Origin of the sequence: Ruminococcus sp. Marseille-P328, assembly GCF_964249465.1 — a bacterium.
Lineage (GTDB): Bacteria > Bacillota > Clostridia > Lachnospirales > Lachnospiraceae > Blautia_A > Blautia_A faecis.
This window is the reverse complement of sequence record NZ_CAXUBQ010000003.1, coordinates 1-57671: the sequence shown is the minus strand read 5'-3', so window position 1 is coordinate 57671 and position 57671 is coordinate 1. Positions and strand designations below refer to the sequence as shown.

44 protein-coding genes and 2 tRNA genes (1 of these 46 running past the window's edge) are annotated in these 57671 nt (G+C 43.4%); 42 read left to right on the top strand and 4 right to left on the bottom strand.

Annotated features, from left to right (window positions below; translation table 11 throughout):
• Positions 1-172: the 3' end of an ATP-binding protein gene (locus ACESTK_RS03190; RefSeq protein ID WP_373118646.1), read on the top strand. The gene continues 872 nt to the left of window position 1, outside the view; the window shows 172 of its 1044 coding nt (coding positions 873-1044); its start codon lies beyond the left edge, outside the window; it ends in the stop codon at positions 170-172.
• A gap of 82 nt (positions 173-254) precedes the next feature.
• Positions 255-3128, top strand: a complete 2874-nt coding sequence (locus ACESTK_RS03185) for a glycoside hydrolase family 3 C-terminal domain-containing protein (RefSeq protein ID WP_373118644.1) — start codon at positions 255-257, stop codon at positions 3126-3128.
• 70 nt (positions 3129-3198) lie between these two features.
• Here ACESTK_RS03185 and ACESTK_RS03180 read toward each other — a convergent pair whose 3' ends face one another.
• Positions 3199-4224: a LacI family DNA-binding transcriptional regulator gene (locus ACESTK_RS03180; RefSeq protein ID WP_195699783.1), complete on the bottom strand. Its 1026-nt coding sequence runs from the start codon at positions 4222-4224 to the stop codon at positions 3199-3201.
• A gap of 252 nt (positions 4225-4476) precedes the next feature.
• On the opposite strand from ACESTK_RS03180, the gene ACESTK_RS03175 reads away from it, so the two are divergent.
• From ACESTK_RS03175 to ACESTK_RS03140, 8 genes are all read left to right on the top strand, one after another.
• Complete coding sequence (locus tag ACESTK_RS03175; RefSeq protein WP_187565186.1) at positions 4477-5415, top strand: sugar ABC transporter permease; 939 nt, start codon at positions 4477-4479, stop codon at positions 5413-5415.
• A 12-nt stretch (positions 5416-5427) separates the two neighbouring features.
• On the top strand, positions 5428-6321 hold the full coding sequence (locus ACESTK_RS03170; protein WP_373118640.1) for a carbohydrate ABC transporter permease: 894 nt from the start codon (positions 5428-5430) through the stop codon (positions 6319-6321).
• Positions 6322-6342: 21 nt separating this feature from the next.
• A complete protein-coding gene (locus tag ACESTK_RS03165) occupies positions 6343-8022 on the top strand; it encodes an ABC transporter substrate-binding protein (protein WP_173718077.1) in 1680 nt (559 codons plus the stop codon).
• Between the two features lie 45 nt (positions 8023-8067).
• Positions 8068-9552 carry a glycoside hydrolase family 32 protein gene (locus ACESTK_RS03160; protein ID WP_373118637.1) on the top strand — a complete coding sequence of 495 codons (1485 nt, stop codon included), beginning with the start codon at positions 8068-8070 and terminating at the stop codon, positions 9550-9552.
• A gap of 108 nt (positions 9553-9660) precedes the next feature.
• On the top strand, positions 9661-10614 hold the full coding sequence (locus ACESTK_RS03155; RefSeq protein WP_373118634.1) for a carbohydrate kinase: 954 nt from the start codon (positions 9661-9663) through the stop codon (positions 10612-10614).
• A 161-nt stretch (positions 10615-10775) separates the two neighbouring features.
• Positions 10776-11765, top strand: coding sequence for a guanosine polyphosphate pyrophosphohydrolase (locus ACESTK_RS03150; RefSeq protein ID WP_237925435.1), 990 nt, complete (start codon positions 10776-10778; stop codon positions 11763-11765).
• Between the two features lie 25 nt (positions 11766-11790).
• The gene (locus ACESTK_RS03145; protein ID WP_373118631.1) at positions 11791-12777 is read left to right on the top strand and encodes an alpha/beta hydrolase family protein; all 987 of its coding nucleotides are present in this window, start codon (positions 11791-11793) and stop codon (positions 12775-12777) included.
• 399 nt (positions 12778-13176) lie between these two features.
• A complete protein-coding gene (locus ACESTK_RS03140; protein WP_118577556.1) occupies positions 13177-14295 on the top strand; it encodes a hypothetical protein in 1119 nt (372 codons plus the stop codon).
• Positions 14296-14472: 177 nt separating this feature from the next.
• Here the strand turns inward: ACESTK_RS03140 and ACESTK_RS03135 are convergent, their stop codons facing one another.
• On the bottom strand, positions 14473-14940 hold the full coding sequence (locus tag ACESTK_RS03135; protein WP_118577555.1) for a DUF2798 domain-containing protein: 468 nt from the start codon (positions 14938-14940) through the stop codon (positions 14473-14475).
• Between the two features lie 317 nt (positions 14941-15257).
• Here ACESTK_RS03135 and ACESTK_RS03130 point away from each other — a divergent pair.
• From ACESTK_RS03130 to ACESTK_RS03100, 7 genes are all read left to right on the top strand, one after another.
• A tRNA-Tyr gene (locus ACESTK_RS03130) sits at positions 15258-15342 on the top strand.
• Between the two features lie 4 nt (positions 15343-15346).
• A tRNA-Arg gene (locus tag ACESTK_RS03125) sits at positions 15347-15420 on the top strand.
• Between the two features lie 237 nt (positions 15421-15657).
• A complete protein-coding gene (locus ACESTK_RS03120) occupies positions 15658-17109 on the top strand; it encodes a family 43 glycosylhydrolase (protein WP_373118627.1) in 1452 nt (483 codons plus the stop codon).
• 110 nt (positions 17110-17219) lie between these two features.
• Positions 17220-18791: an MFS transporter gene (locus tag ACESTK_RS03115; RefSeq protein ID WP_373118624.1), complete on the top strand. Its 1572-nt coding sequence runs from the start codon at positions 17220-17222 to the stop codon at positions 18789-18791.
• 190 nt (positions 18792-18981) lie between these two features.
• Positions 18982-19692, top strand: a complete 711-nt coding sequence (locus ACESTK_RS03110; protein WP_173769723.1) for a LytTR family DNA-binding domain-containing protein — start codon at positions 18982-18984, stop codon at positions 19690-19692.
• Complete coding sequence (locus tag ACESTK_RS03105; protein WP_373118622.1) at positions 19689-21017, top strand: GHKL domain-containing protein; 1329 nt, start codon at positions 19689-19691, stop codon at positions 21015-21017. The genes ACESTK_RS03110 and ACESTK_RS03105 overlap by 4 nt, the downstream gene beginning before the upstream one ends.
• Positions 21018-21039: 22 nt before the next feature.
• Positions 21040-22623 (top strand): sugar hydrolase, encoded by a 1584-nt coding sequence (locus ACESTK_RS03100; protein ID WP_373118619.1) that lies wholly within the window; start codon positions 21040-21042, stop codon positions 22621-22623.
• Positions 22624-22781: 158 nt separating this feature from the next.
• Here the strand turns inward: ACESTK_RS03100 and ACESTK_RS03095 are convergent, their stop codons facing one another.
• Positions 22782-23285 (bottom strand): hypothetical protein, encoded by a 504-nt coding sequence (locus ACESTK_RS03095; RefSeq protein WP_373118616.1) that lies wholly within the window; start codon positions 23283-23285, stop codon positions 22782-22784.
• 125 nt (positions 23286-23410) lie between these two features.
• Positions 23411-23815 (bottom strand): hypothetical protein, encoded by a 405-nt coding sequence (locus tag ACESTK_RS03090; RefSeq protein WP_373118613.1) that lies wholly within the window; start codon positions 23813-23815, stop codon positions 23411-23413.
• 335 nt (positions 23816-24150) lie between these two features.
• Between ACESTK_RS03090 and ACESTK_RS03085 the strand changes: the two genes are divergently transcribed.
• The 25 genes from ACESTK_RS03085 to ACESTK_RS02965 all read left to right on the top strand — a co-directional run bounded on the left by ACESTK_RS03085 (position 24151) and on the right by ACESTK_RS02965 (position 57606).
• Positions 24151-26070, top strand: a complete 1920-nt coding sequence (locus tag ACESTK_RS03085) for a polysaccharide deacetylase family protein (RefSeq protein ID WP_330382715.1) — start codon at positions 24151-24153, stop codon at positions 26068-26070.
• A gap of 212 nt (positions 26071-26282) precedes the next feature.
• A complete protein-coding gene (gene tig / locus ACESTK_RS03080; RefSeq protein ID WP_373118610.1) occupies positions 26283-27638 on the top strand; it encodes a trigger factor in 1356 nt (451 codons plus the stop codon).
• Positions 27639-27694: 56 nt separating this feature from the next.
• Positions 27695-28798 (top strand): N-acetylglucosamine-6-phosphate deacetylase, encoded by a 1104-nt coding sequence (gene nagA / locus ACESTK_RS03075; protein ID WP_373118608.1) that lies wholly within the window; start codon positions 27695-27697, stop codon positions 28796-28798.
• A gap of 60 nt (positions 28799-28858) precedes the next feature.
• A complete protein-coding gene (locus tag ACESTK_RS03070) occupies positions 28859-30175 on the top strand; it encodes a polysaccharide deacetylase family protein (RefSeq protein ID WP_148461566.1) in 1317 nt (438 codons plus the stop codon).
• Positions 30176-30441: 266 nt separating this feature from the next.
• Positions 30442-32325, top strand: coding sequence for a 1,4-alpha-glucan branching protein GlgB (gene glgB, locus ACESTK_RS03065; protein WP_173715772.1), 1884 nt, complete (start codon positions 30442-30444; stop codon positions 32323-32325).
• A gap of 232 nt (positions 32326-32557) precedes the next feature.
• Positions 32558-32791: a polya polymerase gene (locus ACESTK_RS03060; RefSeq protein WP_118577545.1), complete on the top strand. Its 234-nt coding sequence runs from the start codon at positions 32558-32560 to the stop codon at positions 32789-32791.
• A 93-nt stretch (positions 32792-32884) separates the two neighbouring features.
• A complete protein-coding gene (locus ACESTK_RS03055; RefSeq protein ID WP_373118603.1) occupies positions 32885-34147 on the top strand; it encodes a CobW family GTP-binding protein in 1263 nt (420 codons plus the stop codon).
• Positions 34148-34260: 113 nt separating this feature from the next.
• A complete protein-coding gene (locus tag ACESTK_RS03050; protein WP_148461569.1) occupies positions 34261-35211 on the top strand; it encodes a GTP-binding protein in 951 nt (316 codons plus the stop codon).
• 343 nt (positions 35212-35554) lie between these two features.
• Positions 35555-36133, top strand: a complete 579-nt coding sequence (pth, locus tag ACESTK_RS03045) for an aminoacyl-tRNA hydrolase (protein WP_118583700.1) — start codon at positions 35555-35557, stop codon at positions 36131-36133.
• Positions 36134-36285: 152 nt separating this feature from the next.
• Entirely contained in the window at positions 36286-39624 is a 3339-nt protein-coding gene (mfd, locus tag ACESTK_RS03040) for a transcription-repair coupling factor (RefSeq protein WP_373118599.1), read from the top strand.
• Between the two features lie 236 nt (positions 39625-39860).
• Complete coding sequence (locus ACESTK_RS03035; protein ID WP_204452431.1) at positions 39861-41195, top strand: FKBP-type peptidylprolyl isomerase; 1335 nt, start codon at positions 39861-39863, stop codon at positions 41193-41195.
• 241 nt (positions 41196-41436) lie between these two features.
• On the top strand, positions 41437-42438 hold the full coding sequence (locus ACESTK_RS03030) for an asparaginase (RefSeq protein WP_118583704.1): 1002 nt from the start codon (positions 41437-41439) through the stop codon (positions 42436-42438).
• Positions 42439-42617: 179 nt separating this feature from the next.
• Positions 42618-43775, top strand: coding sequence for a DUF4317 domain-containing protein (locus ACESTK_RS03025; protein ID WP_373118596.1), 1158 nt, complete (start codon positions 42618-42620; stop codon positions 43773-43775).
• Positions 43776-44103: 328 nt separating this feature from the next.
• On the top strand, positions 44104-44787 hold the full coding sequence (locus ACESTK_RS03020; RefSeq protein WP_373118594.1) for a hypothetical protein: 684 nt from the start codon (positions 44104-44106) through the stop codon (positions 44785-44787).
• Positions 44788-45008: 221 nt separating this feature from the next.
• Complete coding sequence (locus ACESTK_RS03015) at positions 45009-46592, top strand: AAA family ATPase (protein ID WP_226854510.1); 1584 nt, start codon at positions 45009-45011, stop codon at positions 46590-46592.
• Positions 46589-47500 (top strand): LysR family transcriptional regulator, encoded by a 912-nt coding sequence (locus ACESTK_RS03010; protein ID WP_118583712.1) that lies wholly within the window; start codon positions 46589-46591, stop codon positions 47498-47500. The genes ACESTK_RS03015 and ACESTK_RS03010 overlap by 4 nt, the downstream gene beginning before the upstream one ends.
• Positions 47501-47951: 451 nt before the next feature.
• Positions 47952-48971: a methionine ABC transporter ATP-binding protein gene (locus ACESTK_RS03005; RefSeq protein WP_117849364.1), complete on the top strand. Its 1020-nt coding sequence runs from the start codon at positions 47952-47954 to the stop codon at positions 48969-48971.
• A gap of 2 nt (positions 48972-48973) precedes the next feature.
• Positions 48974-49633, top strand: a complete 660-nt coding sequence (locus ACESTK_RS03000) for a methionine ABC transporter permease (protein ID WP_173715778.1) — start codon at positions 48974-48976, stop codon at positions 49631-49633.
• A gap of 63 nt (positions 49634-49696) precedes the next feature.
• The gene (locus ACESTK_RS02995; RefSeq protein WP_187565173.1) at positions 49697-50620 is read left to right on the top strand and encodes a MetQ/NlpA family ABC transporter substrate-binding protein; all 924 of its coding nucleotides are present in this window, start codon (positions 49697-49699) and stop codon (positions 50618-50620) included.
• Between the two features lie 236 nt (positions 50621-50856).
• The gene (locus ACESTK_RS02990) at positions 50857-51258 is read left to right on the top strand and encodes a hypothetical protein (protein ID WP_173719242.1); all 402 of its coding nucleotides are present in this window, start codon (positions 50857-50859) and stop codon (positions 51256-51258) included.
• Between the two features lie 217 nt (positions 51259-51475).
• Positions 51476-52828: an SLC13 family permease gene (locus ACESTK_RS02985; RefSeq protein WP_195699769.1), complete on the top strand. Its 1353-nt coding sequence runs from the start codon at positions 51476-51478 to the stop codon at positions 52826-52828.
• Positions 52829-52996: 168 nt separating this feature from the next.
• Positions 52997-53605 carry an AAA family ATPase gene (locus tag ACESTK_RS02980; protein WP_373118588.1) on the top strand — a complete coding sequence of 203 codons (609 nt, stop codon included), beginning with the start codon at positions 52997-52999 and terminating at the stop codon, positions 53603-53605.
• Positions 53606-53755: 150 nt separating this feature from the next.
• Positions 53756-54148 (top strand): DUF6483 family protein, encoded by a 393-nt coding sequence (locus ACESTK_RS02975; RefSeq protein WP_148461579.1) that lies wholly within the window; start codon positions 53756-53758, stop codon positions 54146-54148.
• 183 nt (positions 54149-54331) lie between these two features.
• Complete coding sequence (locus ACESTK_RS02970; protein WP_373118585.1) at positions 54332-56809, top strand: transglutaminase domain-containing protein; 2478 nt, start codon at positions 54332-54334, stop codon at positions 56807-56809.
• The gene (locus ACESTK_RS02965; protein ID WP_373118582.1) at positions 56806-57606 is read left to right on the top strand and encodes a TraX family protein; all 801 of its coding nucleotides are present in this window, start codon (positions 56806-56808) and stop codon (positions 57604-57606) included. The genes ACESTK_RS02970 and ACESTK_RS02965 overlap by 4 nt, the downstream gene beginning before the upstream one ends.
• Positions 57607-57671: the final 65 nt, after the last annotated feature.

The window sequence follows — 57671 nt, the reverse complement described above, 5'->3', positions numbered from 1 at the left end:
AGAACTGAAAATGAAAGACGGTCTGCCCCTTACCAGCAAAGCAGACAAAGAAAACCATGGAATCGGAATCCGCAGTATCAAGTCAATTGTGGAGAAATATCAGGGAACTGTCAGTGTCCGTGTACAGGATGGAAACTTCGTTCTGACTATACTATTACCGATCATGTCATGAAAATGACGGTTCATTCCAAAGCCCTTGCGAGGGCTTTTTCTTTTGCTATAATTTACCATAAATAAAAAAGGAGAGGAAAAACATGGAGAAGAAAGCCAAAAAGCGAATGGGCAACAAAGCCTTTGCAGGAATCTGGGGAACCGTTCTTGCAATCCTTTTGATCGCGGTTCTGGTTGGTAACTATTTCGCAATGAAATATACCACAATCATTACCCGTTCACTTGGACACACAACAACAAAGGTTGCCACCACAGGTGATGGAAGTGGTGACAATGAGTACTTTAAAAGTGATTATGCCAGCCATGATGAACTGGTAGATCACGAGACCGAATTCAGCAAACAGTTGGTAGCAGAGGGTATCGTCCTTATGAGAAACCAGGACAATGTACTGCCTCTGGAAAGCGGCAAAAAGATCAGTCTTTTCGGACTTGGTTCTGCGAAATTTGTATACAGCGGACTTGGTTCCGGAGCTATTGATACAACCAAAACAACCAGCCTGAAGGACGCACTTGAGGCAGAAGGCTTCCAGGTAAACCCGGACCTGTATTCTGTCTATGAGAAATCTGAAGCCCGTGTTGGAAAAGAGGAAGATCCATCTACTTATCTGGATTCCGTAGCAGATTCTGTAAAAGAATACAATGATGCTGCAATCGTGGTAATCTCCAGAAATGGAGCAGAGGCACAGGATCTTACCGAAGATCAGCTCTCTCTTTCTGACGCAGAAATGTCACTTGTCAAATATGCAAACGATAATTTCGACGATGTAATCGTAATGCTGAATACAGCAAATGCCATCGAAATGGGATGGTCTGATTCCAGATTTTTCCCGAATATTAAAGGCTGCATGTGGGTTGGATATCCAGGACAGGAAGGTATCACTTCTATCGCAAAAGCACTGACAGGAGAGGTAAATCCATCTGGACGTCTGGTTGATACCTATGCATATGATGCAATGAGCGCACCGGCAACTCAGATCTTTGAGTATGGTGAATGGACAAACACAAACAACGAAGAAAACGGTCCGAAGAACGCTTATACCGTATATGGTGAAAGCATTTATGTAGGATACCGTTACTATGAAACTCGTTATGAGGACACTGTCCTTGGACAGGGAAATGCTTCCACAGCAGACAGTGAATATGATTATACCAAACAGGTTCAGTACCCGTTTGGATATGGAATTTCCTATACACAGTTTGGTTACAGTGACTTCTCCCTGACAGAAAACGGAGACAATTTCACTGCACAGGTAACCGTTACAAACAACGGTGATGTAGCTGGAAAAGATGTTGTTGAGGTTTATTTCCAGTCTCCATACACCGATTATGACAGAGAAAATCTGGTTGAAAAATCAGCTGTTGAGCTTTGCGGATTTACAAAAACAGGTGAGATCGCACCTGGAGAAAGCGAGACAGTAAGCGTAGATATTCCAAAAGAAACTCTTCGCGCATATGATTACAAAAATGCAAAAACTTATATCGTAGATGATGGTACATATTACTTTGCAATCGGTGATGATTGCCATCAGGCACTGAACAATATTCTTGCTGCAAAAGGTTACACAACTGCAGACGGCATGGATGCAGAGGGAGATGATTCCCTAGTTGGAACTTACGAGCAGAAAGAATTTGACAACACAACCTATGCAAAAGATGCCACAACAGGCAATGAGATCACAAATCAGTTTGATTATGGAAACATTCAGACTTATGACGATTCATATGTATATCTGACCAGAAATGACTGGACAGGAACATGGCCGACCATTTACGGTGAGCCAGGAGAAAAAGGCAGATACAATGCGGAAGCAACCGATGAATTCGTACAGTTAAGCCAGAATAACATTTATCAGGATGATCCGAACGCAGAGATGCCGACAACTGCTTCCGGTGATAACATCAACCTGATCACCATGCGTGGAAAAGATTATGATGACGAAGGCTGGGATGCAATCCTGGACTGCCTGACTGTAGATGAAATGGTAGAAATGGTTCGTCTCGGTGGATGGCAGACAATGGCAATCGACAGCATCAGCAAGCCAATGTCCAGTGACCAGGATGGTCCTGCTGGTATTTCCGGTGAGCTGATCATGAGTGATGTAGACTGCATGGGATATCCGAATCAGGAGCTTCTTGCAGCTACCTGGAACAAAGACCTGGCACTTGAATTTGGTAAATGTATCGGTGAGGACGGACTTTCCGTAAATGTACAGGGCTGGTATGCACCTGGCGCAGGAACTCACAGAACACCACTTGGCGGACGTAACTTCGAGTACTATTCTGAGGATACTTACCTTGCAGGAGCAATGTGTGCAAACGAAGTTTCCGGTGCACAGAGCAAAGGAATGTACTGCTATCTGAAGCATCTGGTACTGAATGACCAGGAACAGAGACGTTATGGTATTTCCACATTTACTACTGAGCAGGCACTTCGTGAGCTGTATCTGACACCATTTGAAATGGCTGTAAAGGATGCTGACTGCCATGGTATGATGGCTGCATTCAACGGTATCGGCGGTATCTGGTGCGGTGCAAGCAAAGAACTGATCACAAATGTTCTTGGAAATGAGTGGGGCTTCCACGGCATTATCGTAACAGACTATGCTTCTGCAAACGATGGTTATATGTTCATTGATGCAGGTCTTCAGGCAGGAACTGACCTGTGGCTGAATACAGATTCCGATGTTTATAAAATGGGAGATGTATCTGGCAATGCAACCTTAGTAACAGCCCTTCGAAATGCTTCCCATGACATTCTTTACACAGTTGTAAACAGCTCTGCAATGAATGGAATCGATGAGAACGTGGTAGTTAAGAAAGTACTTCCACTGTGGCAGTACTGGCTGATCGCATTTGATGTAGTGATGGCTGTGATCATCATCGGCGGTGTGCTTCTGGTGATCAGAAGATGCAGAAAGAATAGTGGAATTGAGATTGTGGTAGAAGAAAATAAATAATGTGAAATGGAAAGGGGCTGTCCTATGTTTTCAGGACAGCCCCTTTTTAATAATATACGACAGCAATAAGTTAACTGGTAGTATTCCGGCGAATCAGCACCGGAGCGATCTGTTTGTGAATTGGCTTTTCCAGTGGCTTAGGCGCTCGCTTTTTTTGCTCTTCCATCTGCTGCACCAGAAGCTCCATGGCAGTCTGTGCAATAACGTCAATTTGCTGACCGACAGTTGTGATCGGAAGGATTGATTCACTGGCAATTGGAGAATTATCAAAACCTATAATTTCGTAAGTAGGTGGTAATTTACCATATTTCTGGAAAATTAAATTGAGAAACATATTGGCATAGGTATCATTCGCAAGAAAGATACCTTTTTTTTGATTCGGATACTTTTCTTCAATTCTTGTAAAGATACGTCTTATCACATTTAAAATCTCTTGATAAGAATTGCCGCTTACGCTTAGATCAATGTCATAAGGAACCTGATATTCTTTACATGTTTCCTCAAATGCACGTATACGATCATAAGCCGGGACTGTTTTTTCAACATTGACATTGATATGAATCAATATATCACATTTATCACGAATTAACAGGGAGGTAGCCTGAAGGGAACCCATATAATTGTCAGTGGTAATGCTGCTGATATATTCTGCCTCTCGCTCAATGGCAATGACAGGAATCTGATAGGAAGCCAGTTTTTGGGATGACAGTGTATGGCTTAAAACAATAAGCCCCTCAATCTGATAGGAAAGAAGCTCTTCAATATACTGTTGTTCCTCTTCGGCACCGTGTTCACTGGAAAAAACAAGAAATTTGTAATGGTAGTTACTATAGCTTGAAAGAAGCTGTGTCAGCATTTCAGAGTAGTAATGCAAGTAGAGATTTGGAACAATAATTCCGATAAACTCACTTTTACCATTTGCCAGAACTTTTGCAAGTTTATTTTTTTTATAGCCAAGGGTATCAAGGGCCTGTGAAATCTTTTCCTGATTTTCAAGCGTAAGAGAATCGGGATGATTGAAATACCGCGATATTGTAGTTTTTGAAAAATGAGTATATTCTGCAATATCTGCAAATGTCACCTGTTTTTTTGCCATAAAAATTTAATCTCCTTATAAATAAATGAGAATAATATTGGGGAATCTTTTAATTACTGGGATTATATTATTTTTTAGTATAGCAATTATTTAAAAAAAAGGCAATGCTAAAATAACCGATTACGTAACCGGTTATTTTAGCTTGAAAAAGTGTTGACATATGAACTTGGATGTAGTAACATCGAGCTACAAAGTAACCGGTTACTTAACCGGTTCCGAGAACGAAAAGGGAAAGGAATGGAGGAGAGGTGCATGAAAAAAATGCAGAACCAAACAATACCCGTGAAAAAGCAAACATGGCAAGATAAGGTTAACTATGTGAAGAAAAACTGGCAGTTATATCTTTTTTTCTTAATGCCAGGGCTTTTGCTGACAATTATCTTTAAGTATCTCCCTATGGGAGGACTTCTGATTGCGTTTGAGGATTACAACGTAATCAAGGGAGTGCTTGGAAGTCCATGGGTTGGACTTGAATATTTCAGGCGGTTTTTATCTTCACCGGATTTTATGAACTACCTGTTGAATACGTTAAAACTGAGTATTTATGGACTGTTGTGGGGCTTTCCGGTTCCGATCATTCTGGCATTGCTTTTAAATCGTATCCGCAGAACCGGAGTTAAGAAGAAAGTACAGCTTCTGGTCTATATGCCGAACTTTATATCTGTAATTGTACTTTGCGGTATGGTACGAATGCTGCTTTCTCCAGTCGGACCTCTGAATAAACTGTTAGGAATCAGTACAAACTGGATGACAATGCCATCTGCTTTCCGCACCATTTACATAGCAAGTGGAATCTGGCAGACAGCAGGCTGGGCCTCTATTATGTATACGGCTGCTTTATCCAATGCAAGCAAAGAACTGGAAGAAGCAGCTATTATGGATGGCGCAAATCTTCTGCAGCAGATCTGGTATGTGGAGCTTCCTGCAATCAAGAATATTATTGTAATTCAGTTTATTCTGCAGGCTGGAAATATTATGAGTATTGGATTTGAGAAAGCCTATGCATTACAGACAGATATGAACCTGCCGGCATCAGAAATTTTATCAACATATGTATACCGTATTGGTCTTTTGAACGGCGATTATGGTTATTCGACGGCTGTTGGTCTGTTTAATTCAGTAGTAAATGTAATTCTGTTAGTTTTTGTAAACTGGGTGGTAAAGAAGCTGAACGACGGAGAAGGATTATAGGAGGAAGCGAAGATGGAGAAAATAAAGAAAAAATATTCGAAGACAGACTGTCTTATCCTTGGAATTGGATTCCTGATTCTTGGACTGTTTGTACTTTCTATTGCAATTCCAATCGTGTATGTAGTGCTGGCCTCTTTTATGGATCCTACAGTTTTGAATAATCAGGGGCTGAGTTTTCATATTAAGGACTGGACTTTGGATGCATATCGCAGAGTACTGGAAAATGAGATGATCTGGCGTGGATTCCTGAATTCTTTTCTGTATTCACTTGCATTTACAGCTATTTCTGTTTTTATAACATTGCTGGTAGCGTATCCATTGTCCAAGAAGGAATTTGTGGGAAGAAAATTTTTCAATCTCATTTTCCTGATTACAATGTTCTTTGGCGGTGGAATGATCCCGACTTTTATTTTAATCAATCAGCTGCATATGGTAAATACAGTCTGGGCAGTTTTGATTCCTGGAGCATTTAATGTATGGAATATGATCCTTGCAAGAACATACTACCAGTCAATCCCGGCAGAATTAAGAGAAGCTTCCGCAATTGACGGAGCCAATGAGATCCAGCATTTCTTCAAAATCATGATGCCGGTATGTAAGCCGATCATTGCAGTACTTGCACTGTGGTCATTCGTAGGAATGTGGAACAGCTATTTTGATGCAATGATTTATCTGAATGATGCAAATCTTCAGCCTCTGCAGTTAGTACTTCGTTCCATTCTGGTACAGAATACTCCGCAGCCAGGTATGATTGCAGATATTCAGAGTACTGCTGAAATGGCAAAGGTAGCGGAACAGCTGAAATATGCAACCATTGTAGTATCAAGCTTACCGCTTTTAGTAATGTACCCATTCTTCCAGAAGTATTTTGATCAGGGAATTATGGTCGGATCAGTAAAAGGCTGATAAGAAAGGAACGATACAGATATGAAGAAAAACAGAGTAAAAGGTTTACTTGCACTTGGACTTTCTTTGACGATGATGATAAGTACGGCAGGGTGTGGAAAAGAGCAGCAGCTTAATGCGGAGATCAACCCGGACACACCAGTATCTGAGGTACAGTTTCCATTAAAGGAAACAGAGGAGCTTTCTTTTATTACAAGTGCACCGGCTACTTCCACACAGGATCCCAATGAAAGAGTGATTTTCCAGCGACTGGAAGAACAGACAAATGTTCATATTGACTGGACCTGTTTTGTATCAGATCAGTTTTCAGATAAAAAGAATCTGGCATTGGCTCAGTTTGGAAATCTGCCGGATGGTCTGTTTAATGCAGGTATGAGTGATTATGACCTGCTGCGTTATGCCAAGCAGGGAATTATCATTCCACTGGAAAATCTGATTGACAAATATATGCCGAATCTTCAGGCTGTGTTTGAAAAATACCCAGAGTACAGGACTATGTGCACAGCACCGGATGGACATATCTATTCTTTCCCGTGGATTGAACAGCTTGGTGCAGGAAAAGAAGCAATTCAGGCGATTGGAGATATTCCATATATTAATAAAAAATGGCTTGACTACCTTGGACTTGAGATTCCTACAACAACAGACGAACTGGAACAGGTACTGATTCAGTTCCGCGATCATGCAGAAGAACTGGAGAAAGAATTTTCCATTGAAGGTGATGTAATTCCAATGTCCTTTATTATCAATAACGGAGATCAGGATCCGGCGATTTTAATAAATGGATTTGGAGAGGGTTACGGAGACACAGGAGATCATTTCGCGGTAACGGATGAAGGAAAAGTAATTTATACAACTGTTCAGGAAGGCTACAAGGAAGGAATTGAATGGCTTCATAAACTGGTGACAGAAGACCTTGTAGATCCGGAAGCCTTTACACAGGAGTGGTCTACTTATGTTGCAAAAGGAAAGAATCACCGTTATGGACTCTGCTTCACATGGGATATTGCGAATATAGATAACAATACAGATTATGTGATGCTTCCGGCACTGACCGGGCCAGATGGCATGAGAAATATTACCAGACAGAACAACAGTGAAACCAGTGGATTTGACCGTGGAAGATGTGTTCTTACATCCAGTTGTCGTAATACAGCACTTGCTGCTGCATGGATTGATCAGATGTATGCACCCCTCCAGTCTCCGCAGAATAACTGGGGTACTTATGGCGAAGAGGATTCCTTTAACATTTTTGAACTGTCTACAAACAAAGACGGCGGCGAAATGTTAAAACATATGGATTTGGGAGAGCAGTCTCCAGTGGAAGTGCGTGAGGCGCAATCTGTAAATGGCCCTCTGGCTGTGCTGAATGAATATTATGATGTATATGTGACACAGCCGGAAGATGCAAAATGGCGTCTGGATAATATGCACGAGACATATTTACAGGATATGAACAGCAAATATGTTTATCCGAATGTATTTATGAGTATTGATGATACGAATAAAGTATCACAGTATGATACCGATATTAAGAAATACGCAGAGCAGAAGAAGGCAGACTGGATCCTGAATGGAGGAATAGAGGAAGAATGGGATTCCTACCTGGAAAAAATGGAGAAGTACGGACTTTCTGATTATCTTTCAATCAAACAGAAATATTTTGATCAGTATCAGGAATCCTTAAGCGCGGAAAAGTAACAAAAGATGTAAGAACTGAACAACGACTTTGACAGGAGATTTTTCATGAGCGAAATGTTAGAAAAGGCAAGAAAATATGAATTTACACAGGGACAGCAGATTAAAGCGGAAGACAGACCGGCTTTTCATATAACTCCTTATGTTGGATGGATGAATGATCCCAATGGATTTTCCTGCTATAAGGGAGAATACCATTTGTTTTATCAGTACAATCCATATAACACACATTGGGACAGCATGCACTGGGGGCATGTGGTAAGTAAGGATCTGCTGCATTGGGACTATCTCCCGGCAGCATTGGCACCAGACCAGGATTACGATAAAGTGGGCTGCTTTTCCGGAAGTGCCATAGAGCTGGAGGACGGCAGACAGCTGCTTATGTATACAGCTGTGGACCGGGAAATACTGGAGGACGGAACCGCAAGGGATGTTCAGACACAGGCGGTGGCTGTGGGAGATGGAAAAGATTACGTGAAGTATGACAAAAATCCGGTCCTGACCTTTAAAGATCTGCCGGAAGGTGCAAGCAGAGTAGATTTCCGTGACCCAAAAATCTGGAAAGAAAAAGATGGAAACTTTTATTGTGTTATAGGAAGTCGTCCTGCTGATGGAAGCGGACAAATTCTTCTTTACAGAAGTAAAAATGGTTTTGAATGGGAATTTGTAAGTACTTTGGCAGAGAATAAAAACCGCTATGGAAAGATGTGGGAATGTCCGGATTTCTTTGAACTGGACGGCAAATATGTGCTTCTGACAAGCCCACAGGACATGATTCCGGAAGGAATGGAATATCATAATGGAAATGGAACATTATGTATCATAGGAGATCTGGATTCTGAGACACATACTTTGAAGGAACAGTCTTATCAGAGTGTGGATTATGGAATTGACTGTTATGCAATGCAGACATTGCTTGCTCCAGATGGAAGAAGAATTATGATTGCCTGGATGCAGAACTGGGATACTCTTGCTTATCGCAGAAATGAATCTAAATGGTTTGCACAAATGAGCCTTCCGAGAGAAGTGTCTGTGAAAAACGGAAGATTGTATCAGGTTCCGGTCAGAGAACTGGATTCCATGCGTGCAAATAAAGTCGAGTACAGGGATGTTGTGATTAAAGACACCAGAATCACACTTGACCAGATTGAAGGACGTACCGTAGATCTGGAGCTTGTAATACGACCGGTAGATAAAGATAAGCTTTATAAAAAATTCGAACTCTGTTTTGCAGAGAATGAAAAATATCATTCCACTTTACGATTCCGTCCAGATGAATCAGTTTTGAAAATCGACAGAAGCTTCTCCGGAAGCGAACGTGCAGTGGTTCATCAGAGAGAATGTCTGGTAAATGGTGACTGTAATGAATTGAAATTACGAGTAATTCTGGACAGATTCAGCGCGGAAATATTTATCAATGACGGAGAACAGGTTATGTCTGCTGTTATTCTTACAGAGCAGGATGCAAAGGGAATTTCTTTTGCTGTGAATGGTGCTGCCAGAATCGATGTAGTGAAATATGATCTGGCATAAAAGTCGTATAAGGCGGTTATGAATAGGTATTGTTTACAGCAGTGAGTTCAGTTCATGGCGTTGCGTCTGACTGGGCTGAATGCCAAATATATGAATCAGGAGATGCATATGAAAAAATATGATGTAACGGCACTAGGCGAATTATTGATTGATTTTACTGAAAACGGAAAAAGCAATCAGGGAAATCCACTTTTTGAAGCAAATCCCGGAGGAGCACCTTGTAATGTGCTTGCAATGTTAGCAAAGTTAGGGCATAACACGGCATTTATCGGAAAGGTGGGAAACGATTTCTTCGGAGAACAGTTGAGGTCTGCAATAAAAGAAGTTGGAATTGATGACACTGGATTATGTACAGACGAAAAGATTCATACAACCCTTGCTATGGTACATACATATCCCGATGGAGACAGGGATTTCTCTTTTTACCGTAATCCAGGTGCAGACATGATGCTGAATAAAGCTGAAATTTGTGAAGATATTCTCAAAAATACGAAAATTTTTCATTTTGGTACATTGTCTATGACACATGAAGGGGTGCGGGAGGCAACGAAAGAAGCAATTCATATTGCAGAAGAAGCTGGCGCTATTATTTCATTTGATCCCAACTTACGTCCACCGCTCTGGGAGTCCATGGAAGAGGCGAGAAAGCAGGTATTATATGGTCTTGGTCATTGTCAGATACTGAAAATTTCAGATAATGAAATTCAGTGGCTGACAGGAGAAGAAGATTATAGTGATGGCGTAAACTGGATTAGAGAACGTTATCAGATTCCACTGATCCTTGTGTCTATGGGAAGAGAAGGAAGTCGTGCTTATTATAATGAAATGATGGTGGAAGTAAAGCCGTTTTTACAGGATAATACCATCGAGACAACCGGAGCAGGAGATACCTTCTGCGGCTGTGTATTGCACTATGTCTGTGAACATGGAATTAATGGACTAAAAGAGGAAAATCTGGCTGAAATGTTAACGTTTGCCAATGCAGCTGCCTCAATTATCACAACAAGAAAAGGCGCACTGAGAGTAATGCCGGAAGAAAAAGAAATAAAGCTATTAATATAAAATATTCAAAAGAATAGGAATACAATAAAGGGACTTCTTCGGAGGTCCCTTTTAAAATGGGAAAATGTTAATAAAACTTTTTCTTGCTAAATCGTAAAAGTTTGCTAGAATAGTTGTAACAAACACAGTCAGAAAGAACGTTCACAAACGAGGTGACCGCTATGATTACACTGAATGATTATTTATATTCCGGAGATACGGTTTTAAAAATTTTACAGAAATATACAGAGGATCTGCGTAAGGAAGCGAAGAAGAACCATAACGAAGTCGATTTGGTGCACAGCAACTTTCTGCTCCAGATCACGGAACTTCTGGAGCATAATGATTTCCTTACGGCCCAGTCCCAGAAGATCCGGGAATTTTACAAATATATGGCCCATGAATATCCGTTTCTTGCCTTTACATTTAAAGGCAGGATCAAGTCCCTGATCCGGGCAGAAGAGAAATTTAATGGATATGTAGTGGAATATATTTATGATTATTACAGGGAAAATGGTACCTATCCGTCGGTTGCAGAGTTGAAAAACAAGCTGAGCTGCTTCCGTGATTTTATTGCTTACAGGATCGTGGTCTGTATGCCAAGATGTCATTTGAAGCCAGGGGAAGACCAGGAGCAGGCGTCTATCCGCTATCTTTATGAGATTGCAAATGTGCTGCCAGGATTTCTGGAAGAGAGAGGCTTTACAGCAGAATCGGCTCAGGGAGTGAAATTGAGTACTTCTGATCAACTAAATGATGATGTAAAGCCCTATTACAGAGATTATATTTGTGGTACCAGTGAATATGGGTATCAGTCTTTACATATTACATTTTATGATAACAGCTCCAGATCCTACATGGAGGTACAGCTCCGTACCCAGAAAATGGATGACATTGCAGAAATCGGTCCGGCCAATCACCTGGGCTATGAGAAACGCCAGCAGGACGAGCGCGCCAGAAGAGATGTGATCCCGGAAGGGGAATGTGTTTACTTTGATGAGGCTTATGAGCGGGGGATGAAGCTGCTTTCCCTGGAATTAGCAGATCTTGACGTGAATATGTTTTCTGCGGTAAATAACAGTCTGATCAACGATGGCTGTGGATTGTTCCGAGGCAGATTGATTCTGCCTTATGAGCATTTGTCCAGATTTCAGAATGATGTGATTGATTGAGAAAAAAGTAAGTGGAGCAATAAAGATGTTAAAGAAAAAGATGTTAATTGCTTTAGGGGTGGCAGCAGTATTGAGTGTGAGCTGTGTAAGTGTGACTGTCTGGGCTGAGGAAAACGCAGAAGAGCAGACAGAGGAAGCAGAGGAAGATGCTGATTTAGAAGAGTCTGACAATCCGGAGATTGAAGAGGGATACACTACAGAACTAGAAGGCTGCACAAAGGTGGTTTCCTGGTGCAAAAATGGAGACAATAATATTTACGGACAGTTCTATTATCCGGAAGATTTTGACGAAACAAAGACTTATCCAGTAATCATTATGAGCCACGGAATCGGTTCTACTTCCCAGATGGTAGAGCGTGCAAAATGGCCGGAAAAGGCGGCTCAGGATGGATATGTGGTTTATACATTTGACTTCTGCGGCGGTTCCCTTAACGGAAACAGTGACGTAGATTTCATGGATATGACAGTGATGACTGAGAAAGAAGATTTAAGTGCTGTTATGGACTTTGTGAAAACAAAGGATTATGTGGATCAGGATCATCTTTTCCTTCTGGGACAGAGCCAGGGAGGACTTGTAAGTGCTCTGACTGCTGCAGACAGAAAAGATGATGTGGCTGCTATGATCCTGATTTATCCGGCGTTTTGTATTGCGGATAATGCCCGGGAAATGTATGATTCCGCATATGATATTCCGGAAGACAGAGCTGAGATGCCGGTAGGAACTGTGGGTTCTGAGTATGTGAAAACAGTTTATGATCTGGATGTTTATGGCACTATCAGCGCATATGACGGAGACGTGATGATCATTCACGGAATCAATGACAGCCTGGTGCCATACAGCTATTCTGAAAAGGCAATTGAGGAAGCGTATACAGGGGAAGGTTCTGTTCTGATTCCCATTTATGGAAAAAAATCTACCCATGGTTTCGAGATGAACTTTGAAGAGGGAAGAGACTATGCGGAGACAGTTGGATTGGAATTTTTGGATGTGCATTTGAAAGAGGAAGAATAAAGGTTTAGGAAACCAAAAAGTGAAAAAAACATGTAGGGCGTATTTGTAGATCGTTATGAATTAAAGGCATTGCAAGGATATTATACCGCGTACTAAAAGTTAGATTTTAATGTCTGACTTTTGGGCGGTATGTTCTACAATGCCTTTTTTTATTTAAGTATATATTTTATAAAAATAATATTGTATAAAATAAATACAAATGGTATAATATTAACGAGGAATGATTCTTAAAAAAATATAAACTCCTTGCAGTACATTATATTTTATGTTACGCTGAATTCACATCTCAGGAACTCTATGTACTATTCGTAGGCGGTTCAGCTCATGAACAGCAGTCTATTCATTGCCATTCGGTGAAGTATTCCTGTGAAATAAGCGTAATAAAGAAGGTGGTGAAACTTGGGTGTAAAAGACCAGGGACTACAGGAGTATCTGAAAGATAACGAACGCTTTGCAGATTTTGTGAATGGTACCTTATTTGCAGGAAAGCAGATTGTGGATCCATGTTATCTTAAGGAAGTACAAAGGAAGAAGAGAGTATCATATAAACAGTCGATTATGGCAAAAAATATACAAAAGAAAAACAGTTCTGAAAAATACGGCGAAGAGGAAATTGCCAGGGAAAAAGGTGTTTTTGAAGAGGGAGAATTCGGGGATGACAGCGCGAAGCTCATGTATCTGGAAAGAGAGCGCGATTTCCTTCGTCTCCACGATAAGCCAGGCTGTAGATTTTTGTTGGCATGTGAAGTTGAATCTGGGGCAAATTATGAGATGCCTGTGAGATGTTTTACATATGACAGCATAGAATATACAGATCAGCTAAAAGAGTGGAAAAGAAAATCCCAGCAAATGTTTTGGGGAAGAGGAAAACGTGGGAAAAAACGGCGCCGAATCCGTCGTCCATTGCTTCCGGTATTTCATCAGGTATTATACCTGGGAGAGAAAAGGTGGAAGAGTAAGTTAAAATTACAGGAAATGATGGACATCCCGGAAAATGTGATGAGTTTTTCAGACAGGCTTCCTGATTATGATATTTGTATGATAGATATTCATGAACAGAATCCTGAGTTGTTTCACACGGAATGGAAAGATATTTTCCAGCTTATGAAGCACAGCCGTAAAAAAGACGAATTGAGAAAATACGTAGAAGAGAGTACCGAAGAAATACGAAAGCTAAGTCAAGAAACCAGATGGCTTCTGGCGATATTACTGGAGCAATATGAATTTGTTGATGAAGAGGTTGTGGAGGTGAAGGATATGTGTAAGGCATGGGATGGCGCAATGCAAATGTATGCAGATGAAGCGAGAGCAGCAACGCGGAAAGAAATGAAGAAAGAGATGAAAAAAGAAATGAGAAGACAGGCCAGAGAAAAAGATCGCAGGACCGTTTTTAACATGTTTTCTCGGGGGTATTCACAGAAAGAAATTGCGGCAATTTCCGAGCTGCCGCTTAAAAAAGTACAGAAAATGTGTGAAGGGTTTATCGAGAATACAACAATGGCAGTACATACTTCTTGATTTGGATTAGAAATTACAGAATAGTAGCTGAGAAAGTTTAACGAGAAAAGGCATTGCAAGGAATTATATGGCGTCTGTAAACGATTTGATTTTGGAGTCAAACGTTAGGGAGAGGCTATATCCTGCAATGCCTTTTAAAATCCTTCAAATTTATATGAAAACTGCTAACAGGTACGCTTATGCATCTTGTTTCTCCGGAAACATTTTCCCGAAGAGAAAACGGATCAGCGGTCCACAGTACATAAGCTGCCAGAAGAAGGCTACCGGGAAGTTCATGAAAGTGGTCTGGAGCCATACGGCAACGAACTGGGAACCCGCATTTTTAAACAAGATTGTGGCAATTAAGCTCATGATCGGGCACATAATGCAGATGATCATAACAGAAATTGCAACTGTGATGGCGAAAGGTCTGTCTTTAGGTGTGACAATACGAAAAGCAAGCTTATGGGCAAGGTTATCAACAATAAAGAACTCCAGTACAAATGCAACCGGCCACATAATCTTCATTTCGCCGAAAGCCATGAGAAATACCTGGTTGCTCATTCCACCGATGTTCAGGGAAATGTTGTAGCAGATCATGGCGTAGACCATAAGGAAAGCCATCATCAGAGTGAAAATAACATTTTGAAACTTAGTTTTTGGCATAAAATTGTTCTCCTTTTTCTAAAAATGGGTACAAAAAAGACACATGTGTTGTTCGTTATCAAGTGTACACTTGTGTCGTTTCCAATTTTATACCAGAGCTAATTTGTTATTGAATTGTTTACCGAATGATTATTATACCAGATAAATGGGAAAATGCAATAAAAAAAACGATATATAAGATGGACTAAGAAATGATAATGGGGATTTTTTATAAGTCAGAATGCAGTTTTACTTAAGTTCCTTGGTTATATTAAACTAGTGGTTTATTGCAGAATATATAGTTCTTCTGGTAATATAAAACATGTAAGAAATCATATCGGTCATTATCCCGTTAAGGAGGCGGAGCGGACTGTAAATCCGCTGTTATCATAACACGAGTGGGTTCGATTCCCTCATGGCCGAGTATACTCCTGTAGCTCAGCTGGATAGAGCACGCGTCTACGAAGCGCGGTGTCGAGAGTTCGAATCTCCCTAGGAGTGCTTCCAATGGCAGATGTCTTGGAATAAAGTGAATCAGGTAAGGAAATGGTGCAAAGGAAGAAAGCTGTCTGTGACTAGACGGCTTTTTTTCATTGAGATTCAACTTCTGGATTTTGAAGATGTGCTATTTGCGATGGATTTCTTACACTTTACGTAAAAAACAGGTACAGAAATTGTAGGGTGTTATAATAAATCCATATTATGAATTATGTAAAATAATCGATGGAGGATGAAGGTATGAAAACAAAGCAGGCTGTAAATCCGTACCTGCCAAGCTGGGAATACGTGCCGGATGCGGAGCCGCATATTGTAGATGGACGTGTATACATATATGGTTCTCATGATCTTTTTAATGGCTTGAATTTCTGTCTGGGAGATTATGTATGCTGGTCAGCGCCGGTAGACGATCTGGGCAACTGGCGTTATGAGGGTGTTATTTTCAAAAGAGAGCAGGATCCGGCAGCACCGAAGATCCGTCTTACAAATGGTTTGGCAGCACCGGATATGATCCAGGGACCGGACGGAAGATTTTATCTTTATTATTTCATGGGTGGCACGAAGATGATCTCTGTGGCTGTCTGTGACAAGCCGGCAGGCAAATATGAATTCTATGGTTATGTAAAATATGCAGACAGCACTCCTATTGGAAAGAAAGAGGAGCCGCTGCAGTTTGACCCGGGCGTTTTTATGGATGATGATGGAAAGCTGTATCTTTACACAGGCTTTGCCCTTCAGGGAAATCCCCTTCTGCTTGATGGATCCAAGCCGACTGAGCACGGTGCAATGTGCTTCGAGCTGGATCCGGCAGATATGCTTACTGTAAAAATGGGACCGAAATACATTGGAATTGCCAGTGAGAAAGAAGCACCGGGAAGTTCTTATGAGGGACATCCCTTCCTGGAGGCAAGCTCCATGCGTAAATTCAATGGAACCTATTACTTCATCTACAGTTCCCTGAACAGCCATGAGCTTTGCTATGCAACAAGCGATAACCCTACAGAGGGCTTTGAGTTTGGCGGTGTGCTGGTCAGCAACGGAGACATCGGTCTCTCGGGAATTACAGATGTGAAAAATGCAAGAAACTGCACCGGAAACACTCACGGAAGTCTGATCGAGATCAATGGAAGCTATTATGTTTTTTATCACAGACACAGTAACCGTAAGCAGTCTTCCCGTCAGGCCTGTGCAGAGCGCATCCGCTTTGAGAATGGTAAATTCTATCAGGCAGAGATGACCTCCTGTGGTCTGAATGACGGACCGCTTAAGGGAAAAGGAAACTATCCTTCCTACATTGCCTGCAACGTATATGGCAAAAAAGGAACCCGTTTCTTAAGTATGATCAAACATCCAAAGTCCGGTCATCCATATCTGACTCAGGAAGGAAAGGATCGTGAGCAGGGGTCAGATCAGTATATTGCCAATATGTGTGACGGAGCAGTTGCAGGCTTCAAATATTTTGACCTGCGTGAGACCTCTAAGGTTCGTATTAATATTAAGGGAAAAGCAACTGGAATTGTTTATGTATCCACAGAGGAAGGCGGCAAGCCAGTGGCAAAGATTCAGGTAAAACCTTGCAAGGAACAGCACGGTTTTGCAGCTGATGTAAACGGACTCGGTGAGAAAGAGGCACTGTACTTCAGTTACAAGGGAACTGGCGCATTTAATTTTATGTCTTTTGATCTGAAGTAAGATTCCATTAAATGTGCAGGAAATATTCTGCCTGCAAATGGAAGACAGAGCTTAAATAAAGGGAAAAAGAGTTTATCTTAAGAGTCAAATAAACCCAGGAGGCGAAATATTTGAACATTACTAATTTTGCAAAAAAACTTGCAGAAAAGCCGGTTTTTAAAACAAGAATCAAATCCGATCAGGTGAAGCTTCCGGAAATTGCCATTGGATATTTTCTGGCGCCCTTTTGCGCCATGTTTGCCAATGCCATTTTCGGTGCCTATCTGAACCGTTATTATGTGGATGTACTTGGCTGGACGAAATTCGGAGCATTTGCCACACTTCTGCCAATCGTATCTGTGATTTTCGTAGTTCTCGGAAATCTGATGATCGGGCAGTGGATCGACAACACCAGAAGTACACAGGGAAAAGCAAGACCTTACCTGATCATTGCAGCACCAATGCTGATCATAGCCATTATTCTTATGTTTATGACACCAGCTAAGGGCAATAATGCGGTGCAGATGATCTGGATCGCAGTGTCCTATAACCTGTACTATGCACTTGCATATCCATGTTTTTACTGTGCACATAGCTCCATGGTTTCTCTTTCTACCAGAAATTCTGAGAGCCGCGGGCTTCTTGCAACACTGTCAAATGCGGCAATGGTTGCTTCAGCAGGAGTTGGAGCCAGCATTGTAGTGCCGATTCTTCTTCAGAGCTTTCTGTTTGTGACAAAGGACGGCGGAATCGATGTGGACGCAAGCTATTCACACTGGAGGATTATTTCCATAGTTCTTTGTCTGGTAAGTGCATTTGGCTGTATGCTGGAATATTATTTTACCAGAGAGCGTATTACAGAGGAAACTATCAATCTGAATGTAAAGGAAGAGAAGATGCCGCTGAAAAAACAGCTGGAAGGCTGTATCCACAACAAATACTGGTGGATCATCATTCTCTATTTCCTGATTTTCCAGTTTGGCCAGCTGATCAAAAACAGTTCCATGAGCTTCTATGTAAGATGGATGTTTGACAGTGTAATTAATTCTGCAAATCCGGAGCAGACTTCCGGTGCATTAATGTCAACACTTGGTTTGGTTGGCGGAATTCCTACTGCCGTTGGTATGGTAGTGGCATGGCCAATTGCCCGTAAGCTGGGCAAAAAGAGAGCTGTTGTTACAGGACTTTGCTTCTCCGTTGTAGGCGGCCTTGTCTGTTTCCTGAATGTACACAGCTTCGGAATGGTTGCTGCAAGTATGGTATTGAAAGGAATCGGAAGTATTCCTGCAATGTATGTGACGATGGCGCTTCTTTCTGATGTGCTGGATCACCTGGAAGCGAAGAATGGTTTCCGAAGCGATGGATTTACAATGTCTGTTTATAGCTCCATTATGGTAGGTCTTAGCGGACTCTGTATCGGTGTGCTGAACAGTCTTCTTACCTTTGCTGGTTACAGCAATACCGGTATTGCATGTAATCCGCAGACCTTGGAAATTGTTGAAAATGTGGCAAATTATACAGGTCAGGTGGTATATCGCCAAATGGGCGGCGTGGAGCAGGTGCTTGCATTCGCATTCCTGGCGGCAGATGTGATCACATATGCAGTTGTTATCATTCTTATGAGCCGTCTGGATGTAGAAAAACACATTGAAGAGGACCAGAAAAAGATCAAAGAAAATCAGAAGAAAGCAGCTAATATCTAATTGTTTCAGAACCTGTTTCCTGTTATACTATTCTTAGTTAACACAAGTGATTCCGGCTCCCTGGTGCAGTGTCACTGTGCCAGGGAGCCGTTTTAGCCGAATAAGCTGCGAAGAAGCTATTCGATTATGAGAAGGCAGCAAAGCGGATTGGAGTATCCGTTTAATTGAATAGGATAGGTGAGAAATAATTATGATAAGAATTGCAATTGTAGAGGATGACAGGCATGACCGGGAGGCGTTGAAGAAATGCCTGAATCGTTATGAAAAAGAGAACCAGATGAAATTTTCCGTAACAGAATTTCAGGACGGTGAGGATATTGTGACCGATTACACTGCCAGCTATGACCTTATTATTCTGGATATTGAGATGGCGTTTCTCAATGGAATGAAAGCAGCAGAAAAAATCCGCGAGCTTGATACAAATGTAATTATTATTTTTATTACAAACATGCCTCAGTATGCCATTCAGGGATATAAGGTAAATGCGCTGGATTATATTTTGAAGCCAATTTCCTATTTTTCATTTTCAGAGAGTATGGTAAGGGCTCTGGCAAAGGTGAAGACACCGGAGAAGGAGTACATTACCATTGTTCTGAAGGGAGGTAAAAAGAAGCTGGATGTGGCGCGGATTTGTTACGTGGAGGTTCAGGACCATGTGCTGATCTACCACACTCTGGATGGGGATTTTGAGACAAAGGGCACTATGAGGGATACAGATAATCAGTTTGATCCGAAGAAATATTTTCGGTGTAACCGCTGTTATCTGGTAAATCTGGAATTTGTAGAGACTTATCAGGGCAGTGATATTATGGTAAACGGCGATACAATCCAGGTGAGCAGAAGCAGGCGGAAGCCCTTCCTGGATGCCCTGAATGAATATATGAATGAGGTGGAAAAATGAGAGGCACAGTAGTCAACACTCCCGGATATTATTATGCCATTTCCTACTGGCTTTCTGCACTGGTAATGATTCTTGTGCATGGATGCGGGAAAAAAGATGTGTGGAAATATGTGTATGGGGTGTTGAGCTTTATCAGTATTTTTACCGTTATGTTTTTTACAGATGGAATAAAGCAGATGTTTTTCATGCCTCTTATGGTTTGTGTGTTTTTGCTGATGCTTTTGTACATCAGGATGGCAGGAGAGCTTCCATGGCGTGAAACCGGATTTTTCTGTGCGAAGGCATTTATCAACGCAGAATTTGCAGCCTCTTTGTGCTGGCAGATTCATTATTTTTATACAGGTGATTTCAGCGGTCAGGAGAAGGGGACACCAGAGCAGATGTTATGGAGAGTGCTGCATATGGTAGTTATTTATGCAGTATTATACATTCTGATTTATCTGATCGAACATTATCTGAAAAAGGATATTGAAGAATTGCAGATCACCCGCAGAGAATTACTGGTTGTATATTTTGTGCTGATTATGGTGTATTGTATCAGCAATGTAAGCTATGTGGATGTAAAAAGTATTTTCAGTGCAGGAACAGCTATGGATGTGTTTATTATCCGCACACTGGCGGATCTTAGCGGTATGGCGGTGCTTTATGCTTATCACATTCAGGTAAAAGAGATCCAGATGCGTTTTGAGAAGGATACGCTTCGGAATATTATGGATATGCAGTACAAAAATTACAAGCTTTCCAAGGAGAGTATCGACATTGTAAATCAGAAATACCATGATCTGAAGCATCAGATCAATCTTTTAAAAAGCGGCGCAGATTCTGAAAAAGCAGGGGAATACCTGGAACAGATGGAGCGTGAGATCAAGATTTATGAGACACAGAATAAAACGGGAAATAAGGTCCTTGATACCATTCTTACCAGTAAAAGCATGCATTGTCAGAGACATGGTATTGAGCTGAAATTTATGGGTGAGGGGCAGCTGCTGAATTTTATGGAGGATATGGATATCAGTGCTCTTTTCGGAAATATGCTGGATAATGCTATTGAAAGTGTGGTGAAGATCAAAGACCGTCAGAAACGTCTGATTTCCCTGCATGTGATTCAGGATAAACAGTTTATTCGTATTCGCACAGAGAATTACTGCGAGGAGAACGTTCAGTTCCAGGATGGAATCCCGATCACCACCAAGAAAGACAAACGGTTCCATGGATATGGAATGAAGAGTATGAAAAAAATTGTAGAGAAGTATGGCGGTTCAGTTATGGCGGGCAAGGCGAATAACTGGTTTGAGCTGAAGATACTGATTCCGATGAAACATTAGGTGATTTTTAGGAGGAAAAATAATGCCATCATATAGTATAATTGAGAATTTTGAAGTACATAAAAATAACCGTTTTCTGGAAATTGCAGAATCCTTAAAACCAGAGCTTCTGCATAAAGAAATCAAGGCTGCAAAGGAAATTATGGTGGGAAAAGACCGCCAGATGAGAACAGTTATTACAGAAGAGCACCCAATTGAAAATCTGTATGCAAAATCTTTAAAAAGAGATGATACAGTATTTGTGGATTTCGGGGATCATGCTGTAGGTTATGTGACTCTGGAGCTTAGTAAAACAGGAAGCCATCAGGATGCACCGGTTTATTTTTACCTGAAATTCGGTGAGCGTCTGGAGGAAATGACGGACAAAACTGCTGATTATGACGGCTGGCTCAGCCGTGGCTGGATTCAGGAGGAGTATATTCATGTGGATGTACTTCCGGCGAAGGTGAAGCTGCCAAGAAGATATTCTTTCCGTTATATGGAGCTTCGTGTAATTGATACTTCTGCCAAGTTCCAGCTGAAAATCGATGGTATTTCCTGTGATACGGTTTCTGCTGTAGATATGGAGTCTGTAAAGCCTGTGGATTTCGGAGATCCGCTTCTGAATCAGATTGATCTGGTAAGCCGAAAAACCCTGAAAGAATGTATGCAGGATGTTTTTGAGGATGGACCAAAGCGTGACCGCAGAATGTGGCTGGGAGATCTGAGACTTCAGGCGAGAGCCAATTATTACACCTTTAAGAATTATGATCTTGCCAAACGCTGTATGTATATTTTTGCAGGACTGCTTTTTAATGAGGGAAAGCTAAGCGCCTGTGTATTCACAGAACCGGAGATGGAGCCAGATGATACTTACCTTCTGGACTATGCATTGTTTTTCTCATCTGTGCTTCTGGATTATTATGAGGCAACCGGTGATCTGGAAACACTCAGGGATCTTTATGATGTGGCAATTGATCAGATCCGCATTGCTATGACGCAGTTAAATGAGAAAAATGTTGTGGAGGATTTAGGTGATGCATTCTGGTGCTTCCTGGACTGGGGAGATGGTCTGAATAAGCAGGCCGGAGCTACAGCAGTTCTGATTTACTGTATCCGTTATGGAATCCGCCTTGCAAAGATTCTGGATAAACAGGAGGATATCAGCTGGCTGGAAGAGAAGCAGGCCATGCTGAAAGAGGCAGCAGTGAAAGAGTTCTGGGATGAAGCGCTTGGAATGTTCGTAAGCGGTCCGGACCGTCAGGCTTCTTGGGCAACCCAGATCTGGATGATCCTGGCACGTGTCTTTGACAAAGAGACAAACTGTAAATTGATCCATCATGTAATGGAAGTGAATCCAAGAATCCGCATGGTAACTCCATATATGTATCATCACTATATTGATGCGCTTATCCGCTGTGATGAGAAAGAGCTTGCACTGGAAGAAATGAAGCGTTACTGGGGCGAGATGATCCGCGACGGCGCCGACACCTTCTGGGAACTGTACAATCCATACAACCGGGAGGAATCCCCTTATGGCTCCAGCATGGTTAACAGCTACTGTCACGCATGGAGCTGTACGCCGACGTATTTTCTTAGAAAATTTTATATGGATAATGAGAAATAAGATTGAGAATGAGGATCTTGCAGAAATGCAGGATCCTTTTTGAAATGAGAGAAAGATTCTTGATAAAATGCAACACGCAGGAAATAATGTCTGGCATTACAATATGGGGAAAGGAGCATTAAAATAGCCCTGCCATCATAATGGCAGGGCTAAAATAATCATTTCTTTTTATTCTTTTTGGATTTCTTAGTCTCATTCTGGGCTGCCTGAGCTTCATCAGCAGATTTCTTAAAACGTGCGAAAAATCCTTTTTTCTTCTTAACCGGAGCGTCCAGGTTACCGCGGATGCCTTTTACACCTACTATGTAAAGTCCACTTACTTCAGCTTTGATCTCTTTCTTCACAGGGATAAGGTCGAATACCTTCTCGTCTGCGATAAGAATGGAAATCTTCGGTCCGACTTTAGCCTTAACGATCGGCATCTTGGAGCGGCGGAGAAGCTTCGGTGTCTGGTCGATGACCATCTGTGGGAGACCTGATTCCTTAAGTGGCATTCTCTTCTTATCGATAACGAGCATGGAAACGGTCTGTTTACTTGCCTCGATCTGTGCCTGCTGTTCTTCCTGCTTCTTCTGGGTCTTCTTGCCAAAGAAATATAAACCAACCAGTAATCCGATGAGGATTACGAGAATCACCAGAAGGACGATTGTTACTGGATGCATACTTATCCTCCTACTATATTATAAAGTTTCTTAATAACTATTCAGCCTGCACGGTTCCGCAAAACGTGTGACCGTGAAGAAACTGAACAGTTACATTCTTGTTTCACATAAACTACATTTTAGCATCATTTTTGGGAAAAGGCAATTGTTTTGTTATCTCCTTTGAAAAGCTTATAAGCCGTGAAAGTATATATAACCGGTACCGCAAATGCTGCAAGATTCATAAGAACCAGTATAATACTTCCCTTAATATGAAAGAAGTGGGCAATCTGCGGGATAAAGGCCAGAATTCCAAAGATATCGGTGCTCATTCTTCCTTTTTCTGCATTCATCACGCCTATAATTCCAATTGCAATCTGAAGAAGTGTAAATGCATAAGTAAGTGCAAAAGCCTCTGTAGTATCACCATGGCTTACATGTCTGCCCACAATATTAGTGGTTCCGATCCAGAAGCGGGCTGCGATCAAAGAAGCAGAACCCAGGGCTATTTCAAATAGTGCGCTGATGCGCATAATATCTGATCTGTTCATATTTTCCTCCTTTAGAGTGACTGATATAGAGCTTAATATTTTTGATATTTGAGGTTAAAACATATTTTATCATGTGTTTTTTATTTTAACAATATATGGCAATAGAATGCAAGGATATTTACTGAGAAGAGGTGGTAATTATTTTGAATATCATGTATAATAGAAATCTACTGGTTACAGAATGGATAGATTTATCTGGTATGGTTATAATAAATGCCAGATTACAGATTCCGTTCAGGATTAATAGGAAGCTTTGTAGGTTTTCTTTATTAACTGGTCTTGCGGGAAGAAGGTGTTTTGAGGGGGGCTTACAGTATAGTTAGGAGTTATACATTATGAAGAAATCGGATACAGAACAGGAACAGCCTGGTCTGGAAGAGAATAAAGTTCCCGACAGCCAGTCCAAGCGGGAGCTTGACAGAGAATTACAGGAACTGGCAGAGAAGGAACACCAGGAAGAGATATATTACGAAGAACGACGGCGCGAGAGACATGAGCGCAATCTGAAGAGAAAGAAGAGGCAGATACGGAATCGTAATCTGGCTCTTATTATTACTGCTTTGGCAGTGTTGGGCGGTGTGGGATACTTTTATAGAGAGCAGACAGGGTTAAAAGACGGCATGGAAACGCTGGTAGCCAAGGTAAGGGATTTGGTTCCTGATAAGAATTCCGGTAAAGAGAGCAAGGCAGCAGAAGAACTGGCAAAGGCTGACCAAAGCACCGAAAGCATCGAAAACCCCGAAAGCACCGAAAACCCCGATATTAATACAGAGGAAGCTGCTGACAGCTCAGACAGTACAGATATACAACCGGAATCTGGTGAAGGCACGGCAGATGACAGTGATGAGACAACTGGAAATACAGATGACAATTCAGAGGATACTGCACAGGATAAATCCGGGAATATGTCCGATAAAGAGAAAACAGAAGATAATTCTTCAGATTCTGCAAATCAGCCAGAGCAGGAAGCAGCCCAGACAGCAGCCATAAATTTAAATGGGGTTATGCCACAGGCAGCAGCTGCCGGCACAGGTATCATCAGGAGGCAGATCCGTCACGAGAAGAAAGTACTGACCACAGCTAAGGAGAAAGCAGCCCAGTATGATTATGACGGTGCAATCAGCCTTTTGCAGAAGGATAATGCATATGTGAGAAATGTCCATTTTCAGAATGCTGCAGAGAAATTCCAGAAGAAAAAGGATAAATGTGTAGCCTGGTCTCCGGAACAGGTAACTCACATTTTTTATCATTCCCTGATCGTGGATACTTCCAAGGCGTTTGATGGAGATTACAAGACAGATGGTTATAATCAGGTTATGACCACTATGGATGAGTTTAATAAGATAACCCAGATCATGTATGACGAGGGATATGTAATGGTAAACCTTTATGATCTGGCAGACGTTGATGAAAATGGGAAAATGCAGGCAAAGCAGGTTTATCTTCCTAAGGGAAAAACACCGTTTGTCCTTTCGCAGGACGATGTATGTTATTACCACTCCCAGGATGGAGATGGAATTGCCACCAAGCTTGTTATAGATGAAGAGGGGAAGATCCGCAACGAATATGTACAGGATGATGGAAGCACAGTTGTAGGTGACTATGATGTTGTACCGCTGATCGACCGGTTTGTGGAGGAACATCCTGATTTTGCATATCATGGACATAAGGGAATTGTAGCGCTTACAGGCTACAATGGAATCCTGGGTTACCGCACAGATATCAGCTATCAGACAAGACCAGATGATCTGAATGATGATAAAAAGGCGTGGCTTGACGCGCATCCTGATTTTGATCTGGATATAGAGCGGGCAGAAGCGAAAAAGGTTGCAGATGCTATGAAGGCGGAGGGCTGGACTTTTGCCAGCCATACATGGGGACATAAAAACATGTCCACAGTTTCCATGGAACGCCTTGAAACAGATACACAGAATTTCAAAGAGAACATTGACCCTCTTATTGGCGGAACAGATATTATTATCTTTGCTTTCGGAGCAGATATTAATAACGGCGGAGAGTATACTGGCAATGAGAAATTTGAATATCTGAAATCCCAGGGATATGATTATTATTGCAACGTGGATTCTAATCAATATTTTGTACAGATGACAGATGAATATTTCCGGATGGGAAGAAGAAACGTGGATGGATACCGAATGTATTACAATCCGGACATGCTGGCAGATCTGTTTGACGTAAGCCAGGTATTTGACCCATCCAGACCCACTCCTGTACCGCCTATGAATGGGGGCTGATAAGACCAGCTGCAAAGAGGGCATGGATTCGCATGATTTTGCGCTGAGATTCTCGGGTTTTATGTGAACTTTGTTCACATAAAACACCTCGCGGAACGTTACCAGTGAACAGTAACGCGGCGGAGATAAAATAAAAATGATTGCCTCAGTGGGCTTCCTTTTTAATAGAAAATGTGATAATTTTATAAAAGAGTAACTGAAGGGAGTATGAAATGAAAAGAAAAGTATATTTGGCAGCATTAGTAATGTGTATGGCACTTGCTGTAAATGGCTGCGGAAGTGATAAAGAAACTACCAGTACAGAGAGTGAGAGCACTGCCACAGAGCAGCAGGCAGAGGATTCGGCAGAGGAAGAAGAGGTACAGGAACCTTATACAGATTCTACCGGTGCGACACGCCTGGTTTCAGTGGATAATGTGGAGAAATACGTTACAATTGCAGACTATAAGGGGATAACTCTTGATAATTCTGTACCAGAAGTGACAGATGAGGATATTGAGAATCGTATCGCAGAGAATTTGAAAGACAATTCAGTGGAAGTGACAGATGAGAACGCTGTCATCCAGAATGGTGATACCGCTACTATTAATTTCGTAGGTACAAAAGACGGGGAAGCTTTTGAAGGTGGAACCGGTAATAATTATGACCTTGTGATCGGAAGCGGCACAATGATTCCCGGATTTGAAGAAGGAATCGTGGGAATGAAGAAGGGGGAGACAAAAGACGTACCGGTAACCTTCCCGGAGAGCTACCGCAACAGTGAACTGGCTGGACAGGATGCAGTATTCCAGATTACCGTGCAGAGCTTTAAGAGACCACCGGAACTGACCGATGACTGGGTTGCAGCGAATACCGATTACAAGACAATTGATGAATATAAGGCTTCTGTTCGCGCACAGCTGGAGCAGGAGGCACAGGATCAGGCCGACAGCAGTCTGCGCAGCACTGCATGGAATACTGTTTACACCAATTCTGAGGTTGTGGAATATCCGGAGAAAGACGTAGAAGAGGCAGTGAAGACATTTAAGAAACAGGCAGAAGCATACGCGAAGCAGGGAAATATGGAGCTTGAAGACTTCGTAGAGTCTCAGGGCGTTTCCATGGATGATTTCGAAGCCCAGTGCCAGCAGTATGCCCAGGCCAAGGTAAAACAGAATCTGCTTATTCAGGGAATCATGGACGCAGAGGGAATGACTTTGGAGGATGAGGAAAGCCTTGCAATCCAGAATCAGCTGGTAGAGCAGTATGCTTCTGGCGATCTTGCAGTTCTTATCGATACTTACGGTCAGGTTGCAGTGGATGAGAGTATCGGACTTATGAGAGTTCAGGATTTCATTATTGCAAATGCAAATTATGATCAGACAGCAGCGGATACATCTGCTGAAGGTGAGGCTGCACAGGCTGCTGAGGGAACAGAAGCAGCAGATCATGCAGATGGCAGTACAACTGACGGACAGAGCACGGATGGCGGGGATACAGCAGAAGATCAGGAAACTGGTGCAACCGCAGATACAGGCACAGCAGCGGATGCTTCAACAGATACACAGGATGACAGTACAGAGAATTGACGGTTGCTGTTTATAATAGAAACAGCAGCCAATGAATCTCAGGAGGGAATGGAGTTATGATTATTAAAAACGGAGAAGTTTTTCAGGAGGATGGAAGCTTCAGATTACAGGATCTGTATGTGGAGAATCATAGAATCGTGGCTTCTGAGGATGAGGTTACGGACAAGACGATTGTAGACGCGGCTGGGCTCAGGGTGCTTCCGGGGCTGGTGGATATTCACAGTCACGGTGCATTTGGACATGATTTTTCTGATGCTGATCCGGAGGGACTTAAGATTATTCTGAAATACGAAAAGAGCCACGGAATTACTTCCTATTGTCCTACTTCCATGACATTGCCGGCAGAAGAACTGAAGGAAATTTTTGCCACTATTAAGACTGTGGGAGAAATGAAAGCCGGAGCCACTGTCCGGGGAATCAATATGGAAGGACCGTTTCTGGATGCGAAGAAAAAAGGTGCCCATGTGGAGGGCTATATCCGCAAACCGGATGCCGGATTTTTCCGTGAACTGAATGAATATTCCGGAAATATGGTGAAGCTGGTAACTCTGGCACCGAATGTGGATGGTGCTATGGAATTCATTGATGAGGTACATAATGAGGTGTGCATTTCCCTTGGTCATACAGCAGCTGATTACGATACAGCAGCGGAGGCCATGAGAAGAGGTGCACACCATGTGACACATCTTTATAATGCCATGCAGCCACTGGCGCACAGAGAACCAGGACTGATCGGAGCTGCCTGTGATGATGGGCAGTGTATGGCAGAGATGATCTGTGATGGCATTCACATTCATCCCGCTGTGATCCGCGCTACATTTAAGATGTTTGGACCAGAGAGGATTGTACTGATCAGTGACTCTATGATGGCTACTGGAATGGAGAACGGAACCTACCAGCTGGGTGGACAGGAAGTAACGATGAAGGACTGTAAGGCAACTTTGAAGGACGGTACGATTGCCGGTTCTGCTACGAACCTGTATGATTGTATGCGCAAGGCTGTTTCTTTTGGTGTTCCCCTTGAAGAAGCGATTTTTGCAGCAACACGAAATCCGGCAAAGAGTATTGGTATTTATGATGAAGTTGGTTCCCTTTCTGTTGGAAAGAAAGCGGATATTCTTCTTGTAACAGATGATCTGGAGCTGAGAGAAGTGCTATGACAGAACTTTTTTGCGGAAAATTTTTTCCACTATGTAACGAGAGATAAAGAGGGAATATGAATGGATAGAAGGGTTTTGCGCGAAAGAATGCGCAGGAAACAGCGCCAGATAAGACGAAGGAAGATCATTAAGCTGGTTACCTATGTTGTGGCAATGGTGCTGGCTGTGATTTTTGTAATAAGAGGAGTGATTTTTCCAATCGTAAGTCGTGTGGGAGGAAAGAGTACTGGAAAATCACAGAGCGTGCAGGCGGATGCAGGTGACGGAGCTGCTTCGAATGCGGATTCCAATTCTACAGATGCTCTGAGACAGCCTCTGAAAGGACAGAGCGATGTGACCAAGGTTTCTTCACTGACTCCAGGCTGGCATGAGGATTCCAGCGGACGCTGGTATCAGAATGCAGATGGTACATATTATACCAATGGTTTTGCAGAGATTGACGGAGTGAAATATGCATTTGATTCCAATGGATACATGCAGACCGGCTGGGTGACCAAGGGGGTAAACGATTATTATTTTAATGAGGATGGTTCTTACAATGCTGAGAAGAAACGCCCTTTGATCGCACTTACCTTTGATGATGGTCCGGGACAGTATACAGACAAGCTTCTGGACTGTCTGGAGGAGAACAATGCACATGCTACCTTCTTTATGTTGGGACAGCTGGTTGGACAGTATCCGGACGAAGTGAAGAGAATGGTGGAACTTGGCTGTGAGATCGGAAACCATTCCTGGGATCATCAGGATATGCTGAATCTGAGTATTGATGATGTTATAAAGGAATTCGGCGATACCGATCAGGCATTGATTGATGCCTGTGGACAGGAGTCCACGGTAATTCGTCCGCCTTATGGAGACTGCAATGATGAAATTATTTCGGCAGTTGGGAAACCTTTTATTTTGTGGTCTATTGACAGTCTGGACTGGAAATATCTGGATGCAGATCTGGATTACAATGGCATTATGAATGACAGCAATCTGGGAGACGGAGCCGTTATTCTGATGCATGATATTCATGGTCCTTCAGTTGATGCGGCACTCAGACTGATTCCAGATCTTATTGCACAGGGATATAAACTGGTAACGGTAAGTGAGATGGCAGCGGCGAAGAATGTTACCCTTCAGCCAGCAAAATATGCAGAGTTCTGGCAGAGCGCCCTTGATGCAGGTTATGTGCCTGGATATAATGGAAATGGCTCTTCTGAGGACTCTTCCACAGATGGAACTTCTGATGGCAGTTCAGATGACAGCAGTAATGGAGATGAGAGCGACTTCAGTGATGGTTCCGGTGATGGAAGCGACGGCAGTGAAAGTGACGGATACACAGACGGCAGTGAGAATAGCGAAGGGGATTTTAGCAGCGACTCAGGCGAATAACGGAGAAAATAAGAGGCTCTAGAGCCTGTCTGGCATATGTGTTAAGCTTCGTGACTTCCGGAAATCGCAGATGCTGTATAGTGTGAATGATAGTATACGCTTGTACTTATGAGAAAAATGTCAAAGTACAGGCGTATTTTTTTACAGTAAAAATGAATTTTGATGTAGATTTTTTATGAATAATAGACAAGTTTTTGGTGGCATGGAGGAAAAGAGTATGCTATAATGTGCATAAGAATTTGAAAGTTTAGGGAGGTAACTTTCTGATGGGAGAGAAATTACAGTTTACAGAGCTTGACCAGTATCTCTTTGGTCAGGGAACCCATTATGATATTTACAGAAAGCTTGGCGCACATCCTGTGAAACAAGGGAAAAAAGAAGGTGTTTATTTTGCAGTATGGGCACCTAATGCGCAAGCTGTTTCTGTAATTGGAGAGTTTAATGACTGGAATGAACAGGCTGCTCCAATGAAAAAGGCAGGTCCGATCGGTGTATTTGAGACATTTGTCCCTGGAGCGAAGATTGGACAGCTGTATAAGTTTTTTATTGTAGGAATGAACGGGGAGCATATTTATAAAGCTGACCCTTATGCAAATGAGGCAGAATTAAGACCGGGAACGGCATCCAGAATCACGGATATCGGGGATTACAAATGGAAAGATACCACCTGGATGAAGAATCGTCAGAAATTTGACGAGACTAAGGATGCCATGGCGATCTATGAGGTACATCCTGGCTCCTGGATGAAGCATCCGGCTACAGAGGAGAATGAGAAAGGCTTTTTCAATTACAGGGAACTGGCGGTGAAGCTTGCCCAGTATGTGAAGGATATGGGCTATACACATGTGGAGCTGATGGGGATTGCAGAGCATCCCTTTGACGGTTCCTGGGGATATCAGGTCACCGGTTATTATGCGCCTACTTCCCGCTATGGAACACCCCAGGATTTCAAATATCTGGTAGATTATCTTCACAGACAGAAAATCGGGGTTATTCTGGACTGGGTGCCGGCACATTTTCCCAAGGATGCCCATGGACTGGCGAATTTTGACGGAACTGCAGTTTATGAGCATGCAGATCCCAGACAGGGAGAGCATCCGGACTGGGGAACCAAGATCTACAATTATGGCAGACCGGAGGTAAAGAACTTCCTGATCGCAAATGCTCTGTTCTGGATCGAGGAGTGTCATGTGGACGGTCTTCGTGTGGATGCCGTTGCATCCATGCTGTATCTGGATTATGGAAAGAATGATGGTCAGTGGGTAGCCAATAAATATGGCGGAAATCAGAATCTGGAAGCAATTGAGTTTTTTAAGCATCTGAATACAGTGGTTCTTGGAAGAAACCATGGTACTGTGATGATTGCAGAGGAGTCTACCGCATGGCCGAAGGTTACAGGTAAGGCAGAGGATGACGGCCTTGGATTTTCCCTGAAATGGAACATGGGCTGGATGAATGACTTCCTGGAATATATGAAGCTGGACCCCTATTTCCGTAAGTTTAACCATAATAAGATGACTTTCTCCATGACATATGCTTACAGTGAGAAATATGTGTTAGTAATCTCCCATGATGAGGTGGTTCATCTGAAGAAGTCTATGCTGGAGAAAATGCCAGGTGAGCTAGATGATAAGTTTAAGAATCTGAAGGCTGCTTATACATTTATGTTCTGCCATCCGGGCAAGAAGCTTTTATTTATGGGGCAGGAATTCGGTCAACTTCGAGAGTGGAGCGAGGAGAGAGAACTTGACTGGTTCCTTCTTGGGGAAGAGAAGCATCGGGATTTGAAGGATTTTGTGCAGACATTGCTGAAGATGTATCGCAAATATCCTGCGCTCTATGGAACGGATACGGATCCGTCTGGCTTTGAGTGGATCAATGCAGATGACGGGGACAGAAGTATTTACAGCTTCGTAAGGAAATCCCCTACAAAAAGAAATAACCTTCTGGTAGTATGCAATTTCACTCCTGTAGAACGTCCGGATTACCGTGTTGGTGTGCCGAAGAAGAAACAATACACACTGGTTCTGGATGAAAACGGACAGACTGCGAAGAAGGTATTTAAGGCAGAAAAGCAGGATTGTGACAATCGTCCGTTCTCCTTTGCTTATCCGCTGCCAGCTTACGGGGTTGCTGTGTTCCAGTATTAGAAGCTGCCAAATTCCGCAAGGAACAATTCTCACAGACAATTTTCAGATTGCTGTGATAATTTAGTATTAAAAATACCCAAAGAATGGGGCAAATTCGGGTTTTGTTTGTGACTGTTGGGGATTTTTTCCCAGAAGGTGAAAAACCTGTTGCTATTTGGAAAAAGTTGAGATATAATGAGCCCGAACAAAAAGAAATGGAAAAAGTTGTACATGTTGAAAGGAGAATATTGACATGAAGGTATCTAATATTAAAGACATTCAGAAATTTTTTGATGTAGTAGACAGCTGCGCTGGTAAAGTAGAGCTTGTAACTGGCGAAGGTGACAGACTGAACCTGAAATCTAAATTATCACAGTATGTATCTCTTGCAAACATCTTCTCTAACGGTGAGATTCCGGAGCTTGAGATCGTTGCATATGAGAAAGAAGACATTGATAAGCTTATGCACTTCATGATCAACGGCTGATTTGCATAAAACTGTGAAATTGGGATAAATATATTAGGGGATGTGACTTGGTCATGTCCCCTTTTTCTGGCATAATAGAAAGGGGAATACAAAATGGTAAAGATTGACATTATCTCCGGTTTCCTTGGAGCTGGTAAGACAACTCTTATTAAGAAACTGCTGAAAGAAGCATTTGAAGGTGAGCAGGTAGTTTTGATCGAGAATGAGTTCGGTGAGATTGGTATTGACGGGGGATTCCTGAAAGATGCCGGAATCGAGATCCGTGAGATGAACTCCGGATGTATCTGCTGTTCTCTGGTTGGAGATTTTGGTGCTTCCCTGAAGGAAGTTGTAGAGAAGTATCATCCGGACCGTATCCTGATCGAGCCATCAGGTGTTGGTAAGCTTTCCGACGTTATCAAGGCTGTACAGGGTGTGGAAGAGGATGTTGATATTCAGCTGAACAGCTACACTACAGTTGTTGATGCCAAGAAATGCAAAATGTATATGAGAAACTTCGGCGAGTTCTTTGACAATCAGGTTCAGTATGCAGGCGCGATTATCATGAGCCGTACCGATATTGTAGACGAGAAGAAAGCAATGGAGTCTATGGAGCTTCTTCGTTCTATCAATGAGAAGGCAGCTATTATTACCACTCCGATTGAGAAGCTGGATGGAAAGAAAATCCTGGAGGTTATGGAGCATCCGGTATCTCTGGCGGATGAGCTGCTGAAAGAGGAGCATGAGCATCATCACCATCACGATCATGACGACGAGTGTGACTGTGGACATGACCACGATCACGAGCATCATCATCACGACCATGATGAGGAGTGCAACTGCGGACATGACCACGATCATGAGCATCATCATCACGACCATGATGAGGAGTGTAGCTGCGGACATGACCACGATCACGAGCATCATCATCACGACCATGATGACGAGTGCGGCTGCGGACATGACCACGATCATGAGCATCATCACGACCATGATGAAGAATGTGGCTGCGGACATGACCACGATCATGAGCATCATCACGACCATGATGAAGAATGTGGCTGCGGACATCATCATGATCATCACCATCATCACGCAGACGAAGTATTTACCAGCTGGGGACGTGAGACTATTAAGAAGTTTACAAGAGAAGGGCTTGAGAAAATGCTGGAGAGCCTTTCCGCTTCTGAAGAGTATGGCGTGATCCTTCGTGCTAAGGGAATGCTTCCGGCAGAGGACGGAACCTGGATCTACTTCGACATGGTTCCGGAAGAAACTGAGATCCGTGAAGGTTCACCAGAGTACACCGGACGTCTTTGCGTAATTGGTTCCAAGTTAAATGAAGAGAAACTGGCCAAGCTGTTCGGCGTAGCTTAATGATTGACATATAAACGGGATAAAAGGCTTTTTGTAAGCTTATTTGTTGCTGTTTATAAGCGGTATTACGTGAATGCACTGCTTTTAAGAAAAATACAGGGAGGTTTCTGTAAATGGATGAAATTACAGTACCGATTTATCTCATAACCGGCTTTCTGGAAAGCGGCAAGACCTCTTTCCTCAGCTTTACCCTCCAGCAGGATTACTTCCGTACAGAGGGAAAGACACTTCTCATTCTCTGCGAAGAGGGAGAGGAAGAGTACGATGAAGAGGCTCTTGCAAAAGATAATGTTGTAGTTGAGGTTATTGAGAAAGAAGAAGATTTTACACCGGAGCGCCTTCAGGCACTGGATATTATCCATCAGCCGGAGCGTGTGGTTATGGAATATAATGGAATGTGGCTGGTAAGCAAATTTGAGGAGATGAAGCTCCCGGCAGGCTGGGGAATTGAACAGCACATTACCTGTGTAGATGCAAGCACATTCCAGGTATATATGCAGAATATGAAATCCATTTTTATGGATATGGTTCGTAATGCGGATATGGTTGTGTTTAACCGCAGCAAGAAAGAATATCCTCTTGCAAACTTCCGCAGAAGCATTAAGGTTGTAAACCCAAGTGCAGAGGTTATTTTTGAGGACGAAGAAGGCGAGATGACGGATATTTTCGCAGATCAGATGCCATTTGACCTGGATGCAGAGATTGTAGATATTCCGCCTGAAGATTACGGAATCTGGTTTGTAGATGCTATGGATCATCCGGATCGCTATGTGGGAAAAACTCTTCGCTTTAAGGCTCGTGCAAGACGTCCGAGAGGAATGGGCAGCAAGTTCTTTATTCCAGGACGTACTGCCATGACCTGCTGCGCAGATGATACTTCATTCCTGGGCTATATCTGCAAGAGTGCATATGCCCCGAAGCTGAAGCCAGGTGAATGGGTTGAGGTGACTGCCAAGGTCGCCTTTGAAAACCGTTCTGAGTACCAGGGCGAGGGAATTGTTCTTTATGCAGAGAATGTGACCCCGTGCGAACCTCTGGCTGATGAGATGGTTTATTTCAACTAATTTGATGATACCAGTGTCAAAAGGTCAAAAAGCTGTTCGTGCTTGCACGATAAGGCTTTTGAACTTGGGACACGCCAAATATGAGAAAGTAGCGATTTACGCAGTAAATCAGCGGATTTCGAATATTTGGAGGATTGCGGGAGCAGCGTAGCTGCGTAGCAATCCGGGTATCAAATGAGTGTCAAAAGACCTTTTGACACTCATATCATTCGATAATAAATGAAAGTCATCTGTTTTATGCTATTGGTTAAGCCGGTTGCGGCAGTGATTACAGGGCTGTGGCTGACCAGAGCTTTGGAATTGCTGTGGAGGACTTTCGTAGTAGAATAAGGAAAATAAGATTATGTATTTAGTTGTTGGACTGGGAAACCCCGGGAAGCAGTATGAGGCGACCCGCCACAATATGGGTTTTGATACGATCGATGTGCTTGTGGAACGTCATAAGATTCCGCAGGGCGGCGTAAAATTTAATGCTATGTACGGTTCCGGATTCATCGGAGGAGAGAAGGTAATCTTTATGAAACCTTTGTCCTTTATGAATTTAAGCGGTGGACCGGTACAGGAGATGGCTGCTTATTTCAAAATTGATCCGGAGAGTGAGCTGATCATTATTCAGGACGATATTGATCTGGAGCCGGGACAGCTTCGTATCCGGAAGCAGGGCAGTGCAGGCGGCCATAATGGTCTGAAGGACATTATTGGCAGACTTGGCACACAGAAATTCATGCGTGTAAAAATTGGTGTAGGAGCCAAACCAAAAGGATGGGATCTGGCAGACCATGTGCTTGGCCGTTTTTCATCCGGGGACCGCAAGCTCGTGGATGAAGCAATTGAGTTTGCAGCAGACGCTGTAGAAAAAATCATAACAGATGGTCCGGATGCGGCGATGAATGAATACAACCGAAAGAGGGTTACTGAGTAACAAAGGAAGTCCAGCAACAAGCTGGGCTTCTTTTGCCCCTGGAGCGTCCCCCAAAAGCTTTGTGAAAATTATGACGTGCAGATAACTTGCAGGAATGGTTTCATGTTTTGGGTGGGCTCTGAGGTGAGGCTTTTGAGAAAAGGAGGAAAGCCATGCTTTCATTTACCCAGCCCCTGAAGGGGATGGCAGAATTTGAAGAAATAGAGAAAAGCCTTGAGAAAAATCAGGGCATTGTGCAGATCACAGGCTGCCTGGAATCCCAGAAGGCACATCTGATCCATGGGCTTTCCGGCAAAACACCTATGCGCCTTGTGATCGCAGGAGATGAGCGCCAGGCTAAGGAAATCTTCGAGGACTTGCGCTTTTATGACAAAAATACCATGTTTTACCCGGCGAAGGATCTTCTCTTTTTCCAGGCAGATATTCAGGGAAATCTGTTGATCCGCCAGAGAATGTGTGTGGTAAAGGCACTTCTGGAGCAGAAGGAACTGACGGTGGTTACCAGCATTGACGGCTGTATGGATTATCTGATGCCTCTGGAAGAAATTGGGAAAAAGGTGCTTCATTTCTATTCTGACAGCGTGATCAACATGGATGTGCTGAAAAATACCCTTGTGCAGCTTGGATATGAACGCGTAGGACAGGTGGAAATGCCGGGACAGTTTTCTGTGCGCGGTGGTATAGTAGATATTTATTCCCTTACAGAAGAGAATCCATGGAGAATTGAGCTATGGGGAGATGAAGTGGATTCTATCCGAAGCTTTGACGCAGAGAGCCAGCGCTCTCTTGAAAATCTGGATGAGATTGCCATTTATCCGGCTGTGGAGTGGAATGATGGCAAAAAGATGGTATCTTTTGTGGATTATTTTCCCAAAGAAAAAATGCTTCTGTTTCTGGATGAACCCAACCGTATTCTGGAAAACGGACTGGGCGTGGAGGAAGAGTATGCCGCCAGCCGCACACATCGCGAAGAAAAAGGGGAAAAGAACCTTCCGGTTCAGTGGCTTTGTGAATTTTCCAAGGTTCAGAAAGAACTGAATAAACTTCGTGCAGTGTCGTTGTCGGCATTGGAGCCAAGAGGCGTGGAGTGGAATTTTGCCTCGGAGAAATACAATCTGACGGTGCAGAGTGTAACTTCTTATAACAGCAGCTTTGAGCTTCTGGTGGAGGATCTGAAAAAGTATAAGAAAAAAGGCTACCAGATTGCCTTGCTTTCCGGTTCCAGGACAAGGGCGGAGCGTCTGGCGAAGGATTTGCAGGAGCATGAGCTGAATGCTTTTTACGGTTCAGATTATGATCGTGTGATCAATCCAGGGGAAATTATGGTCCTCTATGGACACGCCCGGAAAGGCTTTGAGTATCCACTGATCAAATTTGCGGTGATCACAGAGTCCGATATTTTCGGTCAGGAGCAGAAAAAAAAGAAAAAGAAAAAAGTCTACAACGGCAAGCGGATCCAGGATTTTGCAGAGCTGTCTATCGGGGATTATGTGGTCCATGAAAAGCATGGACTGGGAATTTACCGTGGAATTGAAAAAGTTGAAGTAGATAAGGTCTTAAAAGACTATATCAAGATTGAATACCGTGACGGAAGCAATCTGTATATTCTGGCGACGCAGCTGGATGCGCTGCAGAAATATTCCGGCGCAGATACAGCCAGGGCACCGAAGCTGAACAAGCTGGGAACCCAGGAGTGGAATCGCACGAAGTCCAAGGTAAAGGGCGCTGTCAAAAATATCGCCAAAGAGCTGGTGGAGCTTTACGCTGTGCGTCAGGAAAAAGAGGGGTATGTGTGTGGCCCGGATACAGTGTGGCAAAAGGAATTTGAGGAAATGTTCCCATATGAGGAGACAGAGGATCAGCTGAACGCCATTGAGGATACCAAGCGGGATATGGAGAGCACCAAGATCATGGATCGTCTGGTGTGCGGAGATGTTGGATATGGTAAGACGGAGGTTGCTCTTCGCGCAGCGTTTAAAGAGGTGCAGGAGAGCCGGCAGGTTGTTTACCTTGCACCAACTACCATTCTGGCGCAGCAGGTGTACAACACCTTTGTCCAGAGAATGAAGGAGTTTCCGGTGCGCGTGGATCTGCTTTGCCGATTCCGTACACCTGCCCAGCAGAAAAAGACTTTGCAGGATCTGAAAAAAGGACAGGTAGACATTGTGATCGGTACTCACAGAGTTCTTTCTAAGGATGTGGAGTATAAGAATCTGGGGCTTCTGATCGTTGACGAGGAACAGCGTTTCGGTGTTACCCACAAGGAGAAAATCAAGCAGCTGAAAAAGGATATTGATGTTCTGACTCTGACTGCGACTCCCATTCCACGAACCCTTCATATGAGTATGATCGGAATCCGTGACATGAGTGTGCTGGAGGAGCCGCCTATGGATCGTATGCCGATCCAGACTTATGTAATGGAGTATGATGAGGAGACTGTCAGGGAAGCTATCGGAAGAGAGCTGCGAAGAGGCGGCCAGGTTTATTATGTTTATAACCGGGTTACAGATATTGATGAGGTTGCCCTGCGGATTTCCAAACTGGTGCCGGACGCAAGGGTGGATTTTGCCCATGGACAGATGAGCGAGAGAGAACTGGAACGGGTTATGTACGATTTTATCAATGGGGACATTGATGTGCTGGTTTCCACTACTATTATCGAGACAGGACTGGATATTTCCAATGTGAATACCATGATCATCCATGATTCTGACAAGTACGGACTTTCCCAGCTTTATCAGCTGCGAGGCAGGATCGGACGTTCCAACAGGACGGCGTATGCGTTTCTGATGTACCGAAGGAACACCATGCTTCGGGAGGTGGCGGAAAAACGACTTTCTGCTATCCGTGAGTTTACAGATTTGGGAAGTGGATTCAAGATCGCCATGCGTGACCTGGAGCTTCGTGGCGCGGGAAATCTGCTGGGAGCACAGCAGCATGGGCATATGAACGCAGTGGGCTATGATCTTTACTGTAAAATGCTTAGCGAGGCGGTCAAAGAGGCAAAGGGTATTCATACTATGGAAGACTTCGAGACTACCATTGATCTGAATATGGATGCTTTTATTCCGGACACCTACATCAGCAATGAATTCCAGAAGCTGGATATTTATAAGCGCATTGCAGGGATTGAGTCCCAGCAGGAGTATGATGATATGCTGGAAGAACTGATCGACCGGTTTGGGGAGCCGCCGAAAGCAGTGCTGAATCTGCTAGCTATTGCAAGACTGAAAGCACTGGCACATCAGGGCTACATTACGGAAATCAAGCAGATGCAGCGTGAGATCAGGATCACCCTTTACGAAAATGCACATCTGAACCCGGAAGGAATTCCGCCGCTGGTTGCCAAGTACCGCAGACAGCTGCAGTTTAAACCGGATAAAGAGCCGAAGTTCCTGTTTGCACCAGTGGGGGATATTGTGCAGGCGCTGACGGTGTTTGCAAAGGAACTGATGGAATTGGTGGAAGAGGAAGGAAAGAGCGAAAAGTAGTAGACGGCTGGGCTGTTGAATGCTTTCGGATATTTTGATTTAAAGTAGTCTCTGGGTGGGAAAGATCCGATGGAAATTCGCGAAAATTGTGTGAATTCTATCAGATTTTCCCCTTTCTACTTGCCCTCATGGGAAAAAAGTTTTATACTCTTATTAGCGTGTCCGCATTGGGAAATCATGCTGGCTGTGCGTGGTGACTAAGCGGCACATCAGTGAAAGGGTAATTGGTGATCAATATGAAGAAAATCGTGAAGAACACAACCGTAGTGGCATTAAGTGGCGTAATGGCAATTGGAATGCTTTCCGGATGTGGAAGTAAGTCTATAGATGGAGAGAAGACTGTTGCAACTGTAGATGGCACAGACATTCCTATGGGTGTTGTAAGTCTGTATGCACGTGAGTCACAGGCACAGACGGTTGCTATGTATAAGAGCTTTATGGGAAGTGCAGGAAATATCTGGAGCCAGGTAGTAGATGAGGATGCTGGTACTACATACGGTGAGCAGGCTGTAGGACAGTTCCTGGAGCAGGTTGAGCTGATGTACATCATGAAGGAGAAGGCAGCTGATTACGGTGTTGAGGTTACTTCTGATGATGAGACTGCTATTGCAGATGCAGCAGCACAGTTTATGCAGGACAATGACGAGGACACTCTGAAGGAGCTTGCTGTTTCCGAAGACCAGGTTAAGACTCTTCTGGAGCTTGAGACTTACCGTCAGAGAATTTACGATCCGATCCGCAATGAGGCTGAGGTTAACATAACGGATGAGGAGGCACAGCAGTCTTCTTTCAGCTATGTAAGTATTTCCATCAGTGGAGATGACCTTACCGATGATGATATTGCTACCCGCAAGGAGCAGGCACAGGAGATCCTGGATAAGATGAAAGAGGATCCGACAGCAGACATGGGCGAGACAGCCAAGGCTGTTGATGATACTTACAGCGGACTGACCGGAACTATTTTCACAAATGACAGTGATGATGAGGATATTTCCAATTCTTATGATGACGCTGTTGTAGAAGCGCTGAGAACTCTGAAGGACGGCGAAGTTTACGGCGAGCTGGTTGAGACTGATAGCAGCGTATACGTGCTTCGGATGGACAAAGTAAATGACGAGGATGCAACCGCTTCCAAGAAAGAGTCCCTTGAGAACACCAAGCGCAGCGAATACTATTCCGAGACAACTCAGAAATGGCTGGATGATGCTGATATTACTGTAAATGATAAGGTGCTTTCTACTTTGACAATTACAGATGAGCACAGTTTCACAATTAAAGAGACTACAGCGGATACAAGTGAAGATGCAGCAGCAGATACAACAGATGCTACTGAGGATACTACTTCTGAGGATGTCGAGGCAGCAGATGAGAGCGATGATGCTGATACTGCCGAGACAGATGCTGCAAAGAGCGACAGCGCAGAGGAAGCTGATACTACAGACAGCGCTGACAGTACAGACGAGACTGCAGAAGCGAACAGTGCAGACAGCAAGGCCGAGGACAGCAGCGAGAGCGCTGATTCTGAGGAGAACGCAGAGGATACTGCAGAAGAGACAACTGAGGAGAACTAAAAGTGAGATAAAGACCGAAACTTGTTATATCGTATGTATTGCAAAATGTTTTCTGAAAGAATTGAGATTATATAAAGTGGAGAAAATGATAAAAGAGCCTGCCTGGGGTGATTCGGGCGGGCCCTTTGTCTATACAAAGTAAAATACTTATGAAAAAAAGCTTTTCGCTACAAAGTAAGGTTTGAGAAAATGCAGGTACAGCAGATTGAACATGTGGATAACAATTACACAGGGGGACAACATGAAAAAGATACTTCTTATTGCAACCGGGGGGACCATTGCTTCCAAATATACAGCAGAGGGGCTGGCACCGCAGATTTCTGCAGATGAGCTGTTGGAATATATTCCTGAAGCCCGGGAATTCTGCACCATTGATACCGTTCAGCCTTTTGCCCTGGACAGTACCAATGTGTGCGCAGACCATTGGCTGAAGCTGGCCAGACTGATCGAATCCAAATATGAATTTTATGATGGCTTTGTGCTTTGCCATGGAACGGACACTATGGCATATACGGCTGCTGCTTTGTCTTATCTGATCCAGAATAACCGCAGACCTATCGTGATTACCGGTGCACAGAAACCTATTGACCTGGCAATTACAGATGCACGTTCCAATCTTCTGGACAGTCTCCGCTTTGCCTCTCACGACCGCGCTCATGGAATTTCCATTGTGTTTGGGGGAAAAGTGATCGCAGGAACCAGAGCAAAGAAGGAATTTTCCAAAAGCTACAATGCCTTTTCCAGCATTAATTATCCGGATATTGCATCCATTCACGATCAGAAGATCATTTTTTATATTGATGACAAAGACCAGTCCACCAAGCCACTGGTGTTTTATCATGAGATGAATCAGAAGATTTTTCTGCTCAAACTGATTCCAGGGATTGACGGGAAAGTATTGGATGCTCTTTTTCCATCTTATTCCGGACTGATCATTGAATCCTTCGGTGTAGGCGGTCTGCCTCATTACGAAAATGATAATTTTATAGATGCGATCGCGCATTGGATTGAAGCTGGCAAGCCTGTGTGTATGGCGACCCAGGTTACCCATGAGGGAAGTGACATGGAAGTTTACCAGGTTGGAAAAGTCATCAAGGAACGGTTCCCGGTGCTGGAGTCTTATGATATGACGCTGGAGGCGTCTGTGACGAAAATGATGTGGGCGCTGGGACAGACACGGGATATGGAGAAGTTTAAGGAGTTATTTTATACGACCATTAATCATGATTTATTGTTTCTGTAAGTAAGTCTTGAAATTTTCTGGAGTGTTAAGCTAAAATAAAAAAGCTGAAATCATAGAGCTGATAATACTTTCAGAGAATCTTTATGAATGGAGAGCAAGGCAACAGACTCAAATTCATATCAGAGATGGGATATCGGTTTTGAAAACATATTTTCTGGAATACTGGAGGACATATATAAATGAACAAAAAAGAAATTTCTGAAATCAAGAAACAGCTGACACCAGCCAACTGCAACATTACCAGAATTTGTGGATGCTATGTGGATGCTGAAAAGAATAAAAAAACAGAACTGAAAGAAGCATTCCTTTCCCTTTCGGAGGAAGAAATGTTCAAATATTTTGAAATATTCAAGAAAACCCTTTCTGGTACTCTTGGAAAGAACTTGATGAATATGGAATTCCCACTGGCAGAGGAAAAAGAGGGCGGCAAACACGAATTTCTCATGAAGCTCCGCGCCAGTAAACTGAAGGATGACGCTTTAATCGAGAGCTTTTATGACAAAATTATTGAAAATTACGATTATCCGGAAAATTACTACATAATCCTGGTACACGCTGTGTACGATATCCCGGGAAGAACTTCAGATGGAATCGATATGGATGATGCTTCTGAAGAGATTTATGAGCACCTTCTTTGCAGTATCTGTCCAGTGAAGCTGTCTAAAGCAGGTCTTTGCTACAATGCGGAGGCAAATCTGATCCAGGACCGTATCCGTGACTGGATCGTGGAAATGCCAGAGAACGGCTTCCTTTTCCCGTTATTTAATGACAGAAGCACAGACATCCACGGCATGCTCTACTATTCTAAGAATGCAGAGCAGCTTCATGACATTTTCGTGGACGAAGTGTTTGGATGTACAGCACCGCTTTCCGCAGGCGGACAGCGTGATTCTTTCAACATGCTGGTTGAGGAAACCCTTGGTGACGACTGTCAGTATGACACCGTTATTGGAATCCATGAGAAATTGAACGAGATCATTGAAGCACAGAAAGATTCCCCAGACCCGGTTGTGCTCACTCAGTCTGAGGTGAAACGTCTCTTTGAGGACTGCGGTGTAGAAGACGAGAAACTGGAAACTTTTGATAACCAGTATGAGGCGGTAGCCGGTGAAAAAGCCACCATGGTAGCCTCTAATATTACCAATACCCGTAAATTCGAGATCAAAACTCCGGATGTAGTGATCCATGTTGAACCAGATAAAGTGGAACTGGTGGAGACCAAGATCATTGACGGCCGCAAGTGTCTGGTGATTCCTATGGAAGACGTAGAGATCAACGGAATCCGTGTGCGGATGGGCGGGGAGAGCAGTGAGGAATCCGAGGAAGAGTTTGAGTAATATTCTTGGTTGTGATAAAATTTTTTTGCCGAATATGAAATATAAAAGGCTTGTTGTAAAAGAAATAGTTGTAAAACAAATAGTTTTAAAACCGGAAGGATGCAATTCTTGGCGAGTTGCATCCTTCCGGTTTTTGCCTGGATGAGGGTTTCATAATGGGGGCATGCAAATTATGGGAATGATTTTGGGGCGTAATCTGGAATTAAGAATATCAGAAGTAAAACCTAAATAATTCTACGATTGTAGAAAAAGTGATTGACATTTAATTTCTACAGATGTAGTATATAACCAACTTCTACAAAAGTAGAAAATGAAAGGGGATTTTACTATGAAAATGAAACTGGTTAAAATGATAGCACTTATGGCGGCGGTGACATTAAGTGGTTGTTCAGCTGGAACTTTAGAAAATACCGGAAATTCTGCCTCTGATTCTGCTGCAAATATAGTATCTTCAAATAAAAAGGCTTCTTCATCCACGAAGGGATCAAATACTGTAAGTTCCATTGGTACGGCAGGTAATACTGCAAGTGGTGCAGCAGGTAATACCGCAAATAGCACAGCAGGTAATACTACAGCCAGTACAGCAGGTAATGCCACAGCTGGTACGACAAGTAATACCACAACTGCCACAACAGATGCTACATCCGATATTCTTTCCACCACAACAATCACCCTGTATGATAGTGATGGAAATACAGTTTCTGTAGAAAGAACAATTTACAAAAATTATGACTGCGAATATGTAGATGCTGGCGGTATGGAATACAGCACCGATGACGATGTTTATTTTACAGATGAAAATGGAAAGACCTACCAGTCCTTAAATGACAGTACCCATTATTTTGGTGCCGAGTTAGAGCAGCATGTATTACAAGATGCCAATGGAAACGGTGTGACAGTTACAGAAACAACTAATGGAGATTATTACTATATGGATGATAATGGTACTGGTTATATTGACAACGGCGACGGAACCTGGACGGATGAGAATGGGAATAGTTATACAGAATAAGAGGAGGGATGCGGCTGAAAGCTTTTTCAAAAAGGTGTCAGGCTGTGTACCATTCTCGGGCTATGGAAATGTGGTGTTTGGCTTTTTTAGTCATACACCCTTTTTTCGTATTAAAGACTGGCAAAAATCCTCAGTGGAATAAATCGCAGTGCTGTGTTAATATAGAAGAAAATTGTTATTGTTTATTGGTAACGCAAAATCGCAGAAAGGATGGCTGTCTTATGGGAATCTACCTGAATCCGGGGAATAATAAATTCAAAAGAGCGGTGAATTCGGATATTTACGTGGATAAAACAGGATTAATAAAATATACAAATAGTATTGTCGATACGCTGCAGTCCTGTGTATGTGTCAGCAGACCAAGGCGTTTTGGAAAGTCTATGGCAGCAGATATGCTTACGGCTTATTACAGTAAGGGCTGTGATTCCAGAGAACTCTTTTCCGGTTTGGAAATTGCCAAGGATGAAAGCTTTGAGGAACATTTGAATAAATACGATACCATTTTTCTGAACATGCAGGAATTTTTGAGCAGAAGTTCAAATGTGAAGGAATTGTTGGAGAGAGTAGAAGGCAAAGTAATCCGCGAATTGAAGAAACAGTACCCTGATGTGGAATTATATGACGAAAATGATCTGGCGGAAACTATGCAGGATATTTTTGCAGAAAGTGAGTGCCCTTTTATAGTTATTATTGACGAGTGGGATTGTATTTTCCGGGAGTTCAAACATGATAAGGCTGCGCAGGAGATTTACCTTGATTTTCTGCGTGATCTGCTTAAGGATAAAGAATACATTTATCTTGCCTATATGACGGGAATTTTGCCAATAAAGAAATACGGAACCCACAGTGCACTGAATATGTTCGATGAATTTTCAATGATTGATCCGGGCCCCTTGGCTGAATATGTAGGTTTTACAGAAAAAGAAGTAGAAGCACTTTGCCAGAAGTATCAGATGGATATTAATGAGATCAAAAACTGGTATGATGGTTATTCTTTTGAAGAAGTAGAAGCTGTATACAGCCCGAAGTCGGTTGTGAGCTGCATGCGCCTTGGAAAACTGGGAAATTATTGGAATCAGACAGAGACTTTTGAGGCATTGCAGATTTATATTGATATGAATTTTGAAGGACTCCGGGATGATATATTAAGTATGATTGCCGGAGAAACAGTACCAGTGAACACCAGAAGCTTTACAAATGATATGACAACTTTCAGAACAGAGGATGATGTACTTACACTGTTGATTCACTTGGGCTATCTGGGGTATCGTTATGCAGATAAAACAGTTTTTATTCCAAATGAGGAGATTCGTTCCGAATATGTAAGCGCTATTGCTGTGTCTGATTGGGGTGAAGTTTCTAAAGCATTAAAAAATTCAGCAGATACATTGCAAGCCATATGGCAGGGAAGAGAAGAGCAGGTCGCAGAGGGCATTAGGCAGGCGCACTTTGAAACATCTCATCTCCAATATAATGACGAAAATGCGCTTAGCTATACCATTTCGCTTGCACTTTATGCAGCACGTAATTTTTACACAGTACACCGGGAACTCTCAGGGGGAAAAGGCTTTGCAGATATTGTTTATGTTCCAAGAAAGCGCTTCTTAGATAAACCAGCATTGGTAGTTGAATTAAAATGGGATAAAAACGCAGAAGGTGCAATCCAGCAAATTAAGGAGAAAGAATACTGTCGCAGTCTGGAAGAATACAAGGGAAACTTGCTGTTAGTCGGAATTAATTATGATAAGAAAACACAGGTGCATACCTGTAAAATAGAACAATACAGAAAAGAGGAATCCATATGACTCTGGCACAACTTCGTTACGCGATTACGGTGGCGAATTCCAATTCTATGAATGAAGCTGCCCGGAATCTTTTTATATCACAGCCCAGTTTGTCCTCAGCAATCCGTGAACTGGAGGAGGAAATCGGAGTGGAGCTTTTTCGCAGGACCAACCGTGGAATTTCCGTAACCCCTGAAGGCGAGGAATTCTTAGGCTACGCCCGCCAGGTGGTAGAGCAGTACGAGCTGATCGAATCCAAATACGTTTCCAAGGAACATACCAAGAAGAAATTCAGTGTTTCCATGCAGCACTACACCTTCGCAGTAAATGCTTTCGTGGAAATGGTGAAGCAGTTCGGAATGGACGAATACGAATTCGCCGTCCACGAAACCCGCACCTACGACATCATCACCGACGTAAAAGACTTCAAAAGCGAGATCGGCATCCTTTACCTGAACGACTTTAACCACAAAGTCCTTGAGAAACTTTTCCACGAGTTCAATTTGGAATTCCACCCAATTCTGGAATGCAGCATCTATGTCTACATGTGGAAAGGCCATCCCCTTGCCGACCGCGACCTGATCACCCTGGAAGACCTTCGCGAGTACCCCTGCCTCTCCTTCGAGCAAGGCACCTACAACTCCTTCTACTTCGCCGAAGAAGTCCTGAGCACCTACGAATACAAACGCCTTATCAAAGCCAACGACCGCGCCACCCTCCTGAACCTGATGGTAGGCCTCAACGGCTACACCCTCTGCTCCGGAATCATCTGCGAAGAACTAAACGGCTCCGACTACTGCGCCGTAAAGCTTGACTCCGACGAGGTCATGACCATCGGCTACCTTGCAAGAAAAGGCACCACGATCAGTAAGTTAGGACAGAAGTACCTGGAAGAAATTGCCAAATACAAAGACAAAGCATTACGATAATCCACACACTTACATAAACTTCCATTTGGAACTAAAGCTGAACCTAACCACCCACTACACCCCCCCCACTTTCAGTTTGGGCGGAAACAGCGCAGCGCCTTCCCGCCCAAACGTCCGCTGCGCTCAACTGCCCAACACCCAGTACACAGCCAGTGGGGGAGGGATAAATCTAAGCGAGCCATTTAAGGAGCGCCCTTAGTGGCGGTGAGATCCATGACTTACGGAGACTTATGCGAGAGGGCTCTCCCGAGCGCATTAGTCGCAGTTAGTCATTAGCTCACCAGAACGTTGCGACGGCGAGCGTGATTTATCCCTCCCCCGCTGGCGTCCACTTTAGCTATAGCTTTACCCTATAACTAGCCCTAACTTTTATGAATTAACACTTTTACTCCAATTGTGTTATAGTAACCATATCGACGATGAAACACCACTTAAAGGAAAGAGGAAAGACATGTCTTCAATATTAATCCAAGATGTGAGCAAAACCTTCGAAACCAAAGACGGTTCCGTACAAGCCCTGAACCACGTAAGTCTCTCCATTGAAACCGGAGATATCTACGGAATCATCGGAATGTCCGGTGCAGGAAAAAGTACCCTGGTACGATGTATGAACTTTCTTGAAGTACCATCCGAAGGAAAAGTTTTGATAGACGGAAAATCCCTCAGCGAATTTTCCCCCAAAGAACTCCGCAAAGAGCGAGAGAAAATAGGAATGATTTTCCAGCATTTCAACCTGCTCATGCAGAAAAACGTACTGGAAAACGTCTGCTTCCCACTGTACATTCAGGGGAAGAAAAAAGCCGAAGCAAGAGCAAAAGCCCTGGAGCTTCTGGAAATCGTAGGACTGGCAGACAGAGCGAAAGCCTATCCCGCACAGCTCTCCGGTGGACAGAAACAAAGAGTGGCAATCGCCAGAGCCCTGGCCTCCGATCCGCAGATCTTACTTTGCGACGAAGCCACAAGCGCCCTGGATCCCCAGACCACATCCTCCATACTTGAACTTTTGCAGGACATCAACCAGAAATTTGGAATCACCATCGTGATCATTACCCACCAGATGTCAGTTGTCCGTGAGATTTGTACTCATGTGGCAATTATGAAAGACGGTGAAGTAAAAGAACAAGGCCTTGTAGAAGAAATCTTCAGCCACCCGAAATCACAGGTTGCCAAAGAACTGATCAGCAAGGACTCTGGAAACGACGTAGAAAGCAAAAAGCTTACCCAGTCCGAAATCCAGGACGGCGAAATCGTTCGAATCGTATTCTCTGAGAACTCCGCATTCGAACCAGTAATCGCAAACCTTATATTAACCTTCCACGAACCTGTAAACATTCTGAAGGCAAACACCAAAAACGTAGGCGGTGTAGCCAAAGGAGAAATGATCCTCCAGTTCATGAGTGACAGCACCAATGTACCGGAGATGAAGAAATTCCTTACAGAACGTGGACTTGAGATAGGGGAGGCGAACTGATTATGTGGACGAAACAAGTAACCGATATGATAATCGCAGGTGTAGGGGAAACATTATACATGACCCTGTTTTCCACCTTCTTCGGATATGTATTTGGAATGCCCCTTGGAATCCTGCTGAAAGTATCCGACAAAGAAGGCTTGCGGCCAAATGCAGTACTATATAAGATCCTGGATGTGATCGCAAATATTTTCCGAAGCATCCCATTCCTGATCCTGTTGATCCTGCTCATTCCATTCACCAGATTTCTGGTAGGAAAAAGCTATGGAACCACAGCCACCATCGTACCCCTTACCATTGCGGCAATCCCTTTTATCGGACGAATGGTAGAGTCTTCCTTAAATGAGGTAGACCCGGGAGTTATCGAGGCTGCAAGATCCATGGGAGCAAGCAACCTTCAGATCGTATTTAGGGTAATGCTGGTAGAAGCAAGAACATCCCTGATCTCAGGAGCTACCATTGTAACAGGAACTATCCTTGGTTACTCCGCAATGGCAGGAACTGTAGGAGGAGGCGGACTTGGAGACATTGCAGTCCGTTACGGATACAACCGCTGGCAGACAGACATTATGCTGGTGACAGTTATCCTTCTGGTAGTACTGGTACAGATTTTCCAGACTATTGGTATGTTGATCGCCAACAAGCTGGATAAAAGAAAATAAGTCAAAAAATGATTGTAATGTAGAAACTAAATATATTTTTAAAAAAAGAGGAGGAACTTTATTATGAAAAAATTAATCGCAGCAGCACTCACAGGAGCATTAGTACTTGGAACCGTTGGAACATCCGTTGTTTTCGCAGCAGATGATGACAAAACCATTACAGTAGCAGCATCCGAGACACCACATTCCGAGATCCTTGAAGCAGCAAAACCGATCCTTGAGGAAGAGGGATACGACCTTGAGGTAACGGTATTTGATGATTATGTACAGCCAAACGAAGTTGTAGAGAGCGGCGATTTCGATGCAAACTACTTCCAGCACATTCCATATCTGAACAGCTTCAACGAGGAAAAAGGAACTCACCTTGTAAATGCAGGCGGAATCCACTACGAACCATTTGGAATTTATCCTGGAACAAAATCCAGCCTTGATGATATCGCAGATGGCGACACAATCGCAGTACCGAACGATACCACAAACGAGGCAAGAGCACTTCTTCTTCTCCAGGACAACGGAATTATCAAACTGAAAGACGGTGCTGGCCTTGAGGCAACTGTAAACGATATTGAGGAGAACCCATACAACGTAGAAATCGTTGAGCTTGCAGCTGAGCAGGTAGCACGTGTTGCAGAAGAGACTTCTTACATTGTCCTTAACGGAAACTATGCACTTCAGGCTGGTTATTCTGTATCCAAAGATGCACTTGCATATGAGACCTCTGATTCCGAAGCTGCCAAAACATATGTAAACGTAATCGCAGTAAAAGAAGGAAACGAGAACAGCGACAAGATCAAAGCTCTTGTAGATGTATTAAAATCTGACGAGATCAAAGACTTCATCAACGAGAAATATGACGGAGCCGTTATCCCATTCGAGGATAGCGATGACGCAGAGGCTGAGGACACAGAAGCAGCAGATGCTGACGAGAGCGCAGATGCAGAAGCTGACACAGCAGACGAGGCAGCTGAGGAGACAGACGCTGAATAATCTGTAAAAATTAAACAGGATTTTATTAAGAGAGTAATTATAAATCGGATTGAAATGCATTGGAAAAGATACATTTCAGTCCGATTTTTGCCTGTAAAAAAAAGAAGTGTCCAATATATAGAACAGCACATAATTATGGAAAAGGGTGACCTGCAGCCCTCTGCAAAAACAGTTGAAAAACCTTATAAAATCTGCTATTATAAAAACGAATTTTTTAGGTATCGAGGTGAGGCCAAGTGAAAAAAAACGAATGTGCGAACCGGTTTGTCTGCCTGTTTTTCAGTGTAGCAGTTGCGGTTTTGTGTGTGCTTTTTGCAGGCATGGAAGCGAAGAGCATTATGCATGTTTACGATCTGAAACCGGCCTCAGCTTCTTTGATTTCACCAGAGCTTTCCAGAAGCACCCAGACAAGTGCAGAAGAATTGACAGGACTTCGGCAGGTGTCTGTAAGGCTGGAGGCGGACCAGCGCCTTCGCCACAGGTCAGGCGTGGAAATTGTGGTGCTCATCATGCTGGCAGTTCTGCTGGCGAATACCGTATTTTATAAAGCAAAGAAACATCTGCTGACCAGAAATGATGCTGACGGCAGACGGTTTATCATCTGTTACATCCATCATCAGGACGGACAGAAGCACTGAAGATCATATACCATTGTTTCATATTGCTGATTGTTGCAATTGTTTTCATTATGAGTAAAGCATTGCAGTGGAGAGCAATTATTTTCCATGTAAACAAACGTATATGATTGGAGGTATTGCACTATATGTTACTTAATATTTTTATAGGAGTAATGATTGTTGCAGCCATTGCTGTCGGTATCTGGATGGCATGGTTTGACAGTCATGGAGGAAAGAAATGATAGCACAGATTTTTGCAGTAGTAATTTTCCTGGCGATGTTCATTCTGATCATCACAGAAGTATGGGAAAGACATATTGTTACGCTGGGATGTGCGCTTCTTACATTGATTCTTGTATTCGGAATCTGTATGCACAGCCCCTCAGCGATTATTGAAACACTGAACATACATAGTATTTTTTCACCGGGATTCTGGCACACAGCAGGTGAAGCAAGCGAAGCTTCTGCTGGAATCAACTGGGAAACTATCGTGTTCATCGCTGGTATGATGATCATGGTAGAAGGTATGGCGAACTCCGGATTTTTCCGCTGGTTATGTATGAAGATCGCGAAACTGGTTAAATACCAGATCATCCCGATCTTTATCACATTTATGCTCCTGTCCTTTGTACTTGCTATGTTTATCGATAGTATCACCGTAATCCTGTTCCTTGCAGCGGTTACCGTAGAACTGTCACAGCTGCTGAAATTTAATCCGGTACCAATGATCCTTGCAGAGATTTTCTGCGCCAACCTTGGTGGATCCGCAACCATGTGCGGAGATCCGCCGAACATTATCATTGGAACATCACTTGGATTTTCCTTTGCGGATTTCGTGACAAACACAGGCTTGATCGCAGTGGTCGCACTGGTACTGGTTGTGATCTATTTCTACTTTATTTTCCGCAAAGAGCTTACTGAAAATGCGGGAAAAATTGATCCGTCTACTTTGCCGGATCCGGAAGAAGCAATTGTAAGCAAGAAGGGCTTCACCATCAGCTGTGTGATCTTCCTCTGCGCTGTTGTCCTTCTGGTAACACATTCCCAGACAGGACTTACCGTATCCTGTATCGGTGTATTTATCGCAGCAGTGACACTGATCACTTCCGGAAAAGATGCTTTGGATCTTCTGAAAAAGGTTGATTACAAGACACTGCTGTTCTTCGTAGGACTTTTCGTAGTTGTTGGTGGTCTGGAGCAGACTGGAATCCTTACCATCCTGGCCGGATTTATTGGCAAGGTCAGCGGTGGCAACCTGAAGGTAATGATCGCCATTATTATCTGGGTATCTGCTGTCGCAAGTGCATTTATTGATAATATTCCGTTTGCAGCTACCATGATCCCGGTTATTGACAGTCTGGCAGCCGCACAGGGAATTGATATTTCCATTCTGGCATGGGCTCTTGCAATGGGTACTGACATCGGTGGAAGCGCAACCCCGATCGGAGCTTCTGCAAACGTAGTCGGTATCGCAACAGCAGCCAAGAGCGGTCACATGATCAAATGGGGAAAATACTGCAAGGCAATGGCACCTGCCACGATCCTGGTTGTCCTCGTTTCCATGCTGATGATTTATGCAAGATATTTATAATGCCATAAGAGGGAAATGCAGAACTGTCAATTATCGGAGATAAGGTAGTGCCAGGGATCTGGCATGCTATGAATAAATGACAGTTGGTCTTGCCCGCTTTTAACGGCATTTTATCCGGAAAAATCCGTGAAACAAGGGCGGATTTCTCTGGTTAGAAGGGAGGATACCATGAAAACACAAAAACAGGTGATCATTTCCATTGGACGAGAGTTCGGAAGCGCAGGTCATGAAATTGCAGAGCGAATCGCCAAGCGCTATGGACTTTCCTTATACGATCACAATCTTTTACGCGAGGTGGCAGACAGACATAACGTAAATCCAGAAGAACTGGAAATCTTTGATGAGATGAAGCACAACAAATTTCTTTACCGTACAGTGAAAGGAATGAGCAGTTCTCCGGCAGACAATGTAGCTATGATGCAGTTCAATTTTCTTCGGGAAAAGGCTGAAAAAGGAGAATCCTTTGTAGTTGTAGGACGTTGCTCTGAGACAATCCTGAAGGATTATGAGGGCCTGATTTCCATCTTCATTATTGGAGATATGGATCAGAAAATTGCCCGTGTAGCTCGTCTTTATGGAAAAAGCGATAAAGAAGCTGAGCGCTTTATCAAAGAGAAAGACAGAAAGAGAAAGAAATATCATGACAGCCACTGCAAGACCAAATGGTCTGAGCCGCACGTCTATGATCTGAGTCTGAACAGCAGCACTCTTGGCGTGGAGGGAAGCGTTGAATTTCTTTCATCCTATATTGACAAAAGGATATCAAAAATGAAATAATAAGCTTAATGACAAAAGGTTCTGCCAGGACGCATACAGGTGTCAGGGCGGAACCTTTGTGGTTTTTGTGACCGCAGTCAGTAATAGTTCTGATGTTGGGAAGGTGCTACCCTAAAGCTACGAACTCTCATTTATCCAGGAGGAAAATTTATGTTCACTGATGACGAAAAAGACTACATTATGCGTATGATCAAAGAGATTGCCCGTGTCCTTGCCAGCGTCATGCTTGGGAAAAAATATGTCCAGGTGGAATTGCCGGTAGAATCCAAATACCAGATTTCCGGAGACAAGCTTCACCATATGAAAACCATGGTGGACAGAGGCGAGATCAACGAGGCAGAGAACGAACTTCTTGACCGGATCGATTACGCTGACAAAGAAGCTCTGGCAGAAGCTATGTTTTTCTACGAATATGCTGCATCCAAAGGGGATGAATTTCTGGAAGCGCACAACTATTCCCTGGAGGAAATAAGGGATGGGATCCAGCAGCTGGCAGAAGATGCAGGATATGGAAATATTATAAATATGCTTGATATAAAATAGAATCTTTTGTGATATATGAAATACTGCGATTTTATTAAGTCTGCTCCCAAAAGTATTTTTGCCAAGTGGGAGCGCCATAGGCGTGGAACAGCTGACTTTCCTATATGGAGATGTCGCCGACAGGCGGCATGTCCGTTTAGAGTGAAATTGTGATCACGCTTAAAATGATGAGGAGATTATAAGATGTTTCTTGAAAAAAACAGAGACCGGATAGAAAAAGACTTTGAAGATTTTTCCAGGGAACTGCCAGGAAAAGCGGAAGAAATAAAGAAGAGAATGGAAGCACTAAGTCCTGATATTGTGATCGGAATGAAATATCTGTACAGCAATATGCCCTACAGCGATGTGGGAAACTATACCTTTGACACTTATCTGGATTATGTGCAGCAGGGAATCTATCTCTGGGAAAATTCCCCTTATGTAAAGAATTATCCAGAGCTTTATTTCCTGAATTACGTGCTTTTTCATCGGACAAATGATGAAGAAATCAAACCATGCCGTACCTATTTCTGGGAAAAAATAAAGGATAAGGTCCAGGGGAAGACCATGGTGGAAGCTGCACTGGAAATCAATCACTGGTGTGCGGGAGAAGTGATGTACCAGGGAACGGACATGCGTACCGGCTCCGCACTGGAAATTTACAGAAGCGGTGTAGGCCGCTGTGGTGAGGAAGCCGTCTTTGTGGTAAATGTAATGCGAAGCGCCGGAATCCCTGCAAGACCGGTGTATGTGCCAAGATGGTCCCATTGTGATGACAACCACGCCTGGGTAGAGGTCTGGTGCGATGGCGACTGGCATTATCTGGGAGCTTGCGAGCCAGAAGCTGTTCTGGACAAGAGCTGGTTTACCAATGCAGCATCCAGGGCCATGATGATCGGCTCCAGATGGTATGACCGCGCTATGCCAGACGAAAAAGTGATCGGAAAAGACGGAATGAACCGGATCATTAATCTTCTTGGTAAATATGCCAAAACCAGGTGGATCACTATTACAGTGGAAGATCTGGATGGAACTCCGGCAGCTGGGGCAAAAGTACGAGCTGAGGTAATGAACTATGGGGAATTTTCCCCGATTGCAATAATGGAAGCAGACAAAAATGGCTGTATTTCCTTTGAAACCGGTTTTGGAAGCCTGCTGATCTGTGCTGTTTATGATGGTGCTTACGGGGAAAAGGTAATCGACACAAGAGAGGACGACCATTTTACCTGTACTCTTGGTGAGGAATATGAAGATGAGCTTTGGGTGGATTTTGACATGAATGCACCGGAGGATACCGGCAGAATAAGCTGGAATATTACCCAAGAACAGGAAGAAGAGAATAATCGCCGGATTGCCGCTGAGGCAGAACACTGCCGCCGTAAGATCGAGAAATTCCAGCCGCTGTGGAAGCGCTGCCTTTTTGGACATACCATGAAGGAAGTGGAGCCTATGATGGCTGTTTTGTCTGAGAAAGACAGAAGGGATGCTTTTCCAGAAGTGCTGGAGGGCCATTATCAGGAGGCCTCGGTTTATCGCGAATTTAATCCAGATGAGATTTACATTCCATATGTATGGAATCCCCGCGTGGAAAATGAGGTTCTTACCAGGTGGAGAAAGAAGATCCTGGGCTATTTTGACAAGGGGCAGAGGGATGCCTTTGAAGCAGATCCCAAGAGCATCTGGACCTGGATCGAAGAGAACATTTCAGTCCGCAATGACAAAGAGCGCCTGACTGCATACACCACTCCTGGTGCAGCACTGGAGCTTGGAATTGCCGGAGAGAAATCCCACAAGGTGCTTTTCGTGGCAATCGCCAGAACTCTGGGAATCCCGGCACGTCTGAATCCTGCTGATGGAGCTATTGAATATTGGGATGGAATGAGGTTTGTAGCAGTATTGGAAGAGAGCCGGAAGGAATCCCATCTTACAGTCTTCGCCGGGGAAAAAGGGGACTGGAATTATTTCCAGAACTGGACCATTGCGGTGACAGACGGAAGAGGATACCTTACCCTGGATTTCAGCGACCGCAAGTGGGAAGCTGGAAAACTGGAATTGGATATTATGCCGGGAGATTACCGGATCCTGACTGGAAACCGTCTGCCAAATGGAAACATTCTGGGAAAAAGATACGATTTTCATATTGAAAAAGATGAGACGAAGCGGGTGGAACTGGAGCTTCGGGAGTATTGTCTGGAGGAAATGTTCAACCGTCATTCCATTCCGGATTCCAAGCTGACCGATCGGGCTGGAAATCAGGTGCTGGTGTCCAAATTGACGGGAAAAATAAGCGGAGACGCTGCCAAATGTGAGAATGGCATAGCTGAACGAGGCATCCTCTTCTGGCTGGAAGAAGACCGTGAGCCTACTGTGCACATTCTTAATGAAATAATGGAATTGAAAGAAAAATATGAAAAAATACAAAAACAGATTATATTTATCCTTCGCAGCGAAGAATCTTTAAAGAATGCTACTCTGGTGAAATGTCTGGAACTGCTCCCTGAAATTCAGGTGTACTTCCACGATTTCGGCAAGGACAAGGAAATGACCGCCCGCCGCATGTACGTAGATTCCGGGAAGCTGCCGCTTATGACCATTACCGAGGGCCAATGCCAGGGTATCTTTGCAGCAGCTGGATACTCCGTGGGTATGGCAGATATGTTGGTGAGGATTTTTAAGGCATGAACCGGGATCAGATCAAATACGTAGCCATGTTTACCATGCTATTAAACCATATTGCAAACGTTTTCCTGGAACCAGGTACCTTCCTTTTTGAGGTGATGGTGGACGTGGGGTATTTTACCGCTATCACCATGTGCTACTTCCTGGTAGAAGGCTACTGCTACACCCGCTCCAAAGAGAAATACGGCAAACGGCTTCTGCTGTTTGCCCTGATTTCCGAAATCCCCTTCTGTCTTGCATTTACAGAAGAAGGAACCATCAGTTTCGTAAGCATGAACATGCTATTCACTCTTTTCCTGTGCTTCCTGATTCTCTATGCAATGGAAAAAATCCCTTTAGGAACCCGGCAGACACTCTGCATCTTGGGCCTGGTATTTGCCTCCGCCTACAGCGACTGGGCCTTTCTTGCCCCTATCTTCACCTATTGGTTCGCAAGCTGTGGCCTCCGGGATGCACAGGGGAAAATGCTGCCAGCCGGCGGCCGGAATGCTGATCAGAAAAGCCATCTGGCTGGCGGCCAGAATTCTGAACGAAAAAAACTTTTATGGAAGGTTTTCAGAAAGGCAATGCTGTTCTTTGGTCTGTTAAACCTTGTAGAAAACATGGAGCAGACCACTCCTGCCAGGGCTGTTATCCAGTCCCTCGGCGCCACCGCCGGAATTCTGCTCTCAGCACTTTGCATCATCTATCTCTACAACGGGAAGCGCTCCGAAAAACATCGAACCTTTTCTAAGTGGTTCTTCTACATTTTTTATCCGGCACATTTGCTAATATTAGGTATATTGAGAATTGCTATTTAGTGTGTTGAAAGTTGTTCAAGGCGGACGCATTCGGACAATGGTGATTGCTCACTCGCCGGCGCAAC

Coding starts and splice junctions, on each gene's coding strand:
- ACESTK_RS03170 (WP_373118640.1), top strand. CDS start 5,428: ATGGAGAAAATAAAGAAAAAATATTCGAAGACAGACTGTCTTATCCTT.
- ACESTK_RS03145 (WP_373118631.1), top strand. CDS start 11,791: ATGTTAAAGAAAAAGATGTTAATTGCTTTAGGGGTGGCAGCAGTATTG.
- ACESTK_RS02980 (WP_373118588.1), top strand. CDS start 52,997: ATGAAAACACAAAAACAGGTGATCATTTCCATTGGACGAGAGTTCGGA.
- ACESTK_RS03020 (WP_373118594.1), top strand. CDS start 44,104: ATGAAAATGAAACTGGTTAAAATGATAGCACTTATGGCGGCGGTGACA.
- glgB (WP_173715772.1), top strand. CDS start 30,442: ATGGGAGAGAAATTACAGTTTACAGAGCTTGACCAGTATCTCTTTGGT.
- ACESTK_RS03100 (WP_373118619.1), top strand. CDS start 21,040: ATGCCATCATATAGTATAATTGAGAATTTTGAAGTACATAAAAATAAC.
- ACESTK_RS03000 (WP_173715778.1), top strand. CDS start 48,974: ATGTGGACGAAACAAGTAACCGATATGATAATCGCAGGTGTAGGGGAA.
- ACESTK_RS03055 (WP_373118603.1), top strand. CDS start 32,885: ATGGTAAAGATTGACATTATCTCCGGTTTCCTTGGAGCTGGTAAGACA.
- ACESTK_RS03010 (WP_118583712.1), top strand. CDS start 46,589: ATGACTCTGGCACAACTTCGTTACGCGATTACGGTGGCGAATTCCAAT.
- ACESTK_RS03105 (WP_373118622.1), top strand. CDS start 19,689: ATGAGAGGCACAGTAGTCAACACTCCCGGATATTATTATGCCATTTCC.
- ACESTK_RS03155 (WP_373118634.1), top strand. CDS start 9,661: ATGAAAAAATATGATGTAACGGCACTAGGCGAATTATTGATTGATTTT.
- ACESTK_RS03175 (WP_187565186.1), top strand. CDS start 4,477: ATGAAAAAAATGCAGAACCAAACAATACCCGTGAAAAAGCAAACATGG.
- ACESTK_RS03050 (WP_148461569.1), top strand. CDS start 34,261: ATGGATGAAATTACAGTACCGATTTATCTCATAACCGGCTTTCTGGAA.
- ACESTK_RS02985 (WP_195699769.1), top strand. CDS start 51,476: ATGATAGCACAGATTTTTGCAGTAGTAATTTTCCTGGCGATGTTCATT.
- pth (WP_118583700.1), top strand. CDS start 35,555: ATGTATTTAGTTGTTGGACTGGGAAACCCCGGGAAGCAGTATGAGGCG.
- ACESTK_RS03005 (WP_117849364.1), top strand. CDS start 47,952: ATGTCTTCAATATTAATCCAAGATGTGAGCAAAACCTTCGAAACCAAA.
- ACESTK_RS02965 (WP_373118582.1), top strand. CDS start 56,806: ATGAACCGGGATCAGATCAAATACGTAGCCATGTTTACCATGCTATTA.
- ACESTK_RS03150 (WP_237925435.1), top strand. CDS start 10,776: ATGATTACACTGAATGATTATTTATATTCCGGAGATACGGTTTTAAAA.
- ACESTK_RS03070 (WP_148461566.1), top strand. CDS start 28,859: ATGGATAGAAGGGTTTTGCGCGAAAGAATGCGCAGGAAACAGCGCCAG.
- mfd (WP_373118599.1), top strand. CDS start 36,286: ATGCTTTCATTTACCCAGCCCCTGAAGGGGATGGCAGAATTTGAAGAA.
- ACESTK_RS03165 (WP_173718077.1), top strand. CDS start 6,343: ATGAAGAAAAACAGAGTAAAAGGTTTACTTGCACTTGGACTTTCTTTG.
- ACESTK_RS03090 (WP_373118613.1), bottom strand. CDS start 23,815: ATGAACAGATCAGATATTATGCGCATCAGCGCACTATTTGAAATAGCC.
- ACESTK_RS03160 (WP_373118637.1), top strand. CDS start 8,068: ATGAGCGAAATGTTAGAAAAGGCAAGAAAATATGAATTTACACAGGGA.
- ACESTK_RS03085 (WP_330382715.1), top strand. CDS start 24,151: ATGAAGAAATCGGATACAGAACAGGAACAGCCTGGTCTGGAAGAGAAT.
- ACESTK_RS02995 (WP_187565173.1), top strand. CDS start 49,697: ATGAAAAAATTAATCGCAGCAGCACTCACAGGAGCATTAGTACTTGGA.
- tig (WP_373118610.1), top strand. CDS start 26,283: ATGAAAAGAAAAGTATATTTGGCAGCATTAGTAATGTGTATGGCACTT.
- ACESTK_RS03135 (WP_118577555.1), bottom strand. CDS start 14,940: ATGCCAAAAACTAAGTTTCAAAATGTTATTTTCACTCTGATGATGGCT.
- ACESTK_RS03015 (WP_226854510.1), top strand. CDS start 45,009: ATGGGAATCTACCTGAATCCGGGGAATAATAAATTCAAAAGAGCGGTG.
- ACESTK_RS03110 (WP_173769723.1), top strand. CDS start 18,982: ATGATAAGAATTGCAATTGTAGAGGATGACAGGCATGACCGGGAGGCG.
- nagA (WP_373118608.1), top strand. CDS start 27,695: ATGATTATTAAAAACGGAGAAGTTTTTCAGGAGGATGGAAGCTTCAGA.
- ACESTK_RS02970 (WP_373118585.1), top strand. CDS start 54,332: ATGTTTCTTGAAAAAAACAGAGACCGGATAGAAAAAGACTTTGAAGAT.
- ACESTK_RS03025 (WP_373118596.1), top strand. CDS start 42,618: ATGAACAAAAAAGAAATTTCTGAAATCAAGAAACAGCTGACACCAGCC.
- ACESTK_RS03120 (WP_373118627.1), top strand. CDS start 15,658: ATGAAAACAAAGCAGGCTGTAAATCCGTACCTGCCAAGCTGGGAATAC.
- ACESTK_RS03060 (WP_118577545.1), top strand. CDS start 32,558: ATGAAGGTATCTAATATTAAAGACATTCAGAAATTTTTTGATGTAGTA.
- ACESTK_RS03030 (WP_118583704.1), top strand. CDS start 41,437: ATGAAAAAGATACTTCTTATTGCAACCGGGGGGACCATTGCTTCCAAA.
- ACESTK_RS03095 (WP_373118616.1), bottom strand. CDS start 23,285: ATGCATCCAGTAACAATCGTCCTTCTGGTGATTCTCGTAATCCTCATC.
- ACESTK_RS02975 (WP_148461579.1), top strand. CDS start 53,756: ATGTTCACTGATGACGAAAAAGACTACATTATGCGTATGATCAAAGAG.
- ACESTK_RS03035 (WP_204452431.1), top strand. CDS start 39,861: ATGAAGAAAATCGTGAAGAACACAACCGTAGTGGCATTAAGTGGCGTA.
- ACESTK_RS03180 (WP_195699783.1), bottom strand. CDS start 4,224: ATGGCAAAAAAACAGGTGACATTTGCAGATATTGCAGAATATACTCAT.
- ACESTK_RS03185 (WP_373118644.1), top strand. CDS start 255: ATGGAGAAGAAAGCCAAAAAGCGAATGGGCAACAAAGCCTTTGCAGGA.